The organism is Loktanella salsilacus (assembly GCF_900114485.1).
Lineage (GTDB): Bacteria > Pseudomonadota > Alphaproteobacteria > Rhodobacterales > Rhodobacteraceae > Loktanella > Loktanella salsilacus.
This window is the reverse complement of sequence record NZ_FOTF01000005.1, coordinates 1-57,091: the sequence shown is the minus strand read 5'-3', so window position 1 is coordinate 57,091 and position 57,091 is coordinate 1. Positions and strand designations below refer to the sequence as shown.

48 protein-coding genes, 1 tRNA gene and 1 pseudogene (1 of these 50 cut by a window edge) are annotated in these 57,091 nt (G+C 61.8%); 22 read left to right on the top strand and 28 right to left on the bottom strand.

Translation table 11 applies throughout. The features are described from left to right. The 3 genes from BM131_RS05505 to truA form a co-directional block, all read right to left on the bottom strand. On the bottom strand, positions 1-4,576 hold the 5' portion of the coding sequence (locus BM131_RS05505; RefSeq protein WP_090186766.1) for a translocation/assembly module TamB domain-containing protein. The gene continues 200 nt to the left of window position 1, outside the view; only the first 4,576 of its 4,776 coding nucleotides appear in the window; it begins with the start codon at positions 4,574-4,576; its stop codon lies beyond the left edge, outside the window. After that, positions 4,573-6,294 (bottom strand): autotransporter assembly complex protein TamA, encoded by a 1,722-nt coding sequence (locus BM131_RS05500; protein ID WP_245754143.1) that lies wholly within the window; start codon positions 6,292-6,294, stop codon positions 4,573-4,575. The genes BM131_RS05505 and BM131_RS05500 overlap by 4 nt, the downstream gene beginning before the upstream one ends. Positions 6,295-6,531: 237 nt before the next feature. Continuing rightward, complete coding sequence (truA, locus tag BM131_RS05495; protein ID WP_090186764.1) at positions 6,532-7,299, bottom strand: tRNA pseudouridine(38-40) synthase TruA; 768 nt, start codon at positions 7,297-7,299, stop codon at positions 6,532-6,534. A 127-nt stretch (positions 7,300-7,426) separates the two neighbouring features. Between truA and BM131_RS05490 the strand changes: the two genes are divergently transcribed. After that, complete coding sequence (locus BM131_RS05490) at positions 7,427-8,821, top strand: YcjX family GTP-binding protein (RefSeq protein ID WP_090187169.1); 1,395 nt, start codon at positions 7,427-7,429, stop codon at positions 8,819-8,821. Continuing rightward, a complete protein-coding gene (locus tag BM131_RS05485; protein WP_245754142.1) occupies positions 8,818-9,798 on the top strand; it encodes a YcjF family protein in 981 nt (326 codons plus the stop codon). Before BM131_RS05490 ends, BM131_RS05485 begins: the two co-directional genes overlap by 4 nt. Here the strand turns inward: BM131_RS05485 and BM131_RS05480 are convergent. Continuing rightward, on the bottom strand, positions 9,795-10,688 hold the full coding sequence (locus BM131_RS05480) for a zinc ABC transporter substrate-binding protein (RefSeq protein WP_090186758.1): 894 nt from the start codon (positions 10,686-10,688) through the stop codon (positions 9,795-9,797). The two genes, BM131_RS05485 and BM131_RS05480, sit on opposite strands and share 4 nt — an antisense overlap. A 68-nt stretch (positions 10,689-10,756) precedes the next feature. On the opposite strand from BM131_RS05480, the gene BM131_RS05475 reads away from it, so the two are divergent. The 6 genes from BM131_RS05475 to BM131_RS05450 all read left to right on the top strand — a co-directional run bounded on the left by BM131_RS05475 (position 10,757) and on the right by BM131_RS05450 (position 14,761). Continuing rightward, entirely contained in the window at positions 10,757-11,224 is a 468-nt protein-coding gene (locus BM131_RS05475; RefSeq protein WP_090186756.1) for a Fur family transcriptional regulator, read from the top strand. Further along, complete coding sequence (locus BM131_RS05470) at positions 11,221-12,006, top strand: ATP-binding cassette domain-containing protein (RefSeq protein WP_090186753.1); 786 nt, start codon at positions 11,221-11,223, stop codon at positions 12,004-12,006. Before BM131_RS05475 ends, BM131_RS05470 begins: the two co-directional genes overlap by 4 nt. Next, complete coding sequence (locus BM131_RS05465) at positions 11,999-12,805, top strand: iron chelate uptake ABC transporter family permease subunit (RefSeq protein ID WP_090186751.1); 807 nt, start codon at positions 11,999-12,001, stop codon at positions 12,803-12,805. The genes BM131_RS05470 and BM131_RS05465 overlap by 8 nt, the downstream gene beginning before the upstream one ends. Positions 12,806-12,875: 70 nt before the next feature. After that, positions 12,876-13,349, top strand: a complete 474-nt coding sequence (locus BM131_RS05460) for a CAP domain-containing protein (RefSeq protein WP_090186748.1) — start codon at positions 12,876-12,878, stop codon at positions 13,347-13,349. Positions 13,350-13,408: 59 nt separating this feature from the next. Beyond that, positions 13,409-14,308, top strand: coding sequence for a methionyl-tRNA formyltransferase (fmt, locus tag BM131_RS05455; RefSeq protein ID WP_090186746.1), 900 nt, complete (start codon positions 13,409-13,411; stop codon positions 14,306-14,308). A 15-nt stretch (positions 14,309-14,323) separates the two neighbouring features. Further along, positions 14,324-14,761, top strand: a complete 438-nt coding sequence (locus BM131_RS05450) for a VOC family protein (protein WP_090186743.1) — start codon at positions 14,324-14,326, stop codon at positions 14,759-14,761. Here BM131_RS05450 and purU read toward each other — a convergent pair. Further along, positions 14,758-15,642 carry a formyltetrahydrofolate deformylase gene (purU, locus tag BM131_RS05445; RefSeq protein ID WP_090186741.1) on the bottom strand — a complete coding sequence of 295 codons (885 nt, stop codon included), beginning with the start codon at positions 15,640-15,642 and terminating at the stop codon, positions 14,758-14,760. The genes BM131_RS05450 and purU overlap by 4 nt on opposite strands. Before the next feature lie 126 nt (positions 15,643-15,768). Further along, a complete protein-coding gene (locus BM131_RS05440) occupies positions 15,769-16,410 on the bottom strand; it encodes a ribonuclease T2 family protein (protein WP_175499194.1) in 642 nt (213 codons plus the stop codon). 128 nt (positions 16,411-16,538) lie between these two features. On the opposite strand from BM131_RS05440, the gene BM131_RS05435 reads away from it, so the two are divergent. Continuing rightward, positions 16,539-17,318: a DUF1013 domain-containing protein gene (locus BM131_RS05435; RefSeq protein ID WP_090186738.1), complete on the top strand. Its 780-nt coding sequence runs from the start codon at positions 16,539-16,541 to the stop codon at positions 17,316-17,318. Positions 17,319-17,381: 63 nt separating this feature from the next. Here BM131_RS05435 and ccoS read toward each other — a convergent pair whose 3' ends face one another. The 9 genes from ccoS to fnrL all read right to left on the bottom strand — a co-directional run bounded on the left by ccoS (position 17,382) and on the right by fnrL (position 26,046). Further along, entirely contained in the window at positions 17,382-17,531 is a 150-nt protein-coding gene (gene ccoS / locus BM131_RS05430; RefSeq protein WP_090186737.1) for a cbb3-type cytochrome oxidase assembly protein CcoS, read from the bottom strand. Then, a complete protein-coding gene (locus BM131_RS05425) occupies positions 17,528-19,645 on the bottom strand; it encodes a heavy metal translocating P-type ATPase (protein ID WP_090186734.1) in 2,118 nt (705 codons plus the stop codon). Before BM131_RS05425 ends, ccoS begins: the two co-directional genes overlap by 4 nt. Continuing rightward, complete coding sequence (locus tag BM131_RS05420) at positions 19,642-20,097, bottom strand: FixH family protein (protein ID WP_090186732.1); 456 nt, start codon at positions 20,095-20,097, stop codon at positions 19,642-19,644. The genes BM131_RS05425 and BM131_RS05420 overlap by 4 nt, the downstream gene beginning before the upstream one ends. Beyond that, complete coding sequence (ccoG, locus tag BM131_RS05415) at positions 20,094-21,575, bottom strand: cytochrome c oxidase accessory protein CcoG (RefSeq protein ID WP_090186730.1); 1,482 nt, start codon at positions 21,573-21,575, stop codon at positions 20,094-20,096. The genes BM131_RS05420 and ccoG overlap by 4 nt, the downstream gene beginning before the upstream one ends. A 118-nt stretch (positions 21,576-21,693) precedes the next feature. After that, positions 21,694-22,599 carry a cytochrome-c oxidase, cbb3-type subunit III gene (gene ccoP, locus BM131_RS05410; protein WP_090186729.1) on the bottom strand — a complete coding sequence of 302 codons (906 nt, stop codon included), beginning with the start codon at positions 22,597-22,599 and terminating at the stop codon, positions 21,694-21,696. Beyond that, positions 22,592-22,816, bottom strand: a complete 225-nt coding sequence (locus tag BM131_RS05405; protein ID WP_090186727.1) for a cbb3-type cytochrome c oxidase subunit 3 — start codon at positions 22,814-22,816, stop codon at positions 22,592-22,594. Before BM131_RS05405 ends, ccoP begins: the two co-directional genes overlap by 8 nt. A gap of 9 nt (positions 22,817-22,825) precedes the next feature. After that, positions 22,826-23,551: a cytochrome-c oxidase, cbb3-type subunit II gene (gene ccoO, locus BM131_RS05400; RefSeq protein WP_090186725.1), complete on the bottom strand. Its 726-nt coding sequence runs from the start codon at positions 23,549-23,551 to the stop codon at positions 22,826-22,828. An 11-nt stretch (positions 23,552-23,562) separates the two neighbouring features. Continuing rightward, complete coding sequence (gene ccoN / locus BM131_RS05395; protein WP_175499192.1) at positions 23,563-25,173, bottom strand: cytochrome-c oxidase, cbb3-type subunit I; 1,611 nt, start codon at positions 25,171-25,173, stop codon at positions 23,563-23,565. Between the two features lie 126 nt (positions 25,174-25,299). After that, on the bottom strand, positions 25,300-26,046 hold the full coding sequence (gene fnrL, locus BM131_RS05390) for a transcriptional regulator FnrL (RefSeq protein ID WP_090186722.1): 747 nt from the start codon (positions 26,044-26,046) through the stop codon (positions 25,300-25,302). Positions 26,047-26,098: 52 nt separating this feature from the next. On the opposite strand from fnrL, the gene hemN reads away from it, so the two are divergent. The 4 genes from hemN to BM131_RS05370 all read left to right on the top strand — a co-directional run bounded on the left by hemN (position 26,099) and on the right by BM131_RS05370 (position 30,564). Beyond that, on the top strand, positions 26,099-27,454 hold the full coding sequence (gene hemN / locus BM131_RS05385; protein WP_090186720.1) for an oxygen-independent coproporphyrinogen III oxidase: 1,356 nt from the start codon (positions 26,099-26,101) through the stop codon (positions 27,452-27,454). Between the two features lie 184 nt (positions 27,455-27,638). Then, the gene (locus tag BM131_RS05380; protein ID WP_090187160.1) at positions 27,639-28,265 is read left to right on the top strand and encodes a protein-L-isoaspartate O-methyltransferase family protein; all 627 of its coding nucleotides are present in this window, start codon (positions 27,639-27,641) and stop codon (positions 28,263-28,265) included. Then, entirely contained in the window at positions 28,265-29,623 is a 1,359-nt protein-coding gene (locus BM131_RS05375; RefSeq protein ID WP_090186717.1) for a TolC family outer membrane protein, read from the top strand. The genes BM131_RS05380 and BM131_RS05375 overlap by 1 nt, the downstream gene beginning before the upstream one ends. A gap of 77 nt (positions 29,624-29,700) precedes the next feature. Then, entirely contained in the window at positions 29,701-30,564 is an 864-nt protein-coding gene (locus tag BM131_RS05370; RefSeq protein WP_090186715.1) for a hypothetical protein, read from the top strand. On the opposite strand, the gene BM131_RS05365 is transcribed toward BM131_RS05370, so the two are convergent. Then, on the bottom strand, positions 30,561-32,018 hold the full coding sequence (locus BM131_RS05365) for a cobyric acid synthase (protein WP_090186713.1): 1,458 nt from the start codon (positions 32,016-32,018) through the stop codon (positions 30,561-30,563). The two genes, BM131_RS05370 and BM131_RS05365, sit on opposite strands and share 4 nt — an antisense overlap. A 99-nt stretch (positions 32,019-32,117) precedes the next feature. Next, positions 32,118-32,441 carry a DUF6280 family protein gene (locus tag BM131_RS05360; RefSeq protein ID WP_090186711.1) on the bottom strand — a complete coding sequence of 108 codons (324 nt, stop codon included), beginning with the start codon at positions 32,439-32,441 and terminating at the stop codon, positions 32,118-32,120. 231 nt (positions 32,442-32,672) lie between these two features. On the opposite strand from BM131_RS05360, the gene efp reads away from it, so the two are divergent. Beyond that, positions 32,673-33,236 (top strand): elongation factor P, encoded by a 564-nt coding sequence (efp, locus tag BM131_RS05355; RefSeq protein WP_090186708.1) that lies wholly within the window; start codon positions 32,673-32,675, stop codon positions 33,234-33,236. A 122-nt stretch (positions 33,237-33,358) separates the two neighbouring features. Here efp and ygfZ read toward each other — a convergent pair whose 3' ends face one another. The 3 genes from ygfZ to BM131_RS05340 are packed head-to-tail and all read right to left on the bottom strand — an operon-like array spanning position 33,359 to position 36,529. Further along, the gene (gene ygfZ, locus BM131_RS05350; protein ID WP_090186706.1) at positions 33,359-34,111 is read right to left on the bottom strand and encodes a CAF17-like 4Fe-4S cluster assembly/insertion protein YgfZ; all 753 of its coding nucleotides are present in this window, start codon (positions 34,109-34,111) and stop codon (positions 33,359-33,361) included. After that, the gene (locus BM131_RS05345; protein ID WP_090186704.1) at positions 34,104-35,864 is read right to left on the bottom strand and encodes an ABC transporter ATP-binding protein; all 1,761 of its coding nucleotides are present in this window, start codon (positions 35,862-35,864) and stop codon (positions 34,104-34,106) included. The genes ygfZ and BM131_RS05345 overlap by 8 nt, the downstream gene beginning before the upstream one ends. Beyond that, positions 35,861-36,529 carry a fused DSP-PTPase phosphatase/NAD kinase-like protein gene (locus tag BM131_RS05340; RefSeq protein WP_090186701.1) on the bottom strand — a complete coding sequence of 223 codons (669 nt, stop codon included), beginning with the start codon at positions 36,527-36,529 and terminating at the stop codon, positions 35,861-35,863. Before BM131_RS05340 ends, BM131_RS05345 begins: the two co-directional genes overlap by 4 nt. A gap of 139 nt (positions 36,530-36,668) precedes the next feature. Here BM131_RS05340 and BM131_RS05335 point away from each other — a divergent pair, with 139 nt between their 5' ends. Beyond that, positions 36,669-37,844 (top strand): pyridoxal-phosphate-dependent aminotransferase family protein, encoded by a 1,176-nt coding sequence (locus tag BM131_RS05335; protein WP_090187158.1) that lies wholly within the window; start codon positions 36,669-36,671, stop codon positions 37,842-37,844. Positions 37,845-37,847: 3 nt separating this feature from the next. Here BM131_RS05335 and BM131_RS05330 read toward each other — a convergent pair whose 3' ends face one another. The 3 genes from BM131_RS05330 to BM131_RS05320 all read right to left on the bottom strand — a co-directional run bounded on the left by BM131_RS05330 (position 37,848) and on the right by BM131_RS05320 (position 42,661). After that, positions 37,848-38,189, bottom strand: a complete 342-nt coding sequence (locus tag BM131_RS05330) for a DUF305 domain-containing protein (protein WP_090186698.1) — start codon at positions 38,187-38,189, stop codon at positions 37,848-37,850. A gap of 76 nt (positions 38,190-38,265) precedes the next feature. Next, positions 38,266-39,387, bottom strand: a complete 1,122-nt coding sequence (locus BM131_RS05325) for a pyridoxal phosphate-dependent aminotransferase (protein WP_090186695.1) — start codon at positions 39,385-39,387, stop codon at positions 38,266-38,268. A 103-nt stretch (positions 39,388-39,490) separates the two neighbouring features. Then, entirely contained in the window at positions 39,491-42,661 is a 3,171-nt protein-coding gene (locus tag BM131_RS05320; protein WP_090186694.1) for a valine--tRNA ligase, read from the bottom strand. Positions 42,662-42,793: 132 nt separating this feature from the next. Here BM131_RS05320 and BM131_RS05315 point away from each other — a divergent pair, with 132 nt between their 5' ends. Together BM131_RS05315 and BM131_RS05310 are read left to right on the top strand one after the other, a co-directional pair. Continuing rightward, positions 42,794-45,082, top strand: a complete 2,289-nt coding sequence (locus BM131_RS05315) for a xanthine dehydrogenase family protein molybdopterin-binding subunit (RefSeq protein WP_090186691.1) — start codon at positions 42,794-42,796, stop codon at positions 45,080-45,082. Then, complete coding sequence (locus tag BM131_RS05310; protein WP_245754153.1) at positions 45,069-46,112, top strand: DUF2235 domain-containing protein; 1,044 nt, start codon at positions 45,069-45,071, stop codon at positions 46,110-46,112. Before BM131_RS05315 ends, BM131_RS05310 begins: the two co-directional genes overlap by 14 nt. On the opposite strand, the gene BM131_RS05305 is transcribed toward BM131_RS05310, so the two are convergent. Together BM131_RS05305 and metF are read right to left on the bottom strand one after the other, a co-directional pair. Further along, a complete protein-coding gene (locus tag BM131_RS05305) occupies positions 46,109-46,591 on the bottom strand; it encodes a PaaI family thioesterase (RefSeq protein WP_090186686.1) in 483 nt (160 codons plus the stop codon). The two genes, BM131_RS05310 and BM131_RS05305, sit on opposite strands and share 4 nt — an antisense overlap. Before the next feature lie 38 nt (positions 46,592-46,629). Next, on the bottom strand, positions 46,630-47,496 hold the full coding sequence (gene metF / locus BM131_RS05300; protein WP_090187155.1) for a methylenetetrahydrofolate reductase [NAD(P)H]: 867 nt from the start codon (positions 47,494-47,496) through the stop codon (positions 46,630-46,632). Positions 47,497-47,592: 96 nt separating this feature from the next. Between metF and BM131_RS05295 the strand changes: the two genes are divergently transcribed. Beyond that, entirely contained in the window at positions 47,593-48,498 is a 906-nt protein-coding gene (locus BM131_RS05295) for a LysR family transcriptional regulator (protein WP_090186683.1), read from the top strand. On the opposite strand, the gene BM131_RS05290 is transcribed toward BM131_RS05295, so the two are convergent. Next, a complete protein-coding gene (locus BM131_RS05290) occupies positions 48,495-50,426 on the bottom strand; it encodes a putative bifunctional diguanylate cyclase/phosphodiesterase (RefSeq protein WP_175499190.1) in 1,932 nt (643 codons plus the stop codon). The two genes, BM131_RS05295 and BM131_RS05290, sit on opposite strands and share 4 nt — an antisense overlap. A gap of 138 nt (positions 50,427-50,564) precedes the next feature. Between BM131_RS05290 and BM131_RS05285 the strand changes: the two genes are divergently transcribed. After that, positions 50,565-51,353 carry an inositol monophosphatase family protein gene (locus BM131_RS05285; protein WP_090186677.1) on the top strand — a complete coding sequence of 263 codons (789 nt, stop codon included), beginning with the start codon at positions 50,565-50,567 and terminating at the stop codon, positions 51,351-51,353. On the opposite strand, the gene BM131_RS05280 is transcribed toward BM131_RS05285, so the two are convergent. Further along, positions 51,350-52,093: a rhomboid family intramembrane serine protease gene (locus BM131_RS05280; protein ID WP_090186675.1), complete on the bottom strand. Its 744-nt coding sequence runs from the start codon at positions 52,091-52,093 to the stop codon at positions 51,350-51,352. The two genes, BM131_RS05285 and BM131_RS05280, sit on opposite strands and share 4 nt — an antisense overlap. A 122-nt stretch (positions 52,094-52,215) precedes the next feature. Next, complete coding sequence (putA, locus tag BM131_RS05275) at positions 52,216-55,680, bottom strand: bifunctional proline dehydrogenase/L-glutamate gamma-semialdehyde dehydrogenase PutA (protein WP_090186672.1); 3,465 nt, start codon at positions 55,678-55,680, stop codon at positions 52,216-52,218. 112 nt (positions 55,681-55,792) lie between these two features. Between putA and BM131_RS05270 the strand changes: the two genes are divergently transcribed. The 3 genes and pseudogenes from BM131_RS05270 to BM131_RS05260 all read left to right on the top strand — a co-directional run. After that, complete coding sequence (locus BM131_RS05270; RefSeq protein WP_090186670.1) at positions 55,793-56,269, top strand: Lrp/AsnC family transcriptional regulator; 477 nt, start codon at positions 55,793-55,795, stop codon at positions 56,267-56,269. Between the two features lie 40 nt (positions 56,270-56,309). Next, positions 56,310-56,393 (top strand) — tRNA-Leu (locus tag BM131_RS05265). 438 nt (positions 56,394-56,831) lie between these two features. Beyond that, positions 56,832-57,091: pseudogene (locus tag BM131_RS05260) on the top strand (IS110 family transposase); the annotation flags it as partial.

Genomic DNA, 57,091 nt, shown 5'->3' with positions numbered 1-57,091 from the left:
TCACGTCGAAATCGTCCAGCCCGATGCCAGAGCGGAAGCCGTCAATTAGCCCGCCGCCCCCGCGCCCCGCCAGCTCTGCCACGGCGGCAGCCAGTTGGACCGCCTGCAAAGGCGAGATTTCAGAGATATCGCGGCCAAAGATCAGCTGCGCCAAGACTTCATCCTGCGGCAGGCTTGGCGTCGATTCAAAGGTGACCTCTGGATCGTTGGCCGGACCTTCGACGATGATGTTGATCGTCGTGCCTGTGTCTGCCTCTGTCGTGGCGACAAGGCGGATGTAGGGGATGAAATCACCTTGCAGGCTGGCAGAACCTTCGGACAAATCAAAGCGTTGCTGCAGGATGCTGATCCGGCCACGCTGCAGATCAAATTGACCGACGGGCACGATATTCGCCGTCGTGCCGCCCAATGTCAGGCTGCCGCCCAGTTCGGCATCCAGCCCGCGACCACGGATGAAGATCCGGTTCGGCGCATCGACCCGCACGTCCAGTGGAAAGGCCGGCCCGCTGGCGGTTTCTGTTTGCGCCGTGTTTGACGCATTCACCGCCACATCGGCCCGGTTCAGCGTCAGGCGCACGGCCGCGCTGGGGTTCAGGTGGGTAACGTCGGGCAATTCGCCCAAGGCGCTGGTGCCAGAGGATGGCACCTGAATGTTCGTCTCTCCGAGCGTCAGCAGACCTGCAATCCGCGCGCCGCCGGTCAGCGCGCCGTTGACGGTGATTTGGCCATTCACGACAGTCTCATACAGCTCGGGGTCGATCAGTTCGACGGCGTTCACGTTCAGCGTTAGATCGGCGTTATAAGGTGCGGTCAGGGCGACCGGGCCACTGATCGCGATGCCGCCGCCGGATTGGACGTTGCCGGTCAGATTGACCTGCGCATTGGCCCCGTTCAAGGCGATGGTCGCGTTGATATCCTCCAGTGCCTGTCCCAGGGACGGGGCAGACAGGCGGGCACCGGTGGTGCTGATTTGGCCAGTCACCGACGATAGGGCAGGGGGGCCGTTCGCCGACAGATCAAAGGTGGTGATCCCGTCGATGTTGCGCGGCGCGATAAAGGGGTTCGCCAGTGCCAGTGGCGCGCTGCCGTTCACGTCGATATCTAGGTTGCCGTTACCCGCAACCTGTCCGCTGGCCGTGGCTGCAATGCCGCCCGGTCCGGTGGCGTCGATGTTCAGGGTATAGCCGCCTGCCGCGGTGCGGCCGATCTGGCCTTGGGCTGTGACCGGGCCGGACAAGGCGTCCGTGAACAGGCCCACATCCGCCAGACGGGCGTCAATCGTGCCATTGGCCGCGCCGCCGCCTGCGGCGCTCAGGTTGCCGCTGGCGGTCAGTTGCGGGAACTGCACATCAAAGCTGCGCAGCGTGATGTCGCTGCCCGATTTGGCCGCATCCAGCACGATCCGCCCCTGGCCGCGCAGCAGCTGGTCGACCTGTTTGTTGCCGATGGCAAGGTTGCCCGTTGTCGCGTTCAGTTGCGCGTCAAGCTGGCTTAGGTCTGGCAGCAGCGTGCCATTCGCCGTCAGGTTCACGCTGCCTGACACCGGCTGACCCGCCAGCGCAGCAAAGCTGGCAAGGTTCGCGACAGCGGCATCAAGGTTGCCTGTGATGCGGTAATCATCCTCTTGCGGGGCGACCTGCGCATCCAGCGTCACATCCGCGCCAGAGCCGTTGGCCATCAGGTTCACCTGCGCCGTGCCCGCCGCGTTGCGGTCTGCGGTCAGGTCAATCGCCAGCGGCCCGTTCAGCCCGCCCGCCAGCGCGCCCGCGTCGTTCAGCCGTGCGGTAATGTCAGCAGCCAGCGGTCCCGTCAGCCCGCCATTGGCGCTGCCCTGCACGGTCAGTTGCGGTGTGGCGATATCAAGGTTCGTCAGCGCAAAGGCATCGGGCCCTGTGCGCGCGGCGCCGCCGCTGATCGTGCCGGGGCCTGCCATCAGGGCATCAACCTGCGGGATATCGACCTTCAGGCTGCGGGTGCTGCCATCCAGCGTCACGTCAAACAGGCTCAGGTCCGGCAGCAAAGTGCCGTCTAACGTCACATCGACACCGCCGCCCAGCGTGCGGCCCGCAAGGTTCGAATAGGGGGCGAGTTCGGCCACGGCCGCTTTGATCGTGCCGGTCAGGCGGTAATCATCGACAGGGGCCGCGATCTGGACGTCGGCGTTAATATTGGTGCCGGGGCCATTTGCCGTCAGCACCGCGTCCGTGACGCCTGCGTCATCGCGGTCTGCGTTCAGCGCCACGGTCAGCGGTCCGGTCAGGCCCGGGGCGATCAGGCCCATGTTTGCGATGCGCGCATTGGCATTCGCGGTCAGTGGCCCGGTCATGCCGCCGTCGGCGTCGGCCGTCAGGGACAGCTGCGGGGTACGCACGTCTAGGCCTTTGATAATATAGCGATCTTCGCCGATATATCCGACTTCGCCCGCAATCGTGCCTGCGCCGGTCAGCAAAGGGTCAAGCTGCGGCGTGCCCGTCTGCAAATCTTGGGTCGTGCCGCTGATTTCTGCCGTATAGCGGGTCATGTCCGACAGCATCACGGCGTTCACGGTCAGGTTCACGCTGCCCGCCAGATCGCGCCCCGCGATCTGCGAAAACTGCGACAGATCGCCGGCCTGCGCGTTCAGCACGGCGTTGATCGTCTGACCTTCGTCCGACGGATCAACGGTGCCCGTGGCCTCAAATGTCGTTTGGGGTCCGGTGCCGTTCACGGCAAAGGTCACATTGCCCGCGTCTGTGCGATCGGCGGTACCAGTGATGCGGGCGGGACCGCTTAGGCCATCGGCAATCAGCCCGACATTCTGCACAGAGACGTCGAAGTCGCCGGTGCTGACGCCGCTGCTGATGTTGGCATTGGCGCTGACTGTCGCCTCTGGCGTCTCAATCAGCAGATCGTTGATGCGCGTGCCTTCCGTGTCGCGCACGGCCTGCACCGATACGGTGCCGGTGCCGGCAAGCACGGGGTCAAGTTGCGGCACATCGACGGCCAGATCCTGCGTCGTCGCGTTCAGGAGGATGTCGAATAGGCCGTCGAGCGGTGTGACGTCCGCGATGATATTCGCCTGCGCGCCGCCGCCCAAATTGCGCCCGGCAAGGGTGGAAAAGCGTCCCAGTGCCTCTGCGTCTAGCACCACGTTCGCGCGCGTGCGAAAACCGTCCTTCGCGCCTTGCACGGTGGCATCGGCGCCGACCTCAATCCCGGGCCCAGTGAGGGTCAAGGTCGTGACCTGCGTTGGTTGATCCTCGTCGCGGTTCAGCACGATACGCCCGGTCAGGCTGTCGCCAAAGGCCTGCGCCGCGCCCGCGTCGTCCAGCTGCACGCCGCTCGCCGCGTAGGTCAGGTCGGCGGTCAGGGCACCTTTTGCATCGCCATTGCCGTTCACGATAATACCGCCGCCGTTCAGGGCGATGGTGTCGATCCCTAGACCGGGGCGGTCAAACCCTTCGATGTCGAACAGGGCGGTCCAGTCGTTGCTGATGCTTTGGTCATAGTTCAGCGCCAGATCGATGCTGTCGACGTATGTCTTGGGGCCGCTGATTGGCAGCAACACAGGTTCGCCTGCGGCATCGGCAATCTTGCCCGTCAGGGCGATCGTTTCAGGCCAGCCAGATGATCCAATCGTCGCCTGTCCCGTCAGGGTCAGTCTTTGCGCTTTCAGGTCGAGCTTGGACAGCGAAAAGATGCCCCCATCGCTTAGCGATCCGGCGGCGATCAAGGACACGTCGGGGCCAAAGAAACCTTGGTAATCGGCGGCCAGTAGCGGCGTCAGATCGCCGCCGATGTTCAGGGCAAAGCCGGTCTGACCTTCGGTCGAATTCAACGCAAAATCACCAGTGATCCGGTCTTGGCCGTCGGTGGCCAACGACATATTGGCGGCAAAGTCACTGATCGGGGCCTCGCCTGTAATCGCCAGCTTCAGCGACGGGCGATCCGGCAGACCCATCAAGCGCGAGACGATGCCGTCCGCGCCTTCTTCGACGTTCAGGTTCAGGCCCAGCACTTTGCTTTCGTTGTCATAATTGCCGTTGATCGCAAAGACGCCAGTCTGCCCGTCCAGCCGCGTCGCGGTCACATCTGCTTCGCCCTCGCCGTTCGCAAGGCTGGCCGATCCGGTCAGCGATAGGGCCACTGCTTCGCCCAAAAACGTCTCGCCCAATTCAATGCGGGCGATGTCGAGCGTGTCGAGCGTGATGCCGACCGGCAGTTCGGGCAGTGAAAATGGCGTCGCCTCTGGCGAGGGGACGCTCGCGGCATCGGACACGGGTGCGCGTTCCAGTTTGACCAACTCTGCCGTCAGTTCCTGCACGTCGATCCGCCCGCGCAGTAGGGCACTGCGGTTCCAGTCCAGCACGACGTTGTTCAGCTCTAGCCAGACGCCTTCGCTATCGGCGACGGTGATCTTGTCCACTGTGGCGCGGGATGACAGCGCGCCCTCAAACCCTTGAACATCCACGATCCGGTCATCGCCCGACAGGTTGTCTTGGATCAGGCGCGTCAAATAGCCTTCGCCGTCGTCATCCTGCGCGACAGCGGCAAAGGGCAGGGTCAGCAGAGTCAGCAGAAGAAGGAGATGTTTCAAAATGCTTGTCCGATACCAATGTAAACTTCGACTGATTTAAACTGATCGTCACCGCTGGCGGGGGTGCCCACGTCCAGCCGGATGGGGCCGATGCCCGTATCATAGCGCACGCCAAGCCCGACGCCGGACTGGTCCGCGCCGTCGGTCAGCGGCGTCGCGCTGCCCCCCACATAGCCGTAATCGTAAAAGCCCACGACACTGATCGCATCGGTGATCCCGACCCGCGCCTCTAGCTGGGCACCCGCAAAGGACGTGCCGCCCGTGGTGACGGTTTCGCCGTCGACGGTCTGGTCAAGGCCTAAGGATTTATACCCCTCGCCGCGCACCGTGCCGCTGCCGCCAGAGTAAAATAGATAGTCGGCAGGCGCGTCGGCTTCGTCCGTCCCGATCAGCGTGCCGACTTGGCCGCGCGCCGCGATGGTAAAGCGATCGTCGGTGCCAAAGCTGTAATAGCCGCGCCCGTCCAGATAGCCCCGCGCGCCGCTGGACCCGCCTGCGACGGACAGGAACGGCGTACCTGTGGCCTTGATGTAATAGCCGTTCTTGGCGTTCGTTTCGCTGTCGCGCTTGTCATAGGTGACGGACAGCGGCGCGGTCAGCAGCGTATAGTTGCGCGTGCCCAGATCTGTGACCTCTTTCGCGGTCAGCAGGCCGAAACCGCCTTCGATTTCCAGATCTTTGGTGATCAGACGGCTGACCAAGACTTCGGTGCTGGCGCTGTCGATCAGGTAATCAGGCTCGTCCTCGCGGCTGATTTCGGCCGTGGCGGTCAGGTCGGTGTCCGGGCCATAGATGGCGGGGATTTTTAGCGCAGTGGACAGGCTATAGTCGATGCCGCCCGTCCCGCCGCCGATGCCTGCGACCTCTGCGTCAAAGCGCAGATTTTCCGCGCCGCCAAAGAAGTTGCGGTGCATCCAATAGGCGGATGTGCGGATGCCTTCGACAGTGGAATATTCCAGACCGACGCCAATGCGGCGCGGCTTGCTTTCAGCGATGGCCACCGTGATCGGCAGGGTGTCGTTGGGGCCGATATCGTCGGCTTCGGTCAAGGCAACACTATCGAAGGCCCCCGTTTCGCGCAGGCGGCGCGCGGATTCTGTCAGCTCTTCTGGGTCGTAAACTTCGCCCGTGGGCAGACCTGCGATGCGGGTGATGGCGCTTGTGCGCACCTTGTCGTTGCCGGTGACGGTTAGCGCGCCAAAGGTCAGCTTTGGCCCCGGCGCGATGGTGACGCTGGCGTCTAGTTCGTTGTCGTTATGCCGCGCGACGATCTGCTGACCAGCCGCTTCGACCTTGGCGTAACCTTGATTGCGCCATGCGGTGCGGGCGTTGCTGCTGGCTTGGCGGATCACATCGGCCTTTGCATCCTCGCCCGTGGCAAAGCCTTCGGGCAGTTCGGTGCCGGGGGCCAGCGGCGCGACGGATGCGACACCAAAGGTGAAAAGCGGGCCGGGATCGACCGCGATGTCGATGGTGTCGATCTGTTCTGGCGCGGCTAGCGGCGCAAGGTTCGCAGCCTCGGTCCCGTTCACTTTGATCGAGATGGTGCCGCTGTAATATCCGGCCGCATAAAGCGCGGTCAGCAAGCGGCGATAATCTGCGCGGGCGGCGGCGACATAATCCTGCGGCTGGGGGTCTTCTTCGTCGCTAACACTGCGCGACAGCGACGCATCTTTTAGCAAGGTCAGCAGGCTATCATCCGCGCCGGGCGCGTTCAAAGATACGTCTTGCGGGGTGGCGGCTGTGGCAGTCGTTAAAAAAAGGACAGCAGTCCAACTGATCTGTTTAAACGTCACACTGCATCCCCTGTCGTCGTTGGGGTTGTTGTAGCGTATCACGAAACAAACGCAAATAAACCTGTGGTCTGAAGCTCTATCTGGCGCAGGTTTTGCGCGACTTTGTTAACGCAGCGGCAACAGATTGATACAGGCAGCAGCGCTTGGGCGGTTTAACGCTTAAACAAAAGGATCATCGGGATAGGTCACAGCCGCAAGGTACAGGCCCTGCGGCGGGCAAACCGGCCCGCACGCGGTGCGATCGCGGGCCTCTAGTGCAGTTTTTACCTGTTCAGGTTGCCAATGCCCGCTGCCAACGCGTTCAAGCGTGCCGACAAAGCTGCGGACCTGATTGTGCAGGAATGACCGGGCGCGGACGTGGATGTGGAACATCTGGCCCGTGTGGGCCGGAACTTCTTCGACCCGCAGCTCGTCCAGCGTACGCAGCGGGCTGTCCGCCTGGCACATCGCGGCGCGGAAGGTGGTGAAATCATGCAGGCCCAGCAGATGATCCGCGCCTTCCTGCATGGCGGCTGCGTCCAGCGGCAGCTTGACCTGCCACATCCGCCCGGCATCCAGCGCCAGTGGTGCGCGGCGGGCCGCAAGGCGAAATAAATAGCGCCGCTCTGTCGCCGTAAAGCGGGCGTGCCAGTCGTCATCGACCCGCGCGCAATCCGTGATGGCGACGGGCAAAGGCTTTAGGTGATAATTCACCGCCTCTGACAAACGGAACGGGTCCCAGTCGCGCGTCAGGTCGCAATGGGCCACTTGCCCCACCGCATGCACGCCCGCATCCGTGCGCCCCGCGGCGCCGATGGTATGGGGCCCGGGCTGAATTTTGGCCAAGGCGGACTCGATCGCGCCCTGCACGGACGGGCGGTCTACCTGCCGTTGCCAGCCGGAAAACGGGGTGCCGTCATATTCGATTTTCATGGCATAGCGTGGCATGGCGCGGACTTAGGCCGCGCTTTGCACAAAATCAATCCCTACCCAAGGCAAGCTTTGGGCCCTATCTGTCGATCAACCAAGGCAGAAGGGGCAGCGCGTGGGCCTGTTTGACATTACCGAAGGCATCATGCGGGGCGTGGGCAATGCAGCGGGGGCGGTCACCCGGCCAATTACTGCGCCGTTCAGTGATCCGGTGATCCGCCTTGGCGTGACGGGGCTATCGCGCGCGGGCAAGACTGTTTTTATCACCTCGCTCGTGGCGAACCTGATGGACCGGGGCCGCATGCCGCAACTGCGCGCTGCTGCCAGCGGTGCGATCCAGATGGCGTATTTGCAGCCGCAGCCCGACGACACGCTGCCGCGCTTTGATTATGAGACTTACCTGTCGCAACTGACCGCCACCGATCCAAAATGGCCCGACGGCACGCGCCAAATCTCGGAACTGCGGTTGTCGTTTAAGGTGCAGCCAACCGGGTTTATGGCGGGCCTGCAGGGCGTGCGGACCGTGCATCTGGATATCGTCGATTACCCCGGCGAATGGTTGCTGGACCTTGGCCTGCTGGATCAAAGCTATGCAGATTGGTCCAAGGGCGCGCTGGCCCGCTGCGCCGGGCGGCCGCTTGGGGATGACTATCTGGCGCTGGTCGCGCAAACGGACGCGGCGGGGCCGCTGGAAGAGCCCGCCGCCAAGGCGCTGGCGCAGGCCTATACCGCGCACCTGAACGCGTCGCGCGCGGCGGGATATTCCGACTGCACGCCGGGCCGGTTCCTGTTGCCCGGCGATCTGGCAGGCAGCCCGGTGCTGACCTTTGCCCCGCTACCGGGCACCGATTTCGCGCGTGGCACTTTGGGGCGAGAATTGGCGCGCAGGTTCGAATCCTACAAGAAAAACGTCGTACAGCCGTTCTTTCGCGATCATTTTGCACGCATTGATAGACAGGTCGTGCTGGTCGATGTGCTGGGCGCGATCCATAATGGCCCGCGTGCGCTGGACGATCTGCGCACGGCGATGGCGGAAATCCTTGGCGCGTTTAACCCCGGACGCAACAATTTTATCAGCCGCATCTTCTCTGGCCGGCGGGTGGAAAAGATCCTTTTTGCCGCGACCAAGGCTGACCATTTGCACCACACCCAGCATCCGCAGCTGACCGCGATCACGCAGGCCTTGCTGCGCGAGGCGAAAGACCGCGCCGATTTCGCAGGCGCGCAGACCCAAGCGATGTCCATCGCCGCCCTACGCACCACGGTTGAAGAAACTGTCGATCACCGCGACGGGCCGCTGGATGTTGTGCGCGGGCGGTTGCTTGATACCGGCAAACAGGCCGCGTTTTATCCCGGCGCTTTGCCCACCGATCCGCAGCATCTGCTAGCCCCCGCGCGGGCAGGCGCTGCCGATTGGGGCAGCGGTGATTATAAAATCATGCGCTTTGCCCCTGCGCCGCTGACCCTGCGCCCCGGCGAAGGCCCGCCGCATATCCGGCTGGATAAGGCCGCGGAATTCCTGATCGGAGACCTGTTGTGAAACGCCCCGTGCTGATCGACCTCGAAGAGGCATCCGATATCACGCCCGCCACAGCGCCAATCATTTTGGACGACGCCCCGCAGGGGGCTGCAATGCAAAAGGTCGCCGCACTGGCCGCGCGTAGGTCGTCGCCGCTGGGCAAATGGTTCTGGTCGCTGCTGATCAGCATCATCGGGTTTATGGTGTCGCTGGCGGCGTGGAATTTCGTCACCGGGTTGATCGCCAGTAACCCGTTTCTTGGCATGGCCTTTAGTGCGCTGCTGATCATCTTTTGCTGCGTCCTGCTGGCGATTGCCCTGCGCGAACTGTCGGCCTTTAGCCGCCTGCGCCGCATCGACCGTGTCCAAGTCGAGGCTGCCAAAGCCCACGCCGGGGCCGACCTGCCGATGGCGCGCAAGGTGGTGGACCATTTGACCCAGCTTTATGCAGGCCGCCCCGATACGACATGGGGCCGCCAGCAATTGGCTGAACGCGCGCCGGAAATCATGGACGCTGACGGGCTGCTTGATCTTGCGGAACGCAGCCTGCTGGAACCCCTTGACGCGCGCGCCGTGGCAGAGGTGCAGGCCGCCGCACGGCAAGTCGCAGTCGTGACGGCCGTCGTGCCGCTGGCGCTGGCGGATGTGTTCACGGCGTTGACGTCGAACCTGCGAATGATCCGCCGCATCGCCGAGATTTATGGCGGACGCTCTGGCACGCTGGGCAGCTTGCGGCTGGTCCGCACTGTGCTGACGCATCTGGTCGCAACCGGCGCTGTGGCCGTGGGCGACGATCTGATCCATTCCGTCGCGGGCGGCGGGCTTTTGTCCAAAGTGTCCCGCCGCTTTGGCGAAGGCGTCGTGAACGGTGCCCTGACCGCCCGCGTCGGCATCGCCGCGATAGAGGTGTGCCGCCCGCTGCCTTTCCAAGCGCTCAAGCGCCCGTCGGTCACTGGCACAGTGCAACGGGCGCTGACGGGGCTGTTTGGAAGCGCTTAGGGCACGATGCAGGCCTTAAGCTGCGCCGCGATCCCGGTCAGCAGATCACCATACAATGCGGGACCGGGATCAAGCGCCATGCCGGTGTCGTCAATAATCCCGGTGCGCGCATCGGTGCCATCGGTCAGCAAATCCGCATAGTCCGTCGGCCCGTTGGTTTCGGACATGACGCAGGTGACGGTGCCCGCTTCGACCAATGCGCGCAGCTCTGCCAGATGGGCGGGGCCGGGGGTCTCTGCATCGCTGTCGGAAATCGCCTCGGCTGCGGGCACGCCGTAACGGTCCGTAAAATAGCCAAAGGCCGCATGCGGCGCGATCCATGTGCCGGACGGCACATCGGCCAAATCGGCGCTGATGCGGTCATGCAGTGACATCAGGTCTGCCAGCGCGTTGCCAGCGTTCGCCGTATAGGTGTTCGCGTTTTCCGGGTCTGTCGTGACCAGCGTGTTGCGGATTGCGCGGACCCAGATCATTGCGATCTCTGGATCCAGCCAAGCGTGGGGATCGATGGCGTGGTCGGTATCGCCGGCATCTGCGCCGTGGTCATGCCCGCCGATCAGATCGCGATGCGCCCAGCCCGGCATGTCCATTAAGGTCAGCGTCGCCGCTGCGGGGGCCAGTGTTTCCAGCGGGTCCGACAGCCACGGCGTCAGCGCCGGGCCAACCCAGATCACGATCTGCGCCTGCGACAGCTTGCGCGCGTCGGAGGGGCGCAGCGCCAGATGATGCGCGTCAGCGCCGGGCGGCACGATCAGATCGGGCGTGCTGACGCCCTCCATGATCTGCGCGACAAGGCTGTGCACCGGTGCGATATCAGTGACGACCAGCGGTGCGTCGGCCAAGGCTTGCGTCGTGGTCAAGACCAGCGCGGCGGCGAGGGTGCGAATCATAGGGGGCCTCTTGCAGTTAGAATTGAGCGGGGCTATAGAGCGTATGTTATAACATAACAAGGCACGCCATGACCGCCACCGGATTCGACCGCCATGACCATAGCGCCTGCGTTTCGGACGCAATCAGCAGCGCAGAGCAGCATTGCGCGGCGGCGGACTTGCGCCTGACGCCGGTACGTCGCCGGGTGCTGGAAATCCTGTTGGAAAGTCACGCGGCGCTTGGGGCGTATGATGTGCTGGCACGGCTGGATGCGGAAGGGTTGGGGTCTAAACCGCCCGTTGCCTACCGTGCGCTGGGCTTTTTAGTGGATAACGGCTTTGCCCACCGCATCGAGGGGCTGAACGCCTTTATCGCCTGCGCCCACCCCGGCGCGGATCATGCGCCCGCCTTCCTGATCTGCCGCGGCTGCCACAAGGTCGCCGAAACCCGCGCCACAGCGCCTCTGGGGCAGGCGGCATCGCAGGCTGGCTTTGCGATCGAACAGACGGTGATAGAGGCGCAGGGCCTATGCCCCGCCTGTCAGGTGCAACCATGAGCCTGCTGTCCGCGCGCGGGATTGGCGTTACGCGCAATGGCAATAGGATCCTGCAAAACGTCGGCCTTGATATCAAAGCCGGAGAGATCGTGACCATCGTTGGCCCCAATGGCTCTGGCAAATCCACCCTGCTGCGCGTGCTGATTGGCGCGCTGACGCCGGATCGCGGAACCGTCACCCGCACGCCGGGACTGCGGCTGGGCTATGTGCCGCAAAAACTGGCGATTGATGCAACCTTACCACTGACAGCGCGGCGGTTTCTGGATTTGCCACACCGGGTCAGCGACGCGGTCGCCGCGAAAGCGCTAGACAAGACCGGCGTGCCAGAGGTGGCAAAGCGCCAGATGGCCGATCTGTCGGGCGGGCAATTTCAGCGCGTTCTGCTGGCCCGCGCCTTGTTGTCGCGCCCGCAACTGCTGATCTTGGACGAGGCGACGCAGGGGCTGGATCAGCCCGGCTCTGCCAGTTTTTATCGCCTGATCGAAGGGGTGCGTCAGAACCTGAACTGCGCGGTCCTGATGGTCAGCCACGAGCTGCATGTCGTCATGTCCGCGTCCGACCGGGTGATCTGTCTGAACGGGCATATCTGCTGCGAAGGTACGCCAGAGGTCGTCTCTGCCGCGCCCGCATACCGCGAATTGTTTGGCACGGGCACGGGCGGCGCGCTGGCGCTGTATCGCCATGACCACGATCACGGGCATGACCACGGGCACGATCATCATCACGACCATGGGCACAGCCACAACGATGGGCCCCACAGCAAGGCACACGATCATGCTTGACGATTTTCTGGTCCGCGCGATCCTTGCCGCCATCGGCACCGCCCTTGCCGCGTCCGTCTTGGGCTGTTTTGTGGTCTGGCGGCGCATGGCCTATTTCGGCGACGCCACAGCGCATGCGGCGATCCTTGGGGTGGCGATTGCCTTGGCGCTGAATATCTCGATCTTTGCGGGCGTGGCGGCGGTGGCCTTGGTCGTGGCCGTACTGATCCACCGCCTGTCGGACCGGGCGCAGGGCACAGACACGATCCTTGGCGTCATCGCGCACGGCGCGTTGGCGACGGGCCTTGTGGCCGTCACCTTGATCCCCGGCGCGCGCATCAATCTAGAGGCGTATTTGTTCGGCGACGTGCTGACCGTGTCCCGCATGGATATCGCGGTGATTTGGGGCGGCGCGGCGGTAGTGCTGGGGGTTTTGTGGTTCCACTGGTCCGCGCTGCTGCTGGCAACGTTAAGCCCCGACCTTGCCACCGCGTCTGGCGTCAATCCGCAACGCGAGAATTTGATCCTGACCTTGCTGCTGGCTGGCATCGTCGCGGTCGCGATCAAGGTCGTCGGCGCGCTATTGATTACGGCGCTGCTGGTCATCCCCGCCGCTGGCGCGCGCCGGCTTGCGACATCACCCGAAGGGATGGCGCTGCGCGCTGCGGTGATCGGGATATTGGCCGCCGTGGGCGGGTTGACCATGTCATTGCAGATGGACACGCCCGCCGGGCCATCCATTGTCGTTATGGCCGTTATCTTGTTCGCCTTGACCACAATTGGCGAAAAATTGCGTACAATAGGCGGCTCCGCGCCGTGATCTGGGCCTAAGGTTGCCATATTCCCCGTGCATATCTACCCCTGCACCCACTTTCTCGCAGAGGTATTTTATGCTCCGGTCCATCCTTGCAGCCGTCTTTCTTATGGTCACCGCACAAGGCGCCGCTGCCGCAAATAGCTGCGCCATGCCGGGTAACGTTAATCAGATGGCCAACGAGGTTGCGGCTGGCGTGAATGCGCAGCGGCAGGCAAACGGGCTGGCACCGCTGACGTATAACCCCACGCTGGGGCGCGCGGCCACGGGTCATGCCTGCGATATGTCCACCCACGCGTTCTTTGGCCACAAGGGCAGCAACGGATCGAACGTCGGGGCCCGCGTCCGCTCTGCCGGGTATGCCTATTGCACCGTCGCCGAGAACCTGGCCTGGGGCTTTCCGACCGCCGGGCAGATCATTGGTGGCTGGATGAACTCTGCCGGACACCGCGCGAATATGCTGCACCCGCGTGTTAAGGAAATGGGCATCGCCATCACCCAAGGCGCGCAAGGTCCGAACTGGGTGCTGGTGCTGGGGCGCAGCTGCTAGCAAAACGCAGCGTGCCGCGCTATCTGGTTGGCTGATCCAAACGGGGAAGGGCCAGTCAGATGCGTATTGTTTTCATGGGAACGCCGGAGTTTTCGGTGCCAGTCCTGCAGGCCCTGTATGATGCAGGCCACGACATTGCTGCCGTTTACACCCAACCGCCGCGGCCCGCTGGGCGCGGGAAAAAGGATCGGCCCGGCGCGGTACACCAGCGCGCACTGGACCTTGGGCTGCCTGTCCGCCATCCCGTTTCGCTAAAAGGTTCAGACGCGCAGGCCGAGTTCGCGGCGCTGAACGCAGATATTGCCGTCGTTGTCGCCTATGGCCTGATCCTGCCGCAGGCCGTGCTGGACGCGCCGGAGCATGGGTGCCTGAATATCCACGCCAGCCTGCTGCCGCGCTGGCGCGGGGCCGCGCCAATACACCGCGCGATTATGGCCGGGGATGCGAGCACCGGCATCTGTATCATGCAAATGGAGGCAGGCCTTGATACCGGCCCGGTGCTGCTGCGGCAGGCCACGCCCATTACGCCGGATGAAACCACTGGCGGATTGCACGACCGACTGTCCGCGATGGGCGCGGCCCTGATCGTGCAAGCGCTGAACCAACTGCCAGACCTGTCGCCGCAGGTGCAGCCAGAGGACGGCGTGACCTATGCGACCAAGATCGACAAGGCCGAGGCCCGTATCGATTGGTCCCAGCCAGCCGCGCAGGTCGATCGCCAAATCCGGGGCCTGTCCCCCTTTCCCGGTGCGTGGTGTGAAATCGGCGGCGAGCGGGTGAAGCTGCTGAGCAGCGCCGTGGTCGGCGGCGCAGGCGAGCCGGGTCAGGTCTTGACCGGGTTGACCGTCGCCTGCGGCAGCGGCGCGGTGCAGATCACGCGGTTGCAACGGGCAGGGGGCAAGGCGCTGGACGCGGATATCGCGCTGCGCGGCTTCGATCCCGGCCCGTTTGTGATGTAGCGGATTGGATCAAACATGCCCCACCGCACCATACCCTTTGCGCTTGTCGGCATTGATCACGTCGTCTTTCTTGTGGACGACATGCCCCGGGCGCTTGCGTTTTATCGCGATGTGCTGGGCTGCGCGCCGGGTTATTCCTATCCGGTCATGGGGATGGAACAGGTCTGGGCAGGTGCCGCGCTGATCGTGCTTTGGGACACGACCCACCCCGGCGCGGCTGCCGCTGTGCCGCCAGTGGTGGGCGGGCGCAATGTCGATCATCTGTGCATTGCGACCTCGCCCTTCGCCCCGCAGGACATGCGCGACCATCTGGCCCGGCATGGCGTTCAGATCGTCCGCGAAGCGACCCATGGCGGCGCACGCGGCATGGGGCATTCGTTCTATGTGCTTGATCCCTTTGGGAATAAGCTAGAGCTGAAGGGCCCCGCCGAATACCCCGACGGGCGCGCTTAGCCCATCCGTTCCGAGACGTAAGAGCCGGGAGAGGGCGGGAAGACGATGGTCTTGTTGCCGTTCAAAAACACGCGGCGGTGGATATGCGCATGGATTGCGCGGGCCAGCACTTGTGCTTCGACGTCGCGGCCGAGCGAAACATAATCGCCCGACGATTGGGCATGGGTGACGCGGACCGTGTCCTGTTCGATGATCGGACCCTCGTCCAGATCGGCGGTGACGTAGTGGGACGTCGCGCCAATCAGCTTCACGCCGCGTTCGAACGCTTGCTTATAGGGGTTAGCCCCTTTGAAGCTGGGCAAGAACGAGTGGTGGATGTTGATGATCCGCCCCGACATGGTCTGGCACATGCGGTCCGACAGGATCTGCATGTAACGCGCCAGCACGATCAGCTCGGCACCCGCGTCCTCGACCACGGCCATGATCTGCGCCTCGGCTTGCGGTTTGTTTTCCTTGGTGACCTTGATGCAGTGGAACGGGATGTCGTGGTTCACGACGACCTTTTGGTAATCCAGATGGTTTGAAATCACCGCCACGATATCAATCGGCAGCGCACCAATGCGCCAGCGATACAGCAGATCGTTCAGGCAATGGCCAAAGCGGCTGACCATGATGACGACCTTCATCTTTACGCTTTCGTCGTGAAAGGCGTAGTCCATCCCGAACTTTTCCGCCGCCGCGACAAAGCCGTTCTGAAGCCCGTCTAAATCCCGCGTGCCGTCATTTTCAAAGCTCATGCGCATGAAAAACTGACCCGTTTCGGTGTCGTCGAATTGGGACGAATCCGTGATGTTGCAGTCGTTGTCGGCCATGTAGTTGGCGATCGCGGCGACGATCCCCTTGGACGATGGGCAGTTCACGGTCAGGGCATAGTTTGTCATTTGGCTTACTTTTCTTAAATGGGCGGGCAGGCCGTTGTTGGTTGTTGTCTCGCATCTTGGCCTGCGGGCACAAGTTGGAAACGGCGCTGCCGGGGGCGAAAACGACGGCAGACCGTTATGCAGGTATTAGTCGATGGCCCCAAAGGCCGCGCTGGTCAGTGTGCAATCGCGGATCACGTCCACGCCGCAACCGCGCGGCTGCAGATCGCGGGTCAGGCAAATCCGGGTTTCCTGAATTGCGCCGTCTGTGCAGGTGATTGTCACGCCGTCGCGGGGCAGATTTGGGTTAGCGTCGACAAAAGCGTCCTCGATCAGGCTGGCGGGCAGGGTCACGTCGCGGGTCAGTTTGCGAAACGCCTGCGGGATGCGGATGCTGTCATAGGCTTGCCTTGCTGTGCGATAATACGATTGCGGCGATAGGCCCGTGCAGCTGCCGTGTTTGTTCCACTGATACCACGCAAGGCCAGATGTGCCCATGATATCGGCCATGCCTTCGGTGTCGCGCCGGGACGGGGGCCCGTATTTGCTGTGGCAATCTTGGGGATAGCCGCGATCATATTGCGGCCAAAGCCCATGGAGCACCCAGCCAAAATCCGCGTCCTGCGCACATTGTGGTGAGTTGCGCGCATGCCCCGTCAAGTCGCACCAGTTTGGCGACCACGACAGCGACATAACATAATAGTCAAATTCGCCCGCCGTGTCTTGGGCTGCGGCAGGTCCGGCGATCATCAGCGCAAGGGCTGTCAGGGCGGCTTTCATGTTTTTCATCTTCCCAATTTCGGCTGCTTCACCTATATTACATCCAAGTTCCCCGACAATGTGAACCCGGCCCCAGCGGTCAGCCCCTTTAAGGGCGCAGGGAAGGCTTGTCGAATTGATGGATAGGAGTGAAGACGATGTCCGATAAACCGATCATGGCCAAGGCCACCGCAGTCTGGCTGTGCGACAATACTACGCTAACGTTTGTGCAGATTGCAGACTTTTGCGGACTGCACCCACTCGAGGTGCAAGGCATTGCTGACGGCGACGTTGCTACAGGTGTCAAAGGCTTTGACCCCATCAGCAACAACCAGTTGACCCAAGTTGAATTGGACAGCGCGCAGGCCAATCCGCAGCACAAGCTGAAGCTGAAGTTCAACGCATCTGCCCAAGGCGAAGAAAAGCGCCGCGGCCCGCGGTATACGCCCCTGTCCAAGCGTCAGGACCGTCCGGCATCCATCTATTGGCTGGTGAAATTCCACCCAGAGCTGGAAGACGCACAGATCAGCAAGCTGGTCGGCACCACCAAGCCGACGATCGCTGCGATCCGCGACCGCACGCATTGGAACATCAACAACCTTGACCCGATCGACCCCGTCGCGCTGGGCCTGTGCAAGCAGTCCGAACTGGACGCAGCCGTGCAAAAGGCCAACGCCAAGCGTGCCCGTGAAGGCACTGCAATGACCGATGACGAGCGTCGCAAGCTGGTGTCGACCGAAAGCAGCCTTGGCATGTCGCCGGATTCGAAGATGCCGACCTCTATGGCTGGGCTGGAAACCTTCACCCTGTCCGATGATACCCCGGTCGAGGAAGAAGAAGTCGAAGATAAGCGCGACATCCGCGACGCGGACAGCTTCTTTAACCTGCCCGACGACGTCGATGCGACCAATGATGACGAAGACGACGACGACCGCTAAATCGTTCGTCAGTTTATGAAAAAGCCCCGGCCTGCGTGCCGGGGCTTTTGCGTTTCTAGGGGGTCAGACGCGGTCTTCTTCGTCCAGCAGAATGCGCGCGGCATTGCCGCTGTCGTCGTCATATTGCTGCGACCGCACGGTCCAGATGAACGCGATCAGTCCCGCGCTGCCAAGGATCAGCGAGATCGGGATCAGGACAACAAGAACGTTCATTTCACCCACCGCATCCGCTGCGCATTTAGCAGCACCGTCAAAGAAGAGACCGACATCGCCAGCGCCGCCATCAACGGCGTCGCGATGCCTGCCAAGGCAATGGGAATTGCGATGGCGTTGTAAAGGGCGGCGATGGCAAAGTTTTGCTGCGACAGCCGCCGCGTTGCGCGGGCAATGTGTAGCACCAGCGGCAGATCCTCAAAGCTGTCTTTCAGCACGACAACGTCGGCTGCATTGCGCGATGCCTCTAGCGCGGTGGACGGCGCAATAGAGGCGTGTGCCGCGGCCAGAACCGCCGTGTCGTTCAGCCCGTCACCGATCATCAAGACGCGCTCTCCAGCGTCGCTCAACTCTTGCAGGCGGTCCAGTTTGTCCTGCGGCGATGCACCCGAGATGAACGGCACCGACAGGCAAGCGGCCAGCCGCTCTGCAGGAAGCGCCGCATCCCCGGTCACGATTTCGCAAGGCAGATCAAGGGCGGCGATGGCGGATTCGACGCCGGGGCGCACGACCTCTGGCACCTCTAGCGGGCAGGGGGGTGCGTCGCCGATAGACAGGCACAGGCCCGGTGTTGCGGCACCGATCCACGAACCCCGGCCCAGCCGGACGATCACATCGCCGTAGTAGCCCATCACGCCGTTGCCGGGCACTTCGCGGACCTCGGTCAGCTCTGCGGCAGGGGTGTCGGCCAGCGCCGTGACAATCGCCCGCGACAACGGATGGTTCGAACTTTGCGCCAGCGCCTTGGCGATTTGGCGATCCGTCGCGCTCAGGTCATCGGGCAGGTTTACAAAAGGCCGCGTCAGGGTGCCTGTTTTGTCGCACATCACGTGGCTGACTTCTGCCAAACGTTCCAGCGCGGTGGCGTGCCGGACCAGATAGCCCAGCGAAAACAAACGACTGACGGCAGCAGTGGACACCGCAGGTACCGCAAGCCCAAGGGCGCAGGGGCAGGTGATGATCAGCACGGCCGTTGCCACATTGATTGCAAAGCGCAGGTCGCCCGTCGCAAACCACCAGCCTGCAAAGGCCACCAGCGCCAGCCCGTGCACGGCGGGCGCATAGATCTGCGCTGCGCGGTCGGCCAGCGCGGTATAGCTATTGCGCGCGTTTTCGGCGGTTTCAACCAGCGCGGCCATGCGGCGCAAGGATGTATCGGTGCCGTCGCAGAGCGACCGTAGGCGCAGCGGCGCGGTCAAATTGACCTCTCCGGCTTGCAATGTCGCGCCGGCGTCTAGGCTAATGGCCGCGCTTTCGCCGGTCAGGATCGACCGGTCCATCAGGGCCGCGGTCGACAGCAGCACCCCGTCGACGGGCACGCGCGCGCCGGTCGGTACCAAGACGATATCGCCCATGCGAAGGTCTGCGGCGGGCACGGTTTCGCTATGGGCGCCGTTGATACGCGTCGCGGTCTGCACCTCGAGCGCGGCCAGTTCGCGCGCGGCGGACCGGGCGGTGGTGCGGGTGCGGTGATCCAGATAGCGGCCGATCAGCAGGAAAAACGTCAGCGACAGCGCCGCGTCGAAATAGGCATGTTCGCCCCCTGACAGGGATTCAAAGAGCGACATGCCAGACGCCAGCAAAATCGCGAGCGAGATCGGCACATCCATGTTCAACCGCCCCGCCCGCAGCGCGGTCATGGCCGAGGTAAAGAACGGCTGCGCCGCATAGGCGACCGTCGGCAGTGCGATCATGGCAGAGATCATGTGGAACATGTCCCGCGTCGCGCCGTCCGCGCCCGACCAGATCGCGACGGAAAGCAACATGACGTTCATCATGGCAAAGCCCGCGACCGCCATGCGCAGCAGCAAGGCGCGCCCCTGGGCGTCGCGCGTCGCCTCTAGCCGGGCGACATCAAGGGGATAAATCTCGTATCCCATGGCCGCCACGGCGGTTTGGATCGCCTCGGGATCAACTTGGCCCGCAACCGACAGCCGCTTCATCGACAGGTTCACGCGGACAGTTGCGACACCGTTCAGGTGCGACAAGCCGCGTTCAATCTTGCCGATGCAAGCGGCGCAGGTGACGCCGGGGACCGAGAATTGCAGCGCAGGACCCTGCGCCGTTTCCTGCGCCAAAGGGGCCGCTGCGCAAGCAGGACAGCCTGACATCATGGCAGGACCGCCACGATCACGCGCTGCTGGAACAGCGTGCCGTTCTCGGCCCGCAGTTTCACGCGCAGGTTCCAATTGCCACCGCCGCCGCCTGCGATCGTGGCCCGCAGCGCGCCGTCTTCAAACCGGAAATCTGGCGTCTGATCGCGGGCGACGCTGGTGGCGCGGCCAAAGGTTGCCTCTTCGACCGTTGGGGCGATGGGCTGGCCATCTTGGACAATGAACAAAGCCAATTCATTGCCTTGCAGCGTCGCCCTGACGTCCCAGTTTAGGCCGACTTGTGCATCGCGGTCGGCGTCAAAAGTCTGGCTGGCCACGTAAGAGTTCTTAACCTCTAGCCCCGGAAAGGTGCGCACGGCCTGCACGGCCAACGTCAGGTTCACCGCGATGATGATGCTGAACGCAAAGATAAAGATGCCAAGGACGTGCCAGCCTGTGATTTCGCGTGTCATTGGACTCTCCCGTTAAATGTCGTGGCTTGGCTGGCGCGGTCGCCTGTTGAGGCGTCCTCGACCCAAAAGCGCAGGGCCGTGTCGTGGGCGGTGGCCGCCGGATCGGACGCGCGGGCGGTGACATAGACGCGCTGGGTCAGGCTGGTGTCGGCGGGGACGGTGACGATGACATCACGATCCGCGTTCCCCTCTAGGTCGATGCGCAGCACGGTATCGGCGGTCAGGCTCAGGCGGAACTCGGCTTCGCTGAGTGATTTGTTCCGCAGCCGTACGTCATAGATATTGCGGATCGCGCCGTCGGATTGCACGACATAAGTCGGGTTGCGCACCGGGCTCACGGTCAGCTCGATCGGAGAGCGGATGAACAGCGCATAGACAAGGCCAACGCCGATGGCAGACCAAAGCAGGGTGTAGATGATCGTGCGCGGGCGCAGAATGTGCTGCCAGATCGGACGCGGCGGCAGGCCGGCGCGTTCGCGCGGCTCGTCCGTTAAGGCCATGTAATCGATCAGGCCGCGCGGCTTGCCGATACGGTCCATCACGTCGTCGCAGGCGTCGATGCACAGCGCGCAGGTAATGCATTCCATCTGCTGCCCGTCGCGGATGTCGATGCCCATCGGGCACACGTTTACGCAGGCCATGCAGTCGATGCAGTCGCCCTTGGTGGCGACCGGATCAGTGCCAGCATGCAGCGCCTGCGCCAGATCCGGGACATGCGTGTTGGGCACATTGGGGTCGGTACGCTTGCCCTTGCCGCGCGGCTCTCCCCTCCAGTCGCGGTAGGCGACGGTTAGGGTGTCGGGGTCCATCATCGCGGATTGAATGCGCGGCCAGGGGCACATGTAGATGCAGACCTGTTCGCGCATAAAGCCGCCAAAGACAAAGGTCGTCGCGGTCAAAATGGCGATGGTGATATAGGCGGCGGGGTGCGCGGTGCCGTTCAGCAGGTTTCCCAGCAGGGCGGGGGCGTCGGTGAAATAGAACACCCAGGCACCGCCCGTGGCCAGTGCAATGGCAAGCCAGACCGTCCATTTCACGCTGCGCAGCCACGCCTTGTGCGCGGACCATTTGGCATTGTGGAGCCGCACACGGGCGTTGCGGTCACCTTCGATCCAGCGTTCCACAAGGATGAACAGGTCAGTCCAGACCGTTTGCGGACAGGTATAGCCGCACCAGACGCGTCCCAGCGCCGAGGTGAACAGAAACAGCCCAAGGCCCGCCATGATCAGCAGGCCCGCGACGAAGTAAAATTCGTGGGGCCAAATCTCGATCCAGAAAAAGTAAAAGCGGCGGTTGGCCAGATCAACCAGCACCGCTTGGTCAGGCATGCCGGGGCCGCGGTCCCAGCGCAGCCATGGTGTGATGTAGTAAATGCCCAGCGTCAGCGCCAAGATCCACCATTTCAGGCGGCGAAAGGTACCACTGACGCGGCGGGGAAAGATCGGCTCGCGCGGGGCGTAGAGGGACGGAGTGGACATGACTAACCTGTACTATTGCCCGCCTGTGATAGGAGGCGCGCGGCAACTGTGCTTTGATTTGAATCAAAACCGCCCCCGACCTTTGGTCAGGGGCGGCGTTACGTCACATAGGGCGTGATTATTCTGGCGCTTGTTCGCCGCCGCCAAGGCTGTGGACATAGACAGCCACGGCGTCGACATCGACATCTGACAACCGCTGGCCCCATGCGGGCATGACGCCAAAGCGGGCCTGCGTGATCGTCTGCGTCAGGCTGGCGGTATCGCCGCCATAAAGCCAGATCGCGTCGGTCAGGTTCGGCGCACCCATGTCGCGATTTCCGGTCGCGTCGTCGCTGTGGCAAGCGGCGCAGTTTTCGGAAAACAGCACTGCGCCTTCTGCGGCCTGTGCCCGATCCTCGACCGTGGCCGACAAGCTGATGACGTAGGTCACAAGCGAGGCGATTTCCGGCTTGGACAGGATGTCGCCAAAGGCAGGCATCTGTGACCAGCGGGCGTCGGGATCGGTGTCGTTACGGATGCCGTGGTCGATGGTCATGGCGATGGATGCAACGTCGCCGCCCCAAAGCCAGTCGTCGTCCAGCAGGTTGGGATATCCCAGCGCACCCGCCGCGCCAGAGCCGTGGCACTGGCTGCAATTGGCACGGAACACTGCGCCGCCACGGGCGACGGCATAGCGGTGCAGCGGATCGCCGGGCGCGAGCGTTGGCAAATCGGCGGCGACCAGGTCGGCCACCAGTTGCGCGTTCTTCGCCTCGTGATCGGCGATGTCCTGCGCCACTGCGCCGCGTGTTGACCAACCCAGCGTGCCGCTGGTGGCACCCGAGATCATCGGCCAAGCGGGGTAAAAGATCGTGTAGCCGACGGCCCAGACGATACAGGCATACAGCGTCCACAGCCACCAACGGGGCAGGGGATTGTTCAGCTCTGTGATGCCATCCCAGCTGTGGCCGGTTGTCTCGACACCAGTTGTCTCGTCGATATTTTTGCCTTTGACCGGCTTATTCTCAGTCACATTCTTAGTCATGGGGCTGACCCTTTGGGTTGGGCGCATCCTGATCGGCGCGAGCGTCAGGGCTGGCCTTAGGGGCGGAGTCATTGCGGAACGGGATCATGCTGGCGTCTTCACGGGCACGGCGCTGGCTGGGCAAAAAGGCCCAGATTGCGGCGCTGGCGAAGAAGCCGAACATGGCCAGCAAAATCCAACTGTCTGCCAGTTGGCGCATGAAGGTGTAGGTATCCATCAAAGCCTCCTATCGGCTGGCGTCGGGGGTAAAGGTGGAAAAGTCGACCATCGTGCCAAGCACCTGCAGGTAGGCGATCAACGCATCCATTTCCGAAATGCCGGGCTGGTCGTCAAAGTTCGCAACAGCCGCGCCGGGATAGCGTTCCAACAAACCAGAGGTGTCGGAATCTGGATCGGCCTGCGCGCGGAAATCCAGCTTAGCCTGCGCGATATCCTCGTCGTCATAAGGAACGCCGACAAAGCGGTGGGTCGACATCAGGTCATCGACGTATTCGGCCTTGGCAGGCGTGGTTTCCAAAAAGGCATACTTTGGCATGACACTTTCGGGAACAACCGCTTGCGGGTCGCGCAGGTGGTCGACGTGCCACGCGTTCGAATAGCGATTGCCAACGCGGGCCAGATCCGGCCCGGTCCGCTTTGATCCCCACTGGAACGGATGGTCGTACATCGATTCCGCGGCCAGTGAATAGTGACCGTAACGCTCTACCTCGTCGCGCATCGGGCGGATCATCTGGCTGTGACAGTTGTAGCAACCCTCGCGGACATAGATGTCACGCCCCGTCAGTTCGAGCGGGGAGTAGGGGCGCACGCCTTCGACCTCTTCGATCGTGTTTTCCAGCCAGAACAGCGGCGCGATTTCCACGATCCCGCCGATGCTGACCACGATCAAAGAGAAGGTCAGCAACAGCGTCGGACTTTTTTCAAGGATCGCGTGTTTATCAAGAAATGCCATGTGTTTGATCCTTATTCAGCCGCAACAGCGTAGCGTGCAGGAGTTGCGGTTGTGACGGGCTTACCGGCGCGGATGGTCATCCAGATGTTCCAAACCATGATCAGTGCACCCGACAGGAACATGACCCCGCCCAGACCGCGCACGACATACATCGGGAACTTGGCGCTGACGGTGTCGGCGAATGCGTTCACAAGGAAACCTTGGTCATCGACTTCACGCCACATCAGGCCTTCCATGATGCCGGACACCCACATGGAGGAGGCGTAAAGAACGATCCCCAGCGTCGCCAGCCAGAAGTGCCAGCTGATGGCGCGCATGGAATGCATTTCCTTTTGGCCCCACAGGCGCGGTGTCAGGAAGTAAAGGCAAGCAAAGGTGATCATGCCGTTCCAGCCAAGCGCGCCGGAATGAACGTGACCGATGGTCCAGTCCGTGTAGTGCGACAGCGAGTTCACAGCGCGGATCGACATCATCGGACCCTCGAATGTGGACATACCGTAGAAACCAAGGGACAGGACGAACATCCGCATGATCGGGTCGGTGCGCAGTTTGTCCCAAGCCCCTTGCAGGGTCATCAGACCGTTGATCATGCCGCCCCAGCTGGGCATCCACAGCACGATGGAAAACACCATGCCAAGGGTCGCAGCCCAATCGGGTAGGGCGGTATAGTGCAGGTGGTGCGGACCCGCCCAGATATAAAGAAAGATCAGCGCCCAGAAGTGGATGATCGACAGCTTGTAGCTATAGACCGGACGCTCTGCCTGCTTTGGCACGAAATAGTACATCATGCCCAGAAAGCCTGCGGTCAGAAAGAAGCCGACGGCGTTGTGGCCGTACCACCACTGGGTCATGGCATCCTGCACGCCCGCAAAGACTTGTACCGATTTGCTGCCCCAAAAGCTGACGGGGATCGACAGGTTGTTGACGACATGCAGCATGGCGACGGTGATGATGAAGGCCAGATAGAACCAGTTGGCGACGTAGATATGCTTTTCCCGGCGGCGCACGATGGTGCCAAGAAAGACCGCCAGATAGGCCAGCCAGACGATTGTCAGCCAGATATCGACGTACCATTCAGGCTCTGCGTATTCTTTGGACTGGGTCGAGCCGAGCAAATAGCCCGTGGCCGCCAGAACGATGAACAGCTGATAGCCCCAAAAGACGAACCATGCCGTTTTGCCGCCCCAAAGGCGTACGCCGCTGGTGCGCTGCACGACGTAAAACGATGTGCAGATCAGCGCGTTGCCGCCAAAGGCAAAGATCACGGCGCTGGTGTGCAGCGGCCGCAACCGGCCAAAGTTGGCAAAAGGTTGCGCCCATTCAAAGTTCAGCACCGGAAAGGCGAGCTGGAACGCAATGAAGGTGCCGACCAAAAAGCCTGCGATCCCCCAAAAGGCAGTGGCGATAACGCCAGCGCGAATCACGCCGTCGCTGTATTCATCCATCGGCGCGGCAGGCGAGGCCACCTCGTCCGTTTGGCGCAGCACCTGCAAGAACAGGTATGCCGAAACCAGCATGATTAGAAAGGCATGTACCTGGTAGGATAGGTCATGTGCCCAATTCGCCCCGAGCGCTGCGATCAGCGTCACGCAGCCCAATAGCGTCAGCTTGACGTAATTCATCAATAGTCCCTCAACGTGCCGGCGCGCATCGCATGGCGCAGCCGGTTCCATCTTTGGGCCTAAAAGATGAATGCGATCAAAACTTTGATCTGCATCAAATATGCGTGTGTTCGCGCCGCGTTGTGGTTAAGCGACGACGCCGCCGTCTGCATCATCGCCGGTCGCGTTTTGCAGAAGGTCAATATTGATCACGATCACGCTGCGCCGGTCAGGCACATCAATGATGCCTTCACGCTTCAGCGCGCTGAACTGACGGCTGACGGTTTCCAGCGTCAGGCCAAGATAATTGGCAATCTGATCGCGGGTCATGGGCAGATGCAGCGCTGCGGCAGGGGCCGTGCCCGCACCCTTCGGCGTAATCAGTTGAGAGCGGCGGGCCAGCATATCAAGGAACGTCGCAATCTTTTCGCGCGCGGTCTTGCGGCCCAGCAGCAACATCCAGTCGCGGGCGGCGTCAAGCTCGTCCAAGGCAAGTTCCATCAGGCGCTGGGCGACGTGGGGGGTGTCGATCACCAGCGCCTCGAACGGGGCGCGGGCAAAGCAGCACAGGGTCACGTCCGTTGTGGCGGTGACGTCAAATTCGATCTTGGCGCGGCCGGGGCGGCCGATGAAGTCAGACGGAAGCAGAAGGCCGACCATCTGGGTGCGCCCGTCTTCCATTGTTTTGGACAGCGATGCGACGCCGCTGACGACGGACGCCACATAGTCCAGCGGCTCCCCGCGCCACAGGATCTCTGTTCCGGCGGGGAAGGTCCGATAGGATTTCATCTTTTCAAGACGCAACAACTCTTCCGTGTCACAGCGCGCACAGACGGCACGGTGACGGATGGGGCAGGCGCTGCATTTTACGTCGACAAAATCAGGTATCATCATGGTTTTGATCTGTATCAAGGATTGGGCCCGGGATCACGGATAATCGAAGGGTATGTCACAGATTGATTTATTGCGCCGTCACGGCCTGTTTGATGCCAAGGTGCCCCGCTACACCAGTTACCCGCCCGCGAACCACTTTGGGCAAGGCGTCGGCGCCGATGTCCAGTGCGACTGGATTGCTGCGATTCCGCAGGGCCGCGCGGTGTCTGTGTATATTCATATCCCGTTCTGCCGCCGGTTGTGTTGGTTCTGTGCTTGCCGCACCCAAGGCACCAGCACAATGCGACCAGTTGACGTTTATGTCGATCAACTTTTGCTAGAGCTTGCCCAGCTGCGCCGTCTTGCCCCTGCGGGGCTTCGGATGGGGCGGCTTCACCTTGGGGGCGGCACGCCTACGATTCTGCCCGCCAAAACAATGGCTCGGCTGTTGCGAGCGGTCTTTACCGCGTTTGACCGCGCCGACGACTTCGAATTCTCGGTCGAGATTGACCCCACCGACGCCGCCCCCGACCTGCTGCAAACGCTGATCGATTTTGGCATGAGCCGCGCCAGCATCGGGGTGCAGGACTTTGCGCCCGCGGTGCAAAAGGCGATCGGTCGCCCGCAATCGCTTGAGCAGACGCAGACCGTTGCGCAATTCCTGCGCGATGCGGGTCTGCGCAGTCTGAACGTGGATTTGCTGTACGGGCTGCCCCACCAGACGCCAGACAGCTTTCGCCGGACGCTTGATCATGTCTCTGATCTTGGCCCGGATCGGTTGGCGATTTACGGCTACGCTCATGTGCCGTGGATGTCGAAGCGGCAGGTGATGATCAAGGATGACACGCTGCCGGACGCCATGGCGCGGTTTGAACTGGCCGAGATCGCCAATGACGCCATGACGGCGCAGGGCTTTCGCGCCATCGGCATCGACCATTTCGCCAAACCCAGCGACTCGCTCGCGCGCGCCGATGCAAACGGCACGCTGCGGCGCAATTTCCAAGGCTATACCGACGATCAAAGCGAGACGCTGCTTGGCCTTGGTGCCTCTGCGATTTCGGCCTTTCACGAGGGGTTCGTGCAAAACGCGGTGGCGACATCGGCGTGGCATGACCGGGTGGGGCAGGACGGGCTTGCTGGGCAAAAGGGCTATGTGCTGACGCCGCAGGACCGGGTGGTGTCGCAGATCATCGCCGACCTGATGTGCCGCTTTACCTTTAATACCGCGTCCTTGTTGCAGCAGTTTCCGGGGCAGCACGGCCTGATCGCATCTGCCCGCGCCATGCTGTGCGAACGGTTCGGCGATGCGATCACGGTGCAAGGTGACACCCTGCACCTGACGCCGCAGGCAAAGCCATTGGTGCGGATCATGGCGCGGCATGTGGACACTTTTATCGGCGTGTCAGGTGGTTATTCCGCTGCGATCTGATCGCGCAGAGACATTAGGCGTTCCTTCATACCGCCTATGAAATAAGCAAAGCCACAGTCCCGCGATGGTGCGGAGCCGCACAGGCAATCGTTCGTTGCCCCGGACGGCGCGTTGTGGCATCAGACAATCAATCATAGCGAACGGATGAGTGCAGATCGTGGCAAACTTCGAGACCCGCCGCACGATGATGGTCGACACGCAGGTGCGACCCTCTGACGTGACAAAATTCCCCATCATTGATGCAATGCTCAGCGTTCCGCGTGAACGTTTTGTCCCTGCCTCGCTGCGCGAAGCGGCTTATGTCGGTGAAAACCTGACCCTGCCGGGCGGGCGCACCATGCTAGAGCCGCGCACGCTGGCCAAAATGCTGGACGCGCTGGACGTTAAGCCAACTGATGTGATGCTGGATGTGGGCTGCGGGCTTGGCTACGGCACTGCTGTTGCGGCGCGTTTGGCTGAATTTGTGGTCGCGTTAGAAGACGACGAAACCCGCGCCGCAGAGGCGCAGGCGAACCTGTCGGATGCGGGCGTTGATAATGCTGCCGTAATCACGGGCGATCTGACCGAAGGTGTCGCAAAATCAGGCCCCTACGATGTGATCGTCATTCATGGCGCTGTGGAATTTGTTCCCGATGCACTGCTGGCGCAGCTGCGTGACGGCGGCCGCATCGCCGCGCTGTTTGCGCAGGGCGCGCTGGGCACCGTACGGATCGGTCTGAAAACGGACGGACGCGTTGATTGGCGCGATGCGTTTAATGCAGGCGCTCCGGTCATAGCTGGTTTCGCCAAAGCCGCGGTATTTGCGCTGTGATGTTGCGCCGGGTCCTGCGGCAGGGTGCTGCCATCGTTTGCTTGGCAATGGCGTCGACGGCCGTTTCTGCTGAAACCATCGCGAACGCGCTGGCTGACGCCTATAATAACTCTGGTTTGCTGGCGCAGAACCGCGCTGTGCTGCGCGCCGCCGACGAAGACGTGGCGCAGGCCGCGTCGCGGCTATTGCCCGTCGTCAGCTGGGCCGCCGCTGCAACCCGCAGCTTTCCGCGCGCCGTTGGGGCTGATGTCATCACCGGCAGCCTGTCCTTGTCGGCCAGCCTGACGCTGTATGACGCCGGGGCCAACCAGTTGGCGATTGCCGCGCAAAAACAGTTGGTGCTGGGCACCCGCGAATCGTTGCGCGATGTGGAACAGCAGGTCCTGTTCCGGGCTGTGCAGGCCTATATGTCCGTGCGCAGCACCGCTGAGTTTATCAGTTTGCGCCAGAATAACCTGCGCGTTTTGCAGCAGGAACTGCGGGCCGCGCAGGACCGGTTCGATGTGGGCGAAGTGACGCGCACTGACGTGGCCTTGGCACAGGCCAGCGTTGCCTCTGCCCAAAGCTTGCTTAGCGGCGCGCAGGGTGATGCACGTCAGGCTGCGGCTGAATTTGTCGCCGCCGTTGGCCGCAAGCCCGGCGATCTGGCTGCCGTGGCACCCGCCCCGGTGTCCAAGTCGGAATCTGAAGCCGCCGCGCTGGCCGTGCGCAACCACCCCAGCGTGTTGCAGGCACAGTATTCTGTCGCCGCGAACGAGCTTGCGATTGAACGCGCCAAAACCGCTTATAAGCCGACTGTGTCGCTGGGCGCTGATATTGGCGTCGATTTCAACGGCAATGCTGGGCGCAGCGTCGACCTGAGCGTTGGCGGACCGATCTACAGCGGCGGCGCTTTGCCCTCGCAGGTGCGTCAGGCGATGGCGACCCGCGATCAGGCGCGTGCTGCGTTGCATCTTGCCTCTCTCGGCGTGCAGCAGTCGGTGTCAAACGCCTACGCCAGCCTTCAGGTGGCGCGTGCCTCGCTCAGCTCGACCGACGAACAGGTCCGCGCTGCCCGCGTCGCCTTTGAGGGGATTCGCGAAGAAGCGACCCTAGGCGCGCGTACCACGCTGGATGTGCTGAACGCGGAACAAAATCTGCTGAGTGCGCGTGCCAACGTGATCACGGCGCAAGAAGGTGAAGTGAACGCATCTTACGCTGTGTTGTCCGCGATGGGCCTGCTGACGGCAGAGCATCTGAACCTGAATGTGCAGCAATATGACCCTGCGGCGTATTATAATCTGGTTAAGGATGCCCCGGCGGCCTTGTCAGAGCAGGGGCAGGCGCTGGACCGGGTTTTGCGGGCTATCGGCCAGTAAGGTCCTGCAAACATTTAGTTGTTTGGTGACACCGTTGCCGCTACTGTAGGTGCAGTGCGGCGAAACCGGGATGAATCATGTCTGATCCGATGACCAATGTCGAAATAGAGGATGTCTTGTCGTCCATTCGGCGACTGGTCGCGGAAGGGACCCCAGGTAAAGCTGTGGTTTCGTCTAAGCCGCCGCGCACCATGCCAAAATTAGTGCTGACACCTGCGCTGCGGGTCGATACCGCACCAGAGCCTGCGCGTCATGCGGCGGCAGAAGCAGAGCCGATTAAGCTGCAAGACGCGCAGCGCGTGGACGCTTTCGCGCCGCAGTCCCCGGCTTTAGTCAAAGCGGTCGATCCGGCCAGCGAACGCCTGAACCTGCTTGCGACCATCGCAGAGCTGGAAGCTGCCGTGCGGGACCAACCGGACGAGTGGGAGCCTGACGGCACAGGCACGCCCATGGAATTTAGCTGGGCGCGTGCTGGCTTTCGCGGCGACGTTCCGGTCGAGGATGCGGAAGAGATTGTAGCAGCACCTGCAAACGTTTCGGCTTGGCCCAGAACACTGGTCGAGGCGGCAAAGCGTTATGGCGACACGGAAAATGCGCCCGATGATGATGCGGCACAGGATGAGCTGGTCGAGGATGTTGCGGTAGAGGATGTCGCATTTCGGCATCATACTGCGTCAGGCACTGCGCCTGCGCCTGCGGATGAGGCGGAGTTCAATGACGATCTGATCGGCGGCCCCGATCTGGGCGAAGACCCCGAGGCGATGCTGGATAGCTATCTATCCGACGACGCGATTATCGACGAAGCCATGCTGCGCGACATCGTGCGTGACATCGTGCGGCAAGAATTGCAGGGCAAATTGGGCGAGCGGATTACCCGCAACGTGCGCAAGATGGTCCGGCGCGAAATTCACCGCGCCCTGACCACGCAAAGCTTTGACTAACCTTTAATCGTTTCAGCCATGCCCAGCAGGGCATCCAGATCCAGATGTGCCGCAATATGGTCGGCAAGCGCATCCAGCGTTGTCTGGACGCTTGCGCCATAGTCCCCGGCCGTCACGGGTTTGCCCAACCGCGCCAGATAGGCCGCGCGAAAAGCGTCCGCAGCGAACAGGCCGTGCAAATAGCAGCCCATGATCCGTCCGTCGGCGCTTTGTGCGCCCTCTGGTCGGCCATCCAGGGTCAGCCATGGGCTTTGGGTGGCGGGGCCGGTGGTCTGCCCCAAGTGGATCTCATAGCCGCTCACAGCGTCGCCTGTGGGGCGATAGATCGCCTGGCTAAGCTTCACGCGTTTTTGCCGTCCCATAACGGTGGTGATGTCCAAGTGACCAAGCCCCGGTACGCTGCCCGGCGGTCCTTCGATCCCGTTCGGGTCGGCGATGGTCTGCCCCAGCATCTGATAGCCGCCGCAAATCCCCAGCACATGCCCGCCGCGCCGGATGTGGGCGGCCAAGTCGATGTCCCAGCCCTGCGCCCGAAAATGCGCAAGGTCGGCAATCGTGGACTTTGACCCCGGCAACAGGATCAGATCCGCATCAAGGGGCAGGGGGCGACCCTCTGGCACGATCTCGACGCTGACGTCTGGGGTGGTGGACAGCGGGTCAAGGTCGTCAAAATTTGCGATCCGGTTTAGCCGCGGGACGGCAATGCGGATTGGCCCGCCGGGGCGGCTGGCGACGTCCATCACATCCTCTGCTGGAAGGCGCCATGCGTCGGCAAACCACGGCAGGATGCCCAGCGGCGTCCAGCCGGTGCGACCTGCAATGGCCGTCATCCCGTCGGCAAAAAGGCTCGGATCGCCGCGGAATTTGTTGATCGCAAAGCCCTTGATCAGCGCATCATCGCTGGGGTCCAGCACGACATGGGTGCCAACCAGTTGCGCAATCACACCGCCGCGGTCGATGTCGCCGATCAGAACGACAGGTACGCCAGCGGCGGCGGCGAAGCCCATGTTGGCAATATCGCCCGCGCGCAGGTTAATCTCGGCGGGGCTGCCAGCGCCTTCAACGATGATCAGATCGCAGGTCTTGGCGAGCGCATGAAAGCTGGCCAAGACCTCTGGCAGTAATTGCGCCTTCATCTGGCCATAGGCGCGGGCCTGAACGGTGGCGATGCGCTGGCCGCGCAAAATGACCTGCGCGCCAATGTCGGTTTCCGGTTTCAGTAGGACGGGGTTCATATCAACCACCGGATCGCGCCCACACGCCAGCGCCTGCAAGGCCTGCGCGCGGCCAATTTCGCCGCCATCAACGGTGACGGCGGCATTATTCGACATGTTCTGTGGCTTAAATGGCGCAACCCGTAGGCCCGCACGGGTGGCGGCGCGGGCGATCCCTGCGACCAACATCGACTTGCCGACGTTCGATCCGGCCCCTTGAATCATGATCGCCTTGGTCACGTGGCGCGTCCCTTTGTTATTGCTTTGACACGTCTGGCACGGGGCACAAAAAAACGCGACCCCGGGGGGCCGCGTTCAAGTGTCGGATTAGAGGCAAGATTAGGCGGCGCGTGCGTCCTGTTCGGCAGCGTTGCGGCGTTCGCTTTCTTCGCGAGACAGCGCAACAGAGGTGCGAACACCCTTGCCGACGAATTCCATGAGACCAGTCACAACCCGTTCGTTCGGGTCGATGCCGGCGCAGGACAGCACTTCACGGCCATCACGCGAGCGCGCCCAGCGGGCGATCTGCTCTGGGCCGTTGCCATACTTCTTGTCATCCGCGATGGCGTCATCCAGCGCTGCAAGGACCACCGCCGCAAAGAGCTTGCGGGCGCGGTTGCCCTGTTCGTTGTTGAACGCTGTGCCGTCGACGAAATCTCTCATAGTAGGTCCTTCTCGATTCTTTTTAGCTCTTGTGGTTCCGGCGTGAAGGCCCTTATGCCCGATCGCATCCGATTCGGGGGACCTCTTTTGGAATGGCTGCCATGCGCTTAGTGCATGGCTCGCTGTATTGTCATCGCTTATATAGTCGCCTTGCCAGCACCCCACGCGCCAGATATAGACCGCGTCACACCAGCTTCAACCTTTCGCCACATTTTTGACACGAAGTGAATCATGCCCAAAATCAACGGTAACGAAATCCGCCCCGGTAATACTCTGGAACACGACGGCGGCCTTTGGGTTGCAGTCAAGGTCGATCATGTAAAACCCGGCAAGGGTGGCGCATTTGCACAGGTCGAAATGAAGAACCTGCGCGATGGTCGTAAATTGAACGAACGCTTTCGGTCCGCCGACAAGGTTGAAAAGGTTCAGCTAGAGCAGAAAGACCAGCAGTTCCTGTTCGAAACTGACGACATGCTGACCTTTATGGACACCGAAACCTACGAGCAGATCGCATTGCCCGCAGACATTCTGGGTGATCGCCGTCCGTTCCTGCAGGACGGTATGATCGTTCACATCGAATACTACGGCGACGAAGCCCTGAACGTCACGCTGCCCCTGCGCGTTAAATGCAAGGTCGTCGAGACTGAGCCTGTCGTGAAAGGTCAGACGGCTGCGAACAGCTTTAAGCCCGGTATTCTGGACAACGGCGTGCGCGTCATGATCCCGCCCTTCGTTGGTACAGATGAAGACATCATCGTGAACACCGAACTGTTTGAATACGTCGAACGCGCCTGACCACTAGCCGCGCCTGACCACTAGCCCGGCCTGCTATAGCGGCGGGCTGGGGGTGAACAATTCGTCATGCGATCCTCCCTCTTGATCTGAGGTGAGGATCGCTGCGAAATCCTAAGAAATTGTTACGCGCTTTCGGGAATGTCGCCCGGATGCGGTGTCAGCTGCGCACCCGTCGTGCGTAGATCGCTGGCACGGTCGAACCGCAGATAGGCCATCGCCTGATCGCCAGCGACCGTATGCACCGTTCCCGCCACGCGTTCGCCCGACGCGATTTCATCCCCCGGCTGCGCGGTGCCGTCCACTGTGACGCGCACCAGACCTTTGCGGAGGGTGGTTTTATGCTTCATCCGGGCGACAATTTCCTGACCGACGAAACAGCCCTTACGGAAGTCGACGCCGTGCAGCCGCTCGAACCCGGCCTCTAGGATATAGCTCTCTGGGTGGAGTTCCACGCCGGTTTGGGGAACCAGATGGGCGACGTGCAGGGCGTCCCAGTCGGTTTGATCGCTGACATCTTGGTCGCCGTAAAAGCGCCAGCCCAATGCTGCATTGCGCGGATCGCGCAGCGCCCCGTCCGGTTCGGGCCCGGTACCGCGCGAGGCTATGATATCTGTCTGCGCAATCTGCACGTTGGCGCGCAGGCGGTACATCGTCAGCCGTTGCAACAACGCCGCAGCGTGGCTGGCGGCGACGTCGATCAGAATGCGATCCGGTTCATTGATGATAAAGAAGTCCGACAGATACTTGCCCTGCGGGGTCAGCAATGCGGCGTAGACAAGTTTGCCGTCTGACCCGGTGACGTTGTTCGTCACGAGGCCTTGTAAGAAATCGACCCGGTCGGCCCCGGTCAGGGCCAGAACGACACGGTCAGTCATGGGAGTCACCTTCTTTGGACTTGAACTGCATCGCATATAGATCGGCATAGATACCGCCGCGTTCAAGCAGGGCGTCGTGGGTGCCTTGATCGACGACGCGGCCATGATCCATCACGACAATGCTGTCGGCGTTGCGCACGGTGGATAGGCGGTGGGCGATGACAAGCGTTGTGCGCCCCACAGAGAGCTTCTCGAGCGCCTCTTGCACCAGGGCCTCGGACTTAGTGTCCAGCGCGCTTGTCGCCTCGTCTAGCAGCAGGATTGGCGTGTCACGCAGCAGGGCGCGGGCGATAGCGACGCGCTGGCGCTGGCCGCCCGACAGGTTCGATCCGCGCGGGCCAGCGGGGCTATCTAGGCCGTTTGGCAGTTGCGGCAGAAAATCGGTTACATGGGCCGCGTCCAGCACAGCGTTCAGGCGGGCGTCGGTGATGTCGGTGCGGCCCAGCAGGATATTATCGCGCAGCGTTTCGTCAAACAGCGCGGCGTCCTGCGTGACAACCGAAAACAGCCCGCGCAGGGCTGCCAGATCCATCTGGTCCACGGCCACATCATCAATCATCACCTGCCCATCAGCCGTGTCCACCAGCCGGGTCAGCACGTTGAACACTGTGCTTTTCCCTGCGCCAGATGCACCGACCAGCGCCGTCGTGCGCCCGGCGACAGCGGTAAAGCTGGCACCGCGCAGCACGGGCAGATCGCCATAGTTCAGCGCCACGTCCCGCAGCGTGATTTGCGGCGCATGGGCCGGTGCAGGGGCACCGTTTGGCGGCGACAGCAGCGACGGGCGTTCGTCAAAGATGCTGCGCAGCCGGTCGATGCTGGCCGTTGCGACCTGCCATTGGCCGCTGGTCTGGCCCAGCCGGCGCAACGGGTCAAAGACCAGCGCCATGGCGGTGAAGAAGGACATGAACTCGCCCACGGTTTTGTTGCCGGCGATAATCTCGCCGCCGCCAAAGATCATGACTGCCAGAAAGCCGACACCCGTCATGACGTCGATCATGGCGGGCACTGCGGCTTGGCCTGCGACGGCCTTGACCTCTGCTCCGACGCGGGCGTCGGCAAGCGTGTCGTAGCGGTCGGATTGATACCGCTCTAGCGCGTTAAGCTTGATGGGGTTGATGCCGTGAAACACCTCGTCCAGACGGGTCGCCATGCGGCCAGCCAGATCGCGCGCGGTGACAGAGCGGCGGCGCACATAGGCCTGCGCCAGCAGAGCGGGCATAATCAGGAACGGCGTGCCGACCAGTGCGATCAGCGTCCAGCGCCAGTCGACGGACAGGGCGACACTGAACAGCACCAGCACCGTGACCGCATCGCGCCCAAGGCCGACAAGGATCGCGGACCAGCTGGAACTGACGACGGTGACATCGCCCTGCAGCCGCTCGATCAGCTGGCCGGGCGGGTTAATTTGGTGAAAGGCGCTGTCGAGCTGCATCAGGTGCGACAGCAGATCGCTGCGCATGCCGGCGGCGGCGCGTTGGCTGGCGCTTTGCAGCAAAATCCGCTGCCCGGCAGAGGTGACAGCCCGGGTCAAAAAGATGCCCATGATGACAAGGCCTACGACCCACAACGCACCGCTGTCACCGCCGATAAAGACGCGGTCGAACATTGGCTGGATCAGATAGGACAAAAGCCCCAGCATACCGCCTTCGATCGCCATCATGATGACGGCTAGCGCGATCACCCAGCGGTGTGGATGCAGATAGCTGCGCCAAAGCCAGCGGAACGCCTCTGTGCTTGCGGATTTGCTCATACCGACAACGTGCGGCGGCTGGCGAATAGGGCGCGCACGGCGTCCGGATCGTATTCATCGCGCACCCAGTCGCGGATCGAGATGGGGCCTTGTTCTAGCCGCGCGGCATAAACGTCCAAAAAGGCGTCCTGAATGCCTGTCTTGGTCCATTTCAGGTGCAGATATTTCATCGACAAATGCTGCCGTGCCTCTGCCAATGGCGTGCCTTGATCCAGCAAATACAGCACGGACACCAATCCGGCGCGGTCAGCACCGGATTTGCAGTGCATCAGGAACGGGCGCTGGATCGTGTCGAAGGCGTCGAAAAGTTCTAGCAGTTTGTCGCGGATCGGCGCGCCGCGGGCGGCAAATTTGACGCTGATCAGGTCAAGGTCAAGGGCGGCGCAGGCCTCTTTTTCCAACAGATAAGCGGGGGCATCGTTTTCGCCGCGCAGGTTCAGCACGGCCTTGATACCCCTGTCGCGGTAGGCGCGCAGGCGGCTCTCATGCGGGTGGTTAGAACGAAAAACGCCCGGTGCGACTTCGTCGAAGTTGGTCCAGCGATAGCGCAGAAAGCCGTGATCAATCATTTGGTAATGCCACCACGCGCGCCTGCGGCTGGCGGCGTCGGTTAAACCATGGGCGCGGCCCGGCCCTGAAAATGTCGTAAGGAACTTGCGCAGCATGCGGGGGCCTTTGCGGTCAGGGCGGCTGTGACGATACACCTAACCCCTTGGACGCGGCGCGGCAAGCGAGCGAGCGGTGTTGACGCTGCGCCGCGGCAGAGTACTGTTCGCGGCGAAACCTGACAATGAAAGCCTGCCGATGTCCCTGTCCCAAGGTCGCACCTATCTTGCCATTCCCGGCCCCTCTGTCATGCCAGACGCCGTGCTGCGGGCGATGCACCGCGCATCCCCTAATATCTACGAGGGAGAGCTGCACGACGTCGTGGCAAGCCTGCTGCCTGACCTAAAAGCTTTGGCGCAAACGACGGGAGACGTCGCGATTTATACCGGCAACGGCCATGCCGCATGGGAGGCGTCGCTGGCCAACGTTTGCGCCCCCGGCGACACCGTGCTGGTGCTGGCGACAGGCCGGTTCGGCCACGGCTGGGCAGAGATGGCGCGCGGCCTTGGCTTGAGCGTCGATGTGCTGGACTTTGGCGAACAGGACGCGGTGGACATGGACCGGGTGACCGCCGCCCTAAAGGCTGACAGCGCCGGCCTGATCAAGGCAGTGCTGGTGTGCCAGACCGACACCTCGACCGGGGTGCGCAATGATGTGGCGGGCGTGCGGGCGGCGATGGATGCGGCCGGGCATGATGCGCTGCTGATGGCCGACTGCATGGCGTCGCTGGGCTGCGATAACTTTGCGATGGACGACTGGGGCGTCGATGTCATGGTTGCAGGCTGCCAGAAGGGTCTGATGACCCCGGCGGGCCTTGGGTTCGTGTTTTTCAACGCCAAGGCGGCGGGGCGGCAAGTGGGCCGCGTGTCGGTCTGGTGGAACTGGCAGCCGCGCGCGCATCCAAATATGTTTTATGAATACTTTAACGGCACCGCGCCAACGCATCACCTCTACGGTCTGCGGGCCGCGCTGGATCTGATCAAAGAAGAGGGGCTGGACAATGTCATGGCCCGCCACGCCGTGCTGGCCCGCGCGATCTGGGCGGCCTGCGATGTCTGGGGGCAGGGCGGTGCGCTGCGGCTGAACGTCAAGGACCCGGCGAACCGGTCCCATTCAGTCACGTCCATCGGGATGGAGCCGGGGCAGGGCGACAAGCTGCGGCAGTGGTGCGAGCATCAGGCGGGCCTGACGCTGGGTATTGGTCTGGGGCGCGAGCCTGCGGACGCGTGGTTCCGCATTGGCCATATGGGCCATGTGAACGCGCAGATGATCCTTGGCTGTCTTGCCACGATCGAGGCGGGTTTGATCGCCTGCGATATCCCCCATCAGGCGGGCGGTATTCGGGCGGCGGCAGAGGTGATCGCCGCCGCCTAAACCTTATTGCGGATGAGCGGCGAGCCAGTCGTTCATCTGCGCAATCTCGGCAGCTTGGGCGGCAAGGATATCTTCGGCTAGCGCCTTGATCTGCGGATCAGATGTCGTTTGCAGCACGGTGTTCGCCATATCGATGGCGGACTGGTGATGGGGCACCATGCCGGCCATGAAGTCATGGTCGGGATTGCCAGTCATCGGCATGTCGCCCGTCATGTTCCCGTGGTCCACTGGCATGTCGCCATAGTCCATTCCGGATATGTCGCCATGATCCCAGACCATCATACCGCCGACGCCAACGGCGGCACCTATGACCAGTCCGGCGATTGCTCCGAGTGTCGTTGACATCGTATGAACTCCTGTTTGCGTTACGTTTAGGAGTTATGCTGTTAAATCGCGGCCGCAAGCGGTGATTTGCGTGCCATCACTCTTGTGATCGGGCAGAGGCGAGCGCCTGCGGCAAAGCGGCGGCAAAGGCGGCGATTTCCGCGTCTGGTCCGCAGCTGACGCGAATGCAGCGGTCATGCGGCGCAACGAAGGGCATGCGCACGAAAATGCCTGCATCGCCTAGCGCTACCAACACGCGGCGGGCAAAGGTGCCGTCTTGGCCGCAGTCGATGGTGACGAAGTTTGTGGCGGAGGGCAGCGGCGTCAGCCCGTTGCCGCGCGCAATCGCGGCCAGGCTGTCACGGCAGGCGGCGACCTTGCCCTGTACCTGCGCCAGCCAATCCTGATCCGCCAGCGCAGCAATCGCGGCGGCTTGGCTGCTGCGGTTCATGCCAAAATGATTGCGCACCCGGTCGAAGGCGGCGATCAGCGGCGCTGGCCCGATGGCATAACCCGTGCGGGCCCCTGCAAGGCCGTAAGCCTTGGAAAATGTGCGCATGCGGATGACGCGGTCGTCATGCGGCGCGACATAGGGCGCGGTGCCATCCGGCGCGAGGTCGATATAGGCCTCGTCCAGCACGAGCAAGCAGCCATCCGGCACAGCGCTGATCATGCGTTGCAGCGTGGCGGCATCGTGGTGACTGCCCATTGGATTGTCAGGGTTCGCGATGTAAATAAGCTTTGCGCCGACCTCTTTCGCTTTGGCGATCAGGCGGTCGGGGTCTTCGTGATTGCCCGCATATGGGACGCTGTGGAGCACGCCGCCAAAGCCGGTGACGTGGTAGTTGAATGTCGGGTATGCCCCGGCGCTGGTCACGACCGCATCGCCAGAGGTGATGATGAGGCGCACCAGATTGCCCAGCAGCGTGTCGATGCCTTCGCCCACCATGATGTGGGCCGCGTCGATATCGTGATGCGCAGCAAGGGCTTGGCGCAGGTCATACGCCTCTGGATCTGGGTATTGCCAGATATCAGCGGCGGAGGATTGCAGCGCTGCGATGGCGCGCGGCGAGGGGCCAAAGCCGGATTCGTTCGCGCCGAGGCGGGCAGCGAAGGGTTTGCCGCGCGTGCGTTCTTGTGTTTCCGGGCCGACGAAGGGGACGGTGGCGGGCAAGGATTGCGCCAGAGGGGTTAGGCGGGGGTCTGTTGGGTGAGCCACGGGAGCCTCCGGCGGGAGTATTTCAGGAAAAAGCGAGGACGGGTGGCCGGAGGCACGCGTTGATGCCTCCGGCGGGAGTATTTTTGGCAAGATGATGCCGGGGTCAGTCGATTTCTGACAGGCGGGCGAGGGCGGTTTTGAGCTGTTCTGCTTCCGCTTCGCGGTCTGCGAGGTTTTGCTTCGTCTCGGCGACAACCTCTGGCGGGGCGGAGTCCGCGAATTTCGGATTGTTCGCGCGGCCTGCGAGACCTTTGATTTCTTTTTCAAGCTTCATCAGGCCCTTAGCGAGGCGGTCTTTTTCTGCGTCCACGTCGATCAGACCTGCCAGCGGCAGGGCGAAGGTCGCGCCTTTGACAGCGACGGTCAGGGAGCCTTTGGGCACCTCGGCGGCGACGTCGATGCTTTCGATCCGGGCCAGGCGCTGGATCATGGGCAGGTTGCTGGCCTGCGCCTTTTGCGCGTCGCTGTCAGCCTCGATCCGCAGCACGCCAATTTTCAGGCCAGCGGGCACGTTCATTTGCGCGCGGGCAGAGCGGACGCCGTCGATCAAAGAGATCGTCCAATCCATTTCGGCCTGCGCCTGCGCGTCGACCAGATCGGCGGTGAGGGTGTCGGGCCACGGCGTCAGCGCCAGCATTTGGGCGCGGGTGCCGGTGAGGGACCAAAGCTCTTCTGTGATGAAGGGCATGAAGGGGTGCAGCATGGCAAAGCACTGGTCCAGCACCCAAGCCATGGTTTGCTGGGTTTCCAGTTTCTCGGCCTCTGCGCCGTCAAGCAGCAAGGGTTTGGAGAATTCGACGTACCAGTCGCAGACCTTGCCCCAGACGAAGGCATAAAGCGCATTCGCTGCATCGTTGAAGCGGTAAGCGGTCAGGGCGGCGTCGACTTCGACGCGAACTTTAGCGGTCTCGCCAATGATCCAGCGGTTCACGGTTTGGGTGGCCTGCGGGACGCCGTCTGCACGCGGGGCGGTGAAGACGTCGTTCATTTCCGCAAAGCGGGTGGCATTCCAGAGCTTCGTGCCGAAGTTGCGGTAGCCCTTGATGCGGTCTTCGTTGATTTTCAGCACGCCGCCGATCGCAGCCATCGCGGCATTGTTGAAGCGCAGAGCGTCAGCACCATAAAGGTCGATCATTGCCAGCGGGTCGATGACGTTGCCGCGCGTCTTTGACATCTTCTCGCCCTTGGCGTCGCGGACAAGCTGATGCAAGTAGACGGTGTGGAACGGGATTTCATCCGTCACGGCCAGCGACATCATCATCATCCGGGCAACCCAGAAGAACAGGATGTCTTGTCCGGTGATCAGGACATCGCCGGGGAAGTATTTCGCCAGTTCTGGCGTTTCCTCGGGCCAGCCGAGGGTGCCGAAGGGCCACAGGCCGGAAGAGAACCAAGTGTCGAGCACATCGGGGTCGCGCCACACGGGGTATTCCAGCTGGGTTGGGTCCTGAGACACGTTGTATTGCGCAAGGCTTTCGCTGAAGCGTTGGATCGCCTCGGCGCGTGTGCTGACCTCGACCACTTTGGCGTGGCTTAGGGGGCTGGGGATGTCGGCGTTGTCGAAGACGAAGGCCGATTTGATGCTGTCCAGATCGACGCCGCAGTGCATCACGTCGTCGCGGTGCAACATGCCGCCGTCGATTAGCAGGGTCATCAAATCGACCTCGTCCAGATCGCCGGAGGGGTTATGTTCGTCGGCGACGCCGAGGTCGAGGCCATACCACACCGGAATCTGGTGACCCCACCACAGCTGGCGAGAGATGCACCAAGGCTCGATGTTTTCCAGCCAGTGGTAATAGACCTTCTCGCCGCTCTCGGGGATAATCTTGGTGCGGCCGTCCCGGACGGCGTCCAGTGCGGGGCCGACGATTTGTGTCGTGTCCACGAACCATTGGTCGGTCAAGGCAGGCTCGATCACGACGCCGGAGCGGTCGCCGAAAGGCTGCATGATCTTCTTGGCCTCGACCAGCGGGACCAGTTCCTCGGCCTCGGTGCGGGCTTCGCCGCCTTCCTCTGGCGCGACGGGGGCTTTGATCGCCGCTTTACCAAGGCGCGGGTCGGTGGCGACGGTCATCACGGCAAGGCCTTCGGCGGTGATGTCGGCGATGACCTTCTCGCGCGCCTCGAAGCGGTCAAGGCCGCGGTAGGCCTCTGGCACAAGGTTCATGCCTGCGATCTTGGCTTCGTCAAAGGACTCTATGCCATTCGCGATGGCCTGCGCGGTTGCGGCTTCTTCGTCGTAGGGGCGACCGTCGGCGCGCATGCGGCCTTTGGTGTCCATCAGGGCAAACATCGGGATGCCGCCGCGCTTGGCGACTTGGTAGTCGTTGAAATCGTGCGCGCCGGTGATTTTCACCGCGCCGGACCCGAAGGTCATGTCGGGGTATTCATCGGTGATGATCGGGATCAGACGGCGGGATTCTTTCGGCCCGACGGGGATTTCGCACAGCTTGCCGACGATTGCGGCATAGCGCGTGTCGTCCGGGTGGACCGCAACGGCGCCGTCGCCCAGCATGGTTTCGGGGCGCGTGGTGGCGATGGAAATATAATCGCGCTCTTCCTCGAACAGCACTGCGCCATCCTCGTCCTTTTCGACGTAGGTATAGGTCGCACCGCCCGCGAGGGGGTATTTGAAGTGCCACATGTGGCCGTCGACCTCGATATTCTCGACCTCGAGGTCGGAAATCGCGGTTTCAAAATGCGGGTCCCAGTTTACCAGGCGCTTGCCGCGATAAATCAGTCCCTTGTTATACATGTCGACAAAGACCTTGAGCACGGCGTCGTGGAAGTTGCCGTCTTTCTCGGACTCTGGCGCGGATTCGGCCCCGGACATGGTAAAGGCAGAGCGGTCCCAGTCCATGCTGTCGCCCAGACGCTTGGCCTGCTTTTCAATCGTGCCGCCGGACTGTGCCTTCCATTCCCAGATTTTCGCGATAAAGGCCTGGCGCCCCAGATCGGCGCGGCCGGGTTGCTGGGCCGCAGCAAGTTGTTTTTCCACGACAAGTTGCGTGGCGATGCCTGCGTGGTCCAGACCGGGCTGCCACAGCGTGTCATATCCCTGCATCCGTTTCCACCGCGTCAGGATGTCCATCAGCGTATGATTGAAGGCGTGGCCGACGTGCAGCGCACCGGTCACATTGGGCGGCGGCAGCATGATGGTGAATGTTTCATCGCGGCGTTTGCCAGCGCCAGCCTTGAACGCGCGGGCCTCTTCCCAGGCGGCATAAATCGCGGCTTCGCGTGCGGCGGGGTCAAAGGTTTTATCCAGGGCCATGGGGCGTGTCCTTACATCTGTTTGACTAGGGTTTACCCAATGGGGGGCAAGGGGAAAAGGGGCAATGCCCGGCTCTGGACACTGGCGCGGTCTGGGTTAGGGTTCGCCGGGAAATATAAAGGTGCGCCTGCGATGGAAAAGTTCGGGAAAAGTCAGCCTATCACCCGGGTCGAGGATCAGCGGTTCCTGACCGGGCAGGGGCGCTATGTCGATGATATTGCGCCCGCGGGCGCGCTGTTTGCTGTGTTTGTGCGCGCTCAGGTCGGGCATGGCGTGCTGACGGGGATCGACGCGGATGATGCGCGGGCGGCCCCCGGTGTGCATGCGGTGCTGACGGCGGACGATTTGCTGGCGGCAGGCATGGTGCTGGATCTGGCCGGCGCGCAGATCAAGACGCGGGACGGCGGCAAGGGCGCGCATACACGGCGGCCCATTTTGGCGCAGGGTCATGTGCGCCACGTGGGCGAGCCGATTGCATGTGTGATCGCGGACACTTTGGCGCAGGCCCGCGACGCGGCAGAGCTGGTGATGGTGGATATCGACGATCTGCCCGCCAAGATGGACGTCGCGGTGGGCGGGCAGATGCTGCACGACACTGCGCCCGATAACCTTGCGTTCGATTACGGCCTTGGCGATGAGGCGGCGACCGATGCGGCCATCGCTGCGGCGACCCATGTTGTGCAGGTTCAAGTCACCGACAACCGCATCATCTGCAACGCGATGGAGGGGCGCGGCTGTTACGCCGAGGTCACCGATGGCCGGCTGCATGTCGCTGTGAACGGGCAGGGTGTCTGGGTGCCCAAGGGCGATTTGGTCAAGCATTTCGACCTTTCGCCAGAAGACGTGCGCGTGACCACGCCCGACGTCGGTGGCGGTTTCGGGATGAAGGCAATGCGCTATCCCGAACCCTTTGTCGTGGCCCATGCAGCCCGCGCGCTGGGTCGCCCCGTGCGCTGGATGTCGGAACGCACCGAAGGCATGCTGACGGATAACGCTGGCCGCGATCTGGTAACACAGGCGACGCTCGCCTTTGACGCAGACCACCGGCTGACGGGGTATAAGCTGGATACCCTTGCGAATATGGGCGCCTATAACAGCCAGTTCGGGCAGGGCATTCAGACCGATCTGTTCAGCAAGGTCCTGACCGGGACCTATGCGGTCAAGCACGCCTATATGCGCACCCGCGGCATCTATACGAATACGACGCCCGTTGACGCCTATCGCGGCGCGGGGCGGCCAGAGGCGATCTTTGTCCTTGAACGGTCCATGGACGAGGCTGCGCGCCAATTGGGCATCAGCGGCTGGGATCTGCGCAAGCGTAACTTTATCGCGCCGGACCAGTTTCCCTATACAACGGCCAGCGGCGTGACCTATGACGTGGGCGAATTTTCTGCGCTGCTGGATACCGCGCAGGGCAGCGCCGACACGCCGGGCTTTGCCGCGCGCAAGGCCGCGTCGGTGGCGGCGGGCAAGCTGCGCGGTCAGGGCATCTGTTACTATATCGAAAGCATTCTGGGCGATCCTTCGGAAACCACCACGGTGGAGTTTACGGAAGGTGGCGGCGCTTTGATCTACGTTGGCACGCAGTCGAATGGGCAGGGGCACGAAACCGTCTATGCGCAGTTTCTGTCGGACCAGACGGGCATTCCGGCGGACCGCATTGCCGTCATTCAAGGCGATAGCGACCGCATCGCGACGGGCGGCGGTACCGGCGGGTCACGCTCTGTCACGGTGCAGAATACCGCGACGCTGGCGACGGTGGACGCCATGATCACGTCGTTCACCGCCTATCTAAGCGAGAAGGAAGACGGCGCAGTCAGCTTTGACGACGAACGCTTTCGCATCGCGGGATCGAACCTGACGCCGACCATGCTGGACGTTGCTGAAATGGCCCGCGCCGATGGCCGCACCGACCTGCTGCGCCACAGCCAGCGGATCACATTGGATAACCGCAGCTTTCCGAACGGTGCCCATGTGGTCGAGGTCGAAATTGACCCCGAGACGGGGGAGACAGCCGTTGATCGCTACACCGTTGTCGATGATTTTGGCAATCTGATCAGCCCGGTATTGGTCGAAGGTCAGGTGCATGGCGGCGTCGCGCAGGGCCTTGGGCAGGCGCTGATGGAACGCGTTGTCTTTGACGAGGACGGTCAATTGCTGACCGCCAGCTTCATGGACTACGGTATGCCCCGCGCCGCGGACGTGCCGATGATTGATTTCTCGACCCGCGGCACGCCGTCGCTGTATAACCCGATGGGCATGAAAGGCTGCGGCGAGGCGGGAACCGTCGGCGCGCTGGCGGCCGTCGCCAATGCCGTGCTGGATGCGCTGTGGGATAGCGGCGTGCGGCAGGTCGAGATGCCTTTTACGCCGCACCGTGTCTGGGGCTGGTTGCAGGAGGCCCGTTCTGAACCCGCGTAACTGGTTTCTTGGCCTTTTTGGCCTTCAACCGCGCCAGAAAAGCGGCGCGCATCGCAGGCGCGGGCCTGCGACGCATGTCATCATTTTGGATGGCACGATGTCATCGTTGTCCCAAGGCAACGCGACGAACGCAGGCCGCACGTTCAAACTGCTGCGCGAGGTCGGGCAGCGCGCAAACCTGACCGTCTATTACGAGGCCGGGATTCAATGGACGGACTGGTATCAGACGTGGGACGTGATGACTGGCCGCGGGATGAACAGGCAGATCAGGCGGGCCTACGGCGTGCTCGCCTCACGCTATCGGCCCGGTGATACCATCATTTTGATGGGCTATTCGCGCGGCGCCTTTGCTGTGCGCTCTTTGGCTGGGCTCATCGGCCGCATTGGCTTGCTGAAACACGACGAGGCGACAGTCAGTGCCGTGCGCACCGCCTATCGCCATTATCAAGCTGGCGGCGGGTCAGAGGCCGCATCCGCCTTTCGTCGCCTGTTGTGCCACGATGACGTCCAGATCGAGGCTGTCGGCGTCTGGGATACGGTCAAGGCGCTGGGCCGCCGCACGCCGCTGGACCGCGCCGATCACCACGGTTTTCACGATCACCGTTTGGGACGTCATGTGCGCTACGGCTTTCACGCGCTTGCCTTGGACGAACGGCGGAATGTTTATCGCCCTGTGATGTGGGATACCAGTTTGGATGGCGATGCCGTGGTAGAGCAGGTCTGGTTTCGCGGCACGCATGGCGATGTGGGCGGGCAGGTTGGTGCCTATCCGCCAGCGCGTCCGCTGGCGAATATTCCGTTGGTGTGGATGCTAGAGAAAATCAACGCCTGCGGTGTGCCGCTTCCGGATGGATGGAAAGATCGGTTTCCCTGCGATTCCAGCGCGCCGTCTATCGGGCAATGGCACGGCTGGGCCAAGGTTTTCTTGCTGCGCCAACCGCGCGCTATCCTGTTCGATCCGTCCGAGCGCCTGCACGATAGCATCGCCCCGGTTGTGTTCGACCAGCCGGATGCCGCCTATCAGCCCTAGGGTTTTTCGAATTGCATGATTAGGCAAGTCGTTGACCCTGTTGCATAAAGCTTGCCGTCCAGCCCTTCGATCCGGCCCGTCGATACCCCGGTGGACCGGCCTGCGTGGTCGACAATGCCTGTCGCAATGACGGGTGTGCCCGGCGGGATCGCGCGAACAATGTTAATTTTGTATTCCAGTGTGGTGTAGACCGACCCCTTGGGCACCGTCGTCATCACGGCGCAGGCCATGCAGCTATCCAAAACCGTGCCATACCAGCCGCCATGCACGCCGCCGACCGGGTTCAGGTGGGCAAATTCTGGCGTTCCGCGAAATTCAGCGCGGCCCGGCGCAACCGCGTGCAGCAGAAAATTCATGCCCTGCGCGATGGGCGGCCCCGACAATTCGCCAGCCAGAACGGCCTGCATGAACTGCAGGCCCGACATGGACAAAACGGTTTGGCGATCCGGCAGATCAGCAGGGGATTGGGCAATCGGCATGGCAGGCTCCGGCGTTATTTTCGCCGCAAGCTGCCGGGTCAGGCGACGTTTTGCAAGCGCGGCTGGGGTGCAATGCCAAGGGCACGGCAGACATCATGCGTCAGCTGCGGCTTGTTCAGTGTATAAAAGTGCAGGTGATCGACGCCGCCTTGCAGCAGATCGTCGCACAGCTCTGTCGCCAATGCGGTGGCCAACAAATCAGCATTGCCGTCGCGCAGCGCGTTTTCAAAGGCTTGCGCAATGACCGGCGGGATCGACGTGCCTGTCGCTAGGGCGAACTTTGATGCGCCCTTCCAGTTTTCGACGGGCAGGATGCCGGGGATGATCGGGGCGTTGATCCCGGCCTTCACGCATTTGTCGCGGAAGCGGAAAAAGGTGTCCGCCTCGAAGAAAAACTGCGTGATTGCGGCGGCGGCACCCGCGTCAATCTTGCGCTTCAGCCACTCTACGTCCGCGTCTTGGCTCGCCGCTTCGGGGTGCTTTTCGGGATAGGCCCCGACGCGCAGCGTGAACTTGCCAGTCGCCGACAAGGCTTCAATCAGTTCGACCGAGGATGCAAAGCCGTCCGCGTGGGCGGTGAACTTTTCGCTGCCCTTGGGCGCATCGCCGCGCAGTGCCACGATGTCCGTGATGCCAGCTGCCGCATATTCTTCTGCAATTGCAAGGGTTTCAGCGCGGGTTGCGTCAACGCAGGTCAGGTGCGCGGCGACCTTCAGGCCAGTGGTTTTATCAATCGTCGTGACCGCTTCATGCGTCAGTTTGCGAGTGGTGCCGCCAGCGCCATAGGTGACTGACACAAATTCAGGCGCAAGCGGGGCCAGCACGTTCACACAATCCCACAGCCGGAATGACCCTTCGAGGTTTTTCGGCGGGAAGAATTCAAAGGAAATCTTGGGGTGTGTCATGGCGGCATCCTGTTCTGCGGTCTTGTCATATGTGTCATCTCGCGGCATATGAGGCAAATTCATAACGCTCACGATGATTATGAGGATAACTGCGATATGCATATCGAGTTCCGTCACCTGCGCACGATCAAGGCAATCCACGATACGGGTGGTTTGTCGAATGCGGCGGATTTGCTGGGCATAACCCAATCCGCCCTGTCACACCAGATCAAGGGGATCGAGGATCAGGCAGGAGTCGAGTTGTTCGTGCGGCGCACCAAGCCATTGCGGTTATCTGCCGCGGGCATGAAGCTGCTGGCGGCGGCGGAAAGCATCTTGCCCCAGGTCGCCGCGCTAGAGGCAGAGTTTGAGGGACTGATCACAGGTAAGGCAGGCCGGCTGCATATCGCGATCGAATGCCACGCCTGTTTCGAATGGCTGATGCCCGTGCTGGAATCCTTTCGTAAGGCGTGGCCGGAAGTCGATGTCGATATTCGTCCGGGTCTAGCTTTTGATGCGCTGCCAGCACTGCGCCGAGAGGAGGTCGATCTTGTCGTGTCTTCTGATCCGGAAGAGCTGGAAGGGATCACCTTTACGCCCATCTTTGATTATGAACCCGTTTTTGTTGCGGCTGCTGTTCACCCCTTAGCGCAAAAAACGTTTATCGAGGCTGAAGATTTTCGTGGCCAAACGTTGATTACCTATCCGGTCGATCGTCACCGGCTAGATGTTTTTAGCGAATTACTGACCCCTGCCAAAGTCGAACCTGCGGCGGTGCGGCAGGTCGAGTTGACGGCGATGATCTTATTGTTGGTCGCGTCCAATAGGGGAGTGGCCGTGCTGCCTGATTGGGTTGTGCGACAGGTGCGTTATAATTCTGACTACGTGACGCGGCCTTTGACGGCCAAAGGGATAACAAAACGGCTTTATGCGGCTACGCGGACGGCTGATGATGGGCTGCCATATCTTAGTCATGTGATCCGGTTGGCTCGGCAAGAGGCGGTCAAACTGCAACGCCCCTAGGCGGCGACGGTTGCAGCCCCGGATTGCAGCATCGCGCAGATATTGTCGTAGGACTGTGCGGGCGAAAAGAAGTAGCCTTGCACCGTTTCGCATCCCATGTCCCGTAAAAGGTCTAGTTGCGCTTTTGTTTCGACCCCTTCTGCTACGATGCAGACATCAAGCCCGCGGCCCATGTCTAAAAAGGATTTTACCAGCACATCTGTCGCCCGGTCCGTACCAAGCTTGCTGACAAATCCGGTGTCTAGTTTCAGTTCGTCAAATTCCAGTTCCTGCAAATGCTGGAACGTCGCAAAGCCGGTGCCAAAATCATCAAGCGAGATGCGCACTCCGGCCAGGCGGAGCATTGAGATGGAATCCTTAATCGTCTGTCCGGCGCGTGCGATGAAGATATCTTCGGTCACCTCGAACATCAGGTGACCGCGCAGGTTCGGATGTTGCGCCACAACTTCGATCAGGGCGTCGCGGCCCGTCGTTGTTGCCAGCGTCACTTCGGACAGATTGATCGACACTTGGTCAGGCAATAGCTGCATTTTTTGCAGGGCAGTCATATCTTTCAGGACCGCATGCAGGATGTGATCTTGAAATTCTGCTTGCAGGTTCACCTCGTTGATGGCGGGGATGAAAGAGCCGGGTGTGCGCATTTCACCGTTGGGCTGCACCCAGCGTGCCAATGCTTCAAGCCCGACAATGCGGTTCGTCGCGATATCCACTTGCGGTTGGTAGAATGGACAAATTTCACCTTGCTGCATTGCTGCCAGCAGGCGCGCCCGATCATTCAGGTTCGACCGTTTTGGAATGCTGCGCCGATCATAAATAACAACCCGCGATTCGAGGCCGTTTTTGGCGTGATACATCGCCTGATCCGCTTCGTTCAGAAGTTGACCAACGCTTGCCCCCATGTGGGCTGGTGCGATGCCAATGCTGGCCGTGATTTGCAGCTTGCGATGGCTATAGCGCATTGGTTGGTGCAAATGGTCGAGGATACTTTCAGCAATTCGGTGCAATTCGGATGTGTTGAGAGGGCCGGGCCAGGCAATCGCAAATTCGTCACCGCCAAGCCGCGCGATGACGTCCGCCCCGATGATATCAGAGCTAAGCCGACGTGCGATTTCTTTCAAAAGGGCATCGCCGGCTGCGTGGCCGTAGCTGTCGTTGATGGGTTTGAACCCATTTATGTTGATCAATAACAACGCGCCTAATGCGGCTTTATCATTGCGATCACTACATAATATTTCGCCTGCTAAGTCATCGAACGCACGCCGGTTTGGCAGACCCGTTAATGTGTCGCGTAAAGATAGATCCTCAAGCTCCACAAGGCGGCGATTGGCAAGTTCGCGCATGTTTTCATAGGCCGACAACGAGTCTTTGTGATTTTGGGTCGTTTGGACCGAGTTGGCAAAATAGACCAGCAGCAAGCCTGCGACGGCTATGGCGTCTATAGGTTCAGACGGGGTGAAAGAACGAGAAAACAGATCACTGATAATAACGGCGACAATGACATATGACGGCAGCAGCATCGACCAATTGTAGATTGGGACTGCGACGAATGAATTAGACACATGAACAAGTGCGCCAAACATCCAGATAAACGCGCAAATTAAGGTCGCAGTCGTCCCGCTTACCCCAAATAATGCGCCGGCTGTCATATAGATAGACGTCGTCGAAACCGCCACGACCCAGATGGTAACGCAGCGCCGCGGGGACGGTCGCGGCCCGTCGATGCCAACGCCGGCACCTGCCAGATATGCAGCCGATTCCGACACCACCACCATAAGCGCAACGATGGCGGCAGATTTATAATCTTCACAGTAGGCCAAAATAGCGCTGACCACAGGAATAACGCTCATCCGGGACAAGCGATCACGGCGCACGATGTGCGCTGTTAGCTGCGTTTCCAAGATGAATCGTTCTTTCAGACGGTCCAGCATTTCATACCTTGGTTCCCTGTTCCAAAGCGTTATCGCGCCTGCTTGCAAAGATTCCCTTAACATCAACGCGCCGCCGCACCTTGTATGGTCCGGCCTCCCGTCCTATACGCCGCCCTTGATCCATGGACGGAGGCCCCGATGGCTGGCAGTGCGAACCTCAATGTAATGATGAAAACCGCCCGCAAGGTCGGCCGCGCCTTGCTCAAGGACTTTGGCGAGGTCGAGCAGCTGCAGGTCAGCACCAAGGGCCCCGGCGATTTTGTGAGCCGCGCGGACCGTCAGGCCGAGGAAACGATCCGCAACGAGCTGATGCACGCGCGTCCTAGCTACGGCTTTCTGGGCGAAGAAGGTGCAGAGATTGAGGGCGAAGATCCGACCCGTCGCTGGATCGTTGATCCGCTGGATGGTACCACGAATTTCCTGCACGGTTTGCCCCATTGGGCCGTGTCCATCGCCCTTGAACATAAGGGTCAAGCCGTCGCTGGCGTCATCTATGACCCGGTCAAGGACGAGATGTTCTACGCGGAAAAAGGCGGCGGTGCGTTCGTTAACGAATCCCGTCTGCGCGTGTCGGGCCGTCACCGTCTGATCGACAGCATCTTCGCCACCGGCCTGCCTTTTGCAGGGCGCAGCGACCTGCCGGAAACGCTACAAGATTTGGCGCGTATTCTGCCGACTTGCGCTGGTGTGCGCCGGTTTGGCGCGGCTTCGCTCGACCTCGCTTACGTCGCCGCTGGCCGTTATGACGGCTTTTGGGAACGTCGCTTGAAGCCTTGGGACATGGCCGCTGGCCTGATCATCGCCAAAGAGGCGGGCGCGATTGTCGAATCGATCACGCCGGATGGCGATCCGCTGTCTGATGGCACCGTGCTTTGCGCCAACAACGATATTTTCGCGACCTTCGCCAAGGTGATCCGCAAAGCTTAACGCTTGCGGCGCACCGTTGGGATGCGGCTTGATCCGTCCATGTAGGTCATGGGCGGATTTTGCGGCACCCCGTGGGTGACCTGCCAGAAGGTCACGCCGCCCAGCCGCAACCAAAGCGGCACGGTCAGGATAGTCCCGGCCACAAACCCCCCGATATGCGCCCAATAGGCCACGCCGCCATCGCTTTGCGGCCCCAGCCCGCCAAAGGCTTGCATAGCAAACCACAGGCCAAGCATCAGCCAAGCGGGCACTGGGAATATCTTGAAAAATACGATCAGGATCAGGATGATATCGACGCGCGCGCGGGGGAATAACAGCAAATACCCGCCCATGACCCCTGCGATCGCGCCGGACGCGCCGACGGTCGGCACGGCCGAAGAGGGGTCGGTCATGACCTGCGCCAATCCCGCCGCGATGCCGCAGCAGGTATAGAAGACGGCAAATGGCAAATGGCCCATCCGGTCCTCTATGTTGTCGCCAAAGATGAACAGAAACAGCATGTTGCCGGCGAGGTGCAGAAAGCCTGCATGCAGGAACATCGACGTCACAAGCCCGGCAAGACCCTCTCCGCCCGTCAGGCGCGCGGGGATCAGGGCGTAGTTATAGTAGAACCAATTCAGCGCGTTATCGTCGGTGATGGTCGCGACTGACCACAGCCAGACCGCGATATTGGCGATCAGCAGGGCATAGGTCACGTAGGGCGTGCGCCGGGACGGGTTGTGATCGCGGATTGGAAACATGGCCCATAGGTGCAGCGGGGCGGGGCCGGGTCAAGGGGTAGGGCCGGGTCAAGGGGTAGGGCCGGGTCAAGGAGTCGGCCGGGTCAAGGGGGCGCAGTCGCGCAGCGCCCCCTTTGGCGGTGTCAGGGTGTCAGGACGCCGACCTCTGCCAGCAGCGCGGCGTTACCGCCTGCGGCTGTCGTGTCGATGCAGACGTGGCGTTCATGCATGACGTGGGCGATATCCAGCGTCGCTGTGATCAGCGCGGTGATCGGTCCATCGCGGTCGGCAAGCGCACGTGCATAGGTGCGACCCTGATCAGCGTTGCCCCACCAGATGACGGCGGCAAGCGGTGCAAGCGTTGTCAAAACGCCGGGGGCCACGGTGCCTTGGGCCATCACGGGCTGCCCGCCCCATTGTTCGACCTGCTTGGCCTGCGCCGCCACAGCGGCAGGGCCGGGGCCAAGGCACAGCACAGGGCCGCGTGGGTGAAGGGTCAGACGGTTGGACTCGCCCGTTGGGCCGGGCATATCGCGCGGCTGCATCGCGGGGGGCACGGGGGCGTCCGTCAAAGTCTGCGTCAGGCGCGCTGGCCTGTCTTGGCTGTCCCATTCGGACGGCGTCGCGATGGCTGGCCGTGGCGCGGTAAAGCGGGGCAGATATTGCGGCCCGCCCGCCTTGGGTCCGGTGCCGGAAAGCCCCTCTCCACCAAAGGGTTGAGAGCCGACGATGGCACCGATTTGGTCGCGGTTCACGTAGATGTTGCCGCAGTCGATGCGGTTTACCATCGTCTCTACCCGGTCGTCGATGCGGGTGTGCAGGCCAAAGGTCAGGCCGTAACCCGTCGCGTTGATGGCATCGATGACCTTGTTCAGATCCTGCGACTTGAAACGCACGACATGCAGGACGGGGCCAAAGATTTCACGCTCTAGCTGGGCAATACTGTCCAGCGCGATGATTGTCGGGGCAACAAATTCGCCCATGCCGGGCACCGCCAGTTGATGCAAAACGCGGCCTTCGCCTGCGGCCTGCGTGATATGCGCGTTGATCCCCGTGCGTGCATCAGCGTCGATCACTGGACCGATATCCGTGGACAGATCCCACGGATCGCCCAAGGTCAGCGTATTCATTGCACCCTTCAGCATGGTCAGCAGTTTATCCGCAATGTCGTCTTGGACATACAGGCAGCGCAGGGCCGAACAGCGCTGACCAGCGGATCGGAACGCGCCGTTGACGATGTCGCGCACCGCATGTTCCGGCAGGGCAGTACTGTCGACGATCATCGCGTTCAGCCCGCCGGTTTCCGCGATCAGCGGTGTGCCGGGGGCGCAGTGATCGGCCATGCTGGACGCGATCTTGCGCGCGGTCGCGGTCGATCCGGTAAAGGCGACACCAGCGACGCGGGCGTCGGCGGTCAGGGCAGCACCCACATTGCCGCCGCCGGGCAGGCATTGCAGCGCGGCGGTTGGCACACCTGCCTCGTGCATCAGGCGCACGGCCAGCTGCGCGATGGCGGGCGATTGCTGCGCAGGTTTCGCCAACACGGCGTTACCTGCGGCTAGGGCGGCGGCAATCTGGCCGGTAAAGATCGCGAGCGGAAAGTTCCACGGGCTGATGCAGGTCCAGATGCCGCGTGCCTTGGCGTCCGGCATGCGGCGCGCCTCTGACGCGTAGTAGCGCAGGAAATCCGCGGCCTCGCGCAGTTCCGCCACGGCGTCGGGCAGGCCTTTGCCGGCCTCTCGGGTCAAGATCGCAAAGATTTCACCGTAGTGCGCCTCGAATGCACCTGCCGCTGCATCCAGAATATCAGCGCGCGCGCCAGCTGGCGCATCCCATGGCGTTGCGGCATCAAACGCTGCCGTCACTGCCGCAGGCGAGGCCGCGATCACGCGGCTGACCACGTCGCCGGGGCGGGCGGGGTTCACCATAGGCGCGGCCTCACCGGTGCCTACAAATCCGGCCACCTGCGGCGTCACATCCCACACCGCATCCTTGTGCGGTGCGCGCGCCTTTTCGATCGCCGCCAGCGTGGGTTCATGCGTCAGGTCGAAACCCTTGGAATTCGCCCGCTCTGCACCGAACAGGTCTGGCCCGTTGCGGATCGCGTGGCGCACACCGATCTGGTCAAACGGATCAGCGGCCACGGCCTCGGGTGTGACATCCTCGTCTACGATCTGGTTCACAAAGCTAGAATTCGCGCCGTTTTCCAGCAGGCGGCGCACGAGATAGGCCAGCAAGTCTTCGTGTGCGCCAACAGGCGCATAGATGCGGCAGCGGGTATGCTGATCGTTTAGCACGATGGTGTGCAGGGTCTCCCCCATGCCGTGCAGACGCTGGAATTCATAATCAGAGGGGTTGCGATCCAGCTGCCCCGCAAGGTCCAGAATGGCCGCAACGGTATGCGCGTTATGCGTCGCAAACTGCGGATAGATACGGTCCGTCATGCCCAACAGCTTTTGCGCATTGGCGATATAGCTGACGTCGGTATGGGCCTTGGCGGTGAAGACAGGAAATCCGTCCATTCCCATAACCTGTGCGCGTTTGATTTCTGCGTCCCAATAGGCACCTTTTACAAGTCGCACCATGATCTTGCGATCTAGGTCTTCGGCCAGTGCATGCAGGTGGTCAATCACCATACCTGCGCGGAGCCCGTAAGCCTGCACCACGATGCCAAAGCCGTCCCAGCCCGCCAAAGCTGGTTCGCGCAGCACAGCGCCGATGACGTCCAGCGACAAGGACAGGCGGTCCGCCTCTTCTGCGTCGATGTTAAAGCCCATGCCCGCTGCCTTGGCCAAGATCGCAAGCGCCGTGACGCGAGGCACCAGTTCGGCCATGACGCGGTCCGCCTGCGCGACCTCGTAGCGCGGATGCAGGGCCGACAGCTTAACCGAAATGCCAGGGTTTTCCGCGACGCTGTCATGCACACAATGCGCGGCGATGGCGGAAATCGCGCGGGAATAAGCCAGCTGATACGTGCGTGCGTCCTTGTCCGTGCGCGCGGCTTCACCCAGCATGTCGTAGGAGTAGGTAAAGCCCTTGGCCTGCATCCCCTCGGCCCGTTTCATCGCCTTGTCGATCGTCTCGCCCAGCACGAACTGACGGCCCATCTCGCGCATGGCGCGGCCAACGGCGGTGCGGATCACAGGCTCGCCCAAGCGCTTGATCGCGCCCTTCAGATGCCGCGTGATGCCGGGCTTTTCGTCGTCCAGCACCCGCCCCGTCAGCATCAACGCCCAAGTAGAGGCATTCACCAAGGACGACGCGGAGTGCCCCAAATGCTTGCCCCAATCGCTTGGCGCGATCTTGTCCTCGATCAATGCGTCGATGGTGTCGGCGTCCGGCACGCGCAGCAAGGCTTCTGCCAGACACATCAGGGCAATGCCCTCGTCCGTAGAGAGGCCGTATTCCGCGAGGAAAACTTCCATCAAGCCCGGCTCTGAACTGGCGCGGATACGCCGCACCAGATCGGCCCCGGCGGCGGTAATCCGGGCGCGATCGGCGGCTGTCAGCCCAGCGCGTGCGGCAAGGTCTTGGACAACCGTCATCTCTGGCGCATACATCTGCATATCGATGCTCGCGCGCAGGTCTGTAGAGGGATCGAGAGGCATGGCACACTCCTTGAGGTTGCCGCATTCTAGCGTCTTGTTCAAAGTCGATCTGCCCGCTAAATAGCAAGTGTCAGGCATATCCGTCTGCATTTTAACGTGGCGAGTTGTCAGAATGACTGCAGCACTAGACTCTTTCGACGCGAAAATCTTGGACGTTTTGGCCGTGGATGGCCGCATCAGCGTCACCGCGCTGGCTGACCGAATCGGCCTGTCCAAATCGCCGACGCAGGCGCGTCTGCGCCGGCTAGAAGCGGACGGTGTCATCCGCGGATATCGTGCGCTGTTCGATCCAATCCGGCTGGGCCGCGACCACGTTGCCTTTGTCGAAGTGCGGCTATCAGACACCCGCGAAGTCGCGTTGCAGGCCTTTAACCGCGCCGTGCTGACCGTGCCGCAGATCGAGCAGTGCCATATGATCGCCGGATCGTTCGATTATCTGCTCAAAGTGCGCACGCAAGGCATGACCGACTACCGCCAAGTGCTGGCTGATTTCATCTCGACCCTGCCGCATGTGGCGGGGACTTCGACCTATGTCGCGATGCAAGCGGTCAAAGAAGAGGGCACAGCCCCCGTCGCCCCCACAAGCTGACCCTTGCCCCCGCGCGCGCGCGCGGTTACGAAAACGCCGTGCCCCCGTGGTGGAATGGTAGACATCGGAGACTTAAAATCTCTTGGCTTAGGCCGTGCCGGTTCGAGTCCGGCCGGGGGCACCATTTTAAGGTTAGTCTTGCCGAGGAAGTTTAAGGCCTTGAACGGATAGGTCGTTTCTCCGGTTCGAACAGCTGTTTTCTGGGATACAATCATGGGCTCAGTGTAAACTAATCTAATGACGGTTTTCTTCGTGTGGATGTCCCCTTTTCCCCATGTTTTATAAGGCTTTGATGAAAAACCGTTTGCCTGTTCGGACATCTCGTTGTAGGTTTTGTGGTGTTGCAATATTTGATATTCGCTCCCGCGAATTAAGCCTCTACCGTTCCAGTTATTCAACGCGATGCTCGTAATTAGCAACGGTTCGGGTGCTTTGAGTTTCAGTCAGTTGTGTGATTAGTCGCTCAACGGACTCTGTTGATGGCTTGGATGCCCCCTCCCGACGGCATCGCAATGTGCCACTATGATGAGTGTTGAAACCATCACAGAAGGAAGGAGTATCCATGTCCGAAGTTACTATTATCGGTGTCGATCTGGCAAAGCGCGTTTTCCAGCTGCACGGTGCACACCAAGACGGTTCGGTCGCGTTTCGTAAGAAGCTTTCACGAGGTCAGTTTCTCGCGTTCGTGGCGCAGCAGCCTAAATGCCTGATCGCCATGGAGGCTTGTGCAACGGCGCATGGCTGGGGTCGGGAATTTGAGAAGTTGGGCCACGACGTGCGCCTAATCCCGCCAATCTATGTGAAGCCGTTCGTCAAACGTCA

Excerpts from the sequence above, each read along its gene's own strand:
- truA (WP_090186764.1), bottom strand. The coding sequence starts at position 7,299 with ATGCCACGCTATGCCATGAAAATCGAATATGACGGCACCCCGTTTTCC.
- BM131_RS05490 (WP_090187169.1), top strand. The coding sequence starts at position 7,427 with ATGCGGGGCGTGGGCAATGCAGCGGGGGCGGTCACCCGGCCAATTACT.
- BM131_RS05480 (WP_090186758.1), bottom strand. The coding sequence starts at position 10,688 with ATGATTCGCACCCTCGCCGCCGCGCTGGTCTTGACCACGACGCAAGCC.
- BM131_RS05475 (WP_090186756.1), top strand. The coding sequence starts at position 10,757 with ATGACCGCCACCGGATTCGACCGCCATGACCATAGCGCCTGCGTTTCG.
- BM131_RS05470 (WP_090186753.1), top strand. The coding sequence starts at position 11,221 with ATGAGCCTGCTGTCCGCGCGCGGGATTGGCGTTACGCGCAATGGCAAT.
- BM131_RS05465 (WP_090186751.1), top strand. The coding sequence starts at position 11,999 with ATGCTTGACGATTTTCTGGTCCGCGCGATCCTTGCCGCCATCGGCACC.
- BM131_RS05460 (WP_090186748.1), top strand. The coding sequence starts at position 12,876 with ATGCTCCGGTCCATCCTTGCAGCCGTCTTTCTTATGGTCACCGCACAA.
- fmt (WP_090186746.1), top strand. The coding sequence starts at position 13,409 with ATGCGTATTGTTTTCATGGGAACGCCGGAGTTTTCGGTGCCAGTCCTG.
- BM131_RS05450 (WP_090186743.1), top strand. The coding sequence starts at position 14,324 with ATGCCCCACCGCACCATACCCTTTGCGCTTGTCGGCATTGATCACGTC.
- purU (WP_090186741.1), bottom strand. The coding sequence starts at position 15,642 with ATGACAAACTATGCCCTGACCGTGAACTGCCCATCGTCCAAGGGGATC.
- BM131_RS05440 (WP_175499194.1), bottom strand. The coding sequence starts at position 16,410 with ATGAAAAACATGAAAGCCGCCCTGACAGCCCTTGCGCTGATGATCGCC.
- BM131_RS05435 (WP_090186738.1), top strand. The coding sequence starts at position 16,539 with ATGTCCGATAAACCGATCATGGCCAAGGCCACCGCAGTCTGGCTGTGC.
- ccoS (WP_090186737.1), bottom strand. The coding sequence starts at position 17,531 with ATGAACGTTCTTGTTGTCCTGATCCCGATCTCGCTGATCCTTGGCAGC.
- BM131_RS05425 (WP_090186734.1), bottom strand. The coding sequence starts at position 19,645 with ATGATGTCAGGCTGTCCTGCTTGCGCAGCGGCCCCTTTGGCGCAGGAA.
- BM131_RS05420 (WP_090186732.1), bottom strand. The coding sequence starts at position 20,097 with ATGACACGCGAAATCACAGGCTGGCACGTCCTTGGCATCTTTATCTTT.
- ccoG (WP_090186730.1), bottom strand. The coding sequence starts at position 21,575 with ATGTCCACTCCGTCCCTCTACGCCCCGCGCGAGCCGATCTTTCCCCGC.
- ccoP (WP_090186729.1), bottom strand. The coding sequence starts at position 22,599 with ATGACTAAGAATGTGACTGAGAATAAGCCGGTCAAAGGCAAAAATATC.
- BM131_RS05405 (WP_090186727.1), bottom strand. The coding sequence starts at position 22,816 with ATGGATACCTACACCTTCATGCGCCAACTGGCAGACAGTTGGATTTTG.
- ccoO (WP_090186725.1), bottom strand. The coding sequence starts at position 23,551 with ATGGCATTTCTTGATAAACACGCGATCCTTGAAAAAAGTCCGACGCTG.
- ccoN (WP_175499192.1), bottom strand. The coding sequence starts at position 25,173 with ATGAATTACGTCAAGCTGACGCTATTGGGCTGCGTGACGCTGATCGCA.
- fnrL (WP_090186722.1), bottom strand. The coding sequence starts at position 26,046 with ATGATGATACCTGATTTTGTCGACGTAAAATGCAGCGCCTGCCCCATC.
- hemN (WP_090186720.1), top strand. The coding sequence starts at position 26,099 with ATGTCACAGATTGATTTATTGCGCCGTCACGGCCTGTTTGATGCCAAG.
- BM131_RS05380 (WP_090187160.1), top strand. The coding sequence starts at position 27,639 with ATGATGGTCGACACGCAGGTGCGACCCTCTGACGTGACAAAATTCCCC.
- BM131_RS05375 (WP_090186717.1), top strand. The coding sequence starts at position 28,265 with ATGTTGCGCCGGGTCCTGCGGCAGGGTGCTGCCATCGTTTGCTTGGCA.
- BM131_RS05370 (WP_090186715.1), top strand. The coding sequence starts at position 29,701 with ATGTCTGATCCGATGACCAATGTCGAAATAGAGGATGTCTTGTCGTCC.
- BM131_RS05360 (WP_090186711.1), bottom strand. The coding sequence starts at position 32,441 with ATGAGAGATTTCGTCGACGGCACAGCGTTCAACAACGAACAGGGCAAC.
- efp (WP_090186708.1), top strand. The coding sequence starts at position 32,673 with ATGCCCAAAATCAACGGTAACGAAATCCGCCCCGGTAATACTCTGGAA.
- ygfZ (WP_090186706.1), bottom strand. The coding sequence starts at position 34,111 with ATGACTGACCGTGTCGTTCTGGCCCTGACCGGGGCCGACCGGGTCGAT.
- BM131_RS05345 (WP_090186704.1), bottom strand. The coding sequence starts at position 35,864 with ATGAGCAAATCCGCAAGCACAGAGGCGTTCCGCTGGCTTTGGCGCAGC.
- BM131_RS05340 (WP_090186701.1), bottom strand. The coding sequence starts at position 36,529 with ATGCTGCGCAAGTTCCTTACGACATTTTCAGGGCCGGGCCGCGCCCAT.
- BM131_RS05335 (WP_090187158.1), top strand. The coding sequence starts at position 36,669 with ATGTCCCTGTCCCAAGGTCGCACCTATCTTGCCATTCCCGGCCCCTCT.
- BM131_RS05330 (WP_090186698.1), bottom strand. The coding sequence starts at position 38,189 with ATGTCAACGACACTCGGAGCAATCGCCGGACTGGTCATAGGTGCCGCC.
- BM131_RS05320 (WP_090186694.1), bottom strand. The coding sequence starts at position 42,661 with ATGGCCCTGGATAAAACCTTTGACCCCGCCGCACGCGAAGCCGCGATT.
- BM131_RS05315 (WP_090186691.1), top strand. The coding sequence starts at position 42,794 with ATGGAAAAGTTCGGGAAAAGTCAGCCTATCACCCGGGTCGAGGATCAG.
- BM131_RS05305 (WP_090186686.1), bottom strand. The coding sequence starts at position 46,591 with ATGCCGATTGCCCAATCCCCTGCTGATCTGCCGGATCGCCAAACCGTT.
- metF (WP_090187155.1), bottom strand. The coding sequence starts at position 47,496 with ATGACACACCCCAAGATTTCCTTTGAATTCTTCCCGCCGAAAAACCTC.
- BM131_RS05295 (WP_090186683.1), top strand. The coding sequence starts at position 47,593 with ATGCATATCGAGTTCCGTCACCTGCGCACGATCAAGGCAATCCACGAT.
- BM131_RS05290 (WP_175499190.1), bottom strand. The coding sequence starts at position 50,426 with ATGCTGGACCGTCTGAAAGAACGATTCATCTTGGAAACGCAGCTAACA.
- BM131_RS05285 (WP_090186677.1), top strand. The coding sequence starts at position 50,565 with ATGGCTGGCAGTGCGAACCTCAATGTAATGATGAAAACCGCCCGCAAG.
- BM131_RS05280 (WP_090186675.1), bottom strand. The coding sequence starts at position 52,093 with ATGTTTCCAATCCGCGATCACAACCCGTCCCGGCGCACGCCCTACGTG.
- putA (WP_090186672.1), bottom strand. The coding sequence starts at position 55,680 with ATGCCTCTCGATCCCTCTACAGACCTGCGCGCGAGCATCGATATGCAG.
- BM131_RS05270 (WP_090186670.1), top strand. The coding sequence starts at position 55,793 with ATGACTGCAGCACTAGACTCTTTCGACGCGAAAATCTTGGACGTTTTG.